Here is a 56,712-nt window from a genome sequence, read left to right on the forward strand (position 1 = left end):
TCAGGCGATTACCCGCAACGATGTCCGGGCCGGGGCGGTTCTGCATCAGCAGGTTGCCCGCCGGGTCGTGGCCGAAGCGTTCCTGTACGTCTTGCGAGTGGTTGGCGCGGGTCAGGCGGGCGAGGGGATCGTAGTGGTAGTCGTGCTGGCCCTTGCGGGTGTCGAGCAGGCGGGTGAGGTTGCCGGTTTTGTCGTAGTCGTATTGGCGTTGGTAAATGCCCCCTTCAACGTCGCAAAGGCCGTGGTTGAGCAGACGTCCTTGATCGTCATATTGGTAGCTGCTGAGGAGTTTGCCTTGGCTTCTTTGGTGTTCTCGACCTCCATTAACCAGATGAGAGGTGAGGGTTTCGCCATTGAGCTCAACGGTAGCAAGGTGGCCGCCTTTATCATGGTTGAACACCAGACGGTTGTTGTCCGGCAGGCGCAGGTGCTTTAACTGACCACAGGCGTCGTAGCCGTAGCGCAGGGTGCCCCAGCCTTGGTGCTCGGCGGTCAGGCGATTTTGGACATCGTATTCGTAGGCCAGCGCCCAGTGACCGTCGTCGACGCTGAGCAGGTTGCCCTGGCGGTCGTAGGTGTATTCAACCACCTCGCCATCGGCAAGGGTTTTTCGTACGAGGCGCCCGGCGTGGTCGCGCTCATAACGCGTAACCAGCTGACTGCCATCGTCGCCGTGTTCGGTCTTTTCCAGCAGGTTGCCGTTGAGGTCGTAGGCATACGCCGTGCGCTGGCCGTCAAAACCAATCTCTTGCTGGATCAGGCCGTTAGGGTGGTAATCAAGCTGGTAGGTTTCGCCGGCTTCGTTTTCAATCGCGGTCAGCAACAGCCGTACGTTGTCGTAGCGGTACTTGACCTGGGTGCCGTCGGCATTGAGGCGGCGGCTGATCAGGTGCAGGCCGTCGGCGTATTCGTAATGGGTGACGTGGCCGAGTTCGTCGCGTTCGGCGGTGATTTTTCCGTAGGGGTTGTAGCTGTATTCCCGACACGCACCGCCCGGCAAGACCACGCGAACCATGCGGCCCACGCTGTCCCACTGGTACTGCGTCAGCGCACCGTGCTCATCCTCACGCGCCACTTGCCGCCCAACGTCGTCATAGCGATAACGCTTGATGGCGCCATTGGGCAGTTGCTCCTCCAGCAACTGCCCGCGTTCATTCCAGACCAGCCGATGACAGCTGTGATCGGGATACCAGACGCCCGTCAGTTGCCCGGATGGGTTGTAGCTGTAGTCGGTGATGTGCCCGGCGGGATCCGTCCGACGCGTCACGTCGCCCTGGTCATTGCGCTCATATTTCCAGACCGCCTGACCCCGTCGCACCACGCGTACGAAGCCGTTGTCATGCTCGTAGGAGGTTGGTTCGTCGTCCCCCGGAAACACCGCCACCAAGCGTCCGGCATCGTCGTACTGATAGGCCGTCACCGCGCCCAGCGGGTCTTGCTCGACCGTCAGCCGGCCCTTGTCGTCGTAGGATTTGAAATGCTCGGCGCCGTCCGGGTCGATGCGCTGTACCAGCCGTGCGCGCTGGTCATGCACGTAGACTTCCTGGCTGCCGTCGGCGTTAAACACCGTGACCTGGCCGTCGTCACCCCAGGCATAACGCGCGTCCATCTGCGAGAAGCTGGCCCAATGCCGGATACAGCGCGCCGCCTTGCCGGAACGTTCCCATTCCCAATAGAAACTCGCGCCACCGGCCAACTGCCGTTCAAGGATGACGTGCTGATCGTCGTAGCGATAAACCTCGCGCTCACCCACGGCATTGGTCGCACACACCAGTCGGCCTGCATCGTCATAGGCGTAGGACACAACGTTGTGTTCGGTCACCCAGGTGAAGGCTTCATGGCCTTTGGCGCGCTGAACCTGGTAGTCCACTGCCACAATGCGCTCAAGCTCATAGCGCAAAAACAGCGAGCGGCCGACGCCGTTATCCAGCCGTTCAATACGCCCCGAGCGATCCCGCAGAATACGCAGCCGGTTGTCGTACGCATCGCTGATGGCGGTGAGCACACCGTTGCAAAAGTGGTAGAAGCGCGACGCCTGGGCCAGTACTAATTCATCGGGCAGAGCGCCCAGGTAGATCGCCGCTTCGGCCAGGCTGTTGGTGATTGCGGGTCGCGACGCAGTGGGTAGTGGAAATTCAGTAGAGCGGTTTTCATGATCGGTCCACACCACCGAATCGCCATCAACGACAAGCCGATGCGCCAGCGCATGGCTCCAGCCAAACCCCAACCCACAATCCACCTCCACGGCACTGGTGCGATACAGCCGCGTCCAGTCAAACGGCAACACGCCATCCAGCGTGCCATCGGTTAGCGTCAGCAACTCCTCGCCAGTGACCATCGACACCGGGCAGCCATGGGAAGCGGTCTTGTCCGCCGGTGCCGAAGCCTCCCCATTGAGGTTTTTCCCCGAGGCCGGTACATCGTCGACAGATTCTTTCTGCCTCAGCACCGCATTCTGCCGCGCTCGCCAGCGCATCTGCATCCGGCCTTGTTTCAGCCCGCCGACCACGCCGCGAACCGCGACCGCCTTGTAGCGATCCACCGCTTGCATAAACGCCCGCAGAATCGTCAGCACGCCTTCGACAAAGCCCATCGCCGCCTGAAGAATGCCTTTGCCATACTTGACCAGGCGCAAGCCCAGGTACGCCACGCCCGCTGCCGGCAAGGCGATCGTCAGCACCGCGCCGATCACCAGATCAATCAGCAGCGAGACCACAAAACCGGCAGCCACCTCGGCAATTTCTTTGGGAGGCAACGCATCCAGCCAGATCATTGCAGTGCGCAACATCAGGTACAGCGCTGCTTCATCACTGGCGAGCAACATCGCCTGTTCCATGACCTTGGGTGCATCGGTGGCGATCTGCGCCAGCTTCGCCGCCTCGGCTCCCAGCTGTTCGGCAAATTTCAGCGGGTCTTCAAGAATCGACTGGACCAGCTTGATGCTGTCCCACACCTCCCTGATCGCCGCCCAACTGCCCGCCAGCACACCGCTGCCAACTGCACTGGCCGTTGACACCTCCCAATGAGGCCGGAAACCCTCCCACTGTGAGCGCAGCCATTGTTCCAGGTCTGCCGTCAGCCCGGCGTAGGAGGCAAACAACGCGTCTACCTGCTCCTCTGAGACCTCGCCTTGTACGCGCACCTGGTATCGCCCGCCGGCGGCGCAAACGTGCGAGCCTTTGCCATACTCATCCAGCATGACGGTGGCAGAGCTGGCGTCATCCAGCCCGATGACTTCAACGGGAATATTGCCGATCGGTACGTCATACACCGATTCGAACCGGCTCTCGATCTGCAGCACACCGCCCGCCGGGCAGCGGGCTACGGTAGAAAAATCCGCATCGGAAACACTCACCGAGCGCTGTGAGTCGCCTACCCGCAACACCCGATCCATTCCCAGCAACGACGGCATATCGGCGACATGGCTGACTGAGTCCAGCGCCTGCGCGTACCAGGCGCTCATCTGTCGGCGGTATTGCACCAGGCTCTGATGAAAGCCATCGAGCTCATGTTCGATAGCGGCAATGTGGGAGGCGTGGGTCATCCGTGACGTCCTGGCAGAAGGGCAAGGCGCCGGAGTCTGCCGCAACAAAAAACGTCGGGATGAACGGTTTGAAAAAACAGAATGGGATGACTGGAGGCGAGAAAAACTCGTAAAAAACCAGCCCGAAGGACTACACAAAAAAGCGATAAGGCTCATTGCGTGAGGCTAGGCATCTAAATGCCGATGCAATAAGGCAATTTAATGGCCCCTTTGTAACAAAATCCTCGCCAGAATCGCTTTTATTTTCAGGTGGTTAGGTGGGGAAGCGAATGCGCACTGTTGGAATCATGCTGATCGCCTGCTCCCTGGCGGGGGGTACGGCTGCCGTGCAGGCAAGGGAACTGCGCGAGGGTGACAAGTACATGTGCAGTTGGGGCGCCGGTACGGCGGCCAGGGCCCAGGAGCTCAAGTTGGCGGGTGTGTCGTTGTATGCGGCGCGCCAGAAGATCCAGACCATCAAATTTAGCAAGTCGTGGATGCGCATGATGGCCATGGGCATCACCGAGCAGACCTATGACAGCCGTTCCCGGCTCAAGCCTGAGGTGATTCGCCAGAGCTTCTATCAGGACTGCTTGCGCTACAAGGTGGCGCGCAAGTAGCCCCTGGGCGCTTTGCACCGGGCAGTGCAAAATCTGCGTAAGCCTGTCCAACTTTCTCCGGAGGCCGCTCGCCATACTGGTGCCAGGTAAACCAGGAGGCACAGGCCATGACCGATTACGTATTCCCCCCCGCGCAAACCCCATCCCTGGCCATACAGGGCAGCGATGCGCGTTTCCCCCTGCGTCGCGTGTTCTGCGTTGGTCGCAATTACAGCGAACACGCCCGGGAAATGGGACATGACCCGGATCGCGAGCCGCCGTTCTTTTTCATGAAACCGGCGGATGCGGTGGTGCCGGCCGACGGTGTGATCGCCTATCCGCCGCTGACCACCGACCTGCACCATGAAGTGGAATTGGTGGTGGCCATCGGCAAGGGCGGGGTGGATATCAGCCCTGATGAAGCTTTTTCCCACATCTGGGGCTATGGCGTGGGGATCGACCTGACGCGCCGCGATCTGCAAGCCCAGGCGAAAAAGCTCTCACGCCCGTGGGAATGGGCCAAAGCCTTCGATGAGTCGGCGCCCAGCACGGCGTTGCAGCCGGTGAGCGCGGTAGGGCACCCGTCCACCGGCAAGATCTGGCTGAAGGTCAATGGCGAACAACGCCAAGTCGGCGACCTGGCTGACCAGATCTGGTCGGTCAGCGAAGTGATCAGCCACGCCTCCCGATCCGTCGCGCTCAAGTCCGGTGACCTGATCTTCACCGGCACGCCCGCCGGTGTCGGCGCGTTGCAACCGGGCGATACCGTGACGGCCGGCATCGACGGCGTTGGCGAGTTGAGGTTCACCCTCGGCAACGGTTGAGGCTAAAGTGGTGCCCTGGCCACCCGAGACAGCGCTATGCCCGGCACCCGCGTCACCACCTATGGCATGGAACAACGCAGCGACCGCCCCGACTTCTATATCCGCGACAAACGCGGGCGGGCGGCGCTGACCAGCCCCCATCGGCACGAATACTTCCAGATCCAGATCAACCTCGGTGGCGACACCGTGCAGCATATCGGTGGGGCGGTGCGACCGTTTCCGCGTAACGCCCTGGCGTTCATCCTGCCCCATCGCCTGCATGTGATTCCCCATCCTGAGGATGGCGAGTTCATCCTGATCAACTTCAGCCAGGCGTTTTTCCTGCCGCAACTGAGTTGTGATCCGCTGGACCTGGAGGACATTCCTATCGGCCAGGCACCAGAGCTATCGCCGTTTCGCTTTCAGGAGCAACTGGACTTTATCCTCGATGATGCCGCGTTCGAAGAAGTCAAAACCTGGCTGGCCCATATGCGCGCCCTCGACACTCACCGCGCTTTTGGTGCCCGCGAGAGGCTCAAGGGCTACCTGTTTCAACTGATTGGCCTGGTCTGTGAGCAGTACGCCGAGCCGCTGCAAGCGTTTGCCGCCAACAACACCATCCGGCGCGGGCGCAAGGACGCCTTGGCGCGGGTGCAAGGCTATATCCGCGCGCATATCCACGAACCCAGCCTCAACCTGACCGATACGGCCGCCGCCGCATTTCTATCGCCCAACTACCTGACGCACCTGCTGCGCAAGGAAACCGGGAAACCCTTCTCCCAGTGGGTGCTGGACCGCCGCATGCAACTGGCGCGCACATTGTTGCTTAACAGCACTCAACTGATCGGGGTGATAGCGCAACGTTGCGGGTTTACCGACGAGGCCTACTTCTCCCGCTGCTTCCGCAAGGCCCAGGGCATGACGCCCGGGCAGTTTCGCCGTCAGCAGCAGACAGAAATGTTGTAGTCACACGGTTTTTACAAAACCACGACAATGAGTAGGTTTCAATTTGCATACAATCCAACATTTCTAGTCACTCCAGCAGGACGCTTGCGAGACATGAATCAACCAGAACCCCCATCCTCAAGCGGCTTTCGCTCTTTTGCGATCGGGGTTGTGTGCGTGGCGGTGCTGTTGGGCACTTATTTCATGCGGCTCAACGCTGAGGTTGACCGAGAGCGGGAGCAGGTTGCAGAGCGTCTGGCTTTCTGCCAGCACCTTGAAAGTGTGACCCGTGTGGCGGCGTCCACGAACCTGGAATCCCCAGAAGCCTGCAAGCAACTCAAAAAACGTTATGCTGAAAGTGTTGCGCCGTTATAACCAATAACCCCAATTACAGAGTGGAAATAAGCGGGCGAAGTGTGCACGCTTAATCAGCGCTTATTGCACCAAAAAGTGGCACTTATGGTGTTGGCTACCTTAAAAAATGTGTGGATATTGAATGACTTACAGCGCTTTTAATCCGACGAAAGGATTAAAATAATCTTGTTGCAGGTTTTAACAACCGTTACTATAGCCGGGCGTTCACCTCCCACGGTTTATGCATTTTTAAATCCCAAGTTTCCATCAGCTACTTGGGATTTTTTTTGCCCGGAATTTGATCTCGGCGTCAAACTTCTATGTCGGCAAACTCTGCTCGCATCCGGCCATTGTGCTTGGCTTGATAGAGCAACTTATCGACGGATTCGACAAACCCCAACACATTGCTGTCGGGTGTCACGATGTGGGTGCCCACGCCCAGGCTCAACGTCAGCAAGTTCGACACCGGCGAGAACCCGTGCTCGATCTGTTGTTGGCAAATCAAATGCAGGCAACGCTGGGCAACCTGCCGAGCCGATGCGGCATCAGTTTCCGGCAACAGCCAGACAAACTCCTCGCCGCCGATACGGGCAATGAAATCCCGGGGCCGGTTGGCAGCCTGGGCCAGGGTGCGCGCCACCTGGCGCAGGCACTCGTCGCCCTTGATATGGCCGTAGTGGTCGTTGTACTGCTTGAAGAAATCAATATCGAGGATGAGCAACGACAGCGGCAACCGGCTGCGCAGCGCACTGGCCCATTCCCGTTCCAGCACGGTATCGAACATGCGGCGGTTGGCGATGCCGGTGAGGCCGTCCTGGAACGAGTACTCCTCCAGTTGTTTTTGCAGGCGGATCAGGTGTTCCTCGGTCTTTTTGCGTTCGCTGATATCGAACATGAAGCCGATCAACGCCTCCACTTCACCGTCCTTGCGCACGACGTGCACCACATCGCGAATCCACACGTAATCGCCATTCACCGTGAGCGCGCGGTAATCGGCCTCGTGGTCGACCCCGGCACGCGATTGCGACACACAGAAATTCACCACATATTCACGGTCGTCCGGGTGCATGCGTTCAACCCAGTCATCCACGCTGACCCAGCTTTGCGGCGTCCAGCCCAATAACGTCTCGATCTGCGGGCCGATATAGCTGAAGGTCATGGTCTGCCAATCAATGCGCCAAGGGATAGCCTTGGTCGACTCCAGCAGGGTCTTGTAGACGTCGCTGTCGGGCAGGCGTGGAGCGTCGATGTTCATGGGCGGCGGCTCGCATGATGGCTAAAAGCCAACAGCGTCTTGTGAGCGAAGCCCTGAGTCAAGCCTTCGCGAAAGCCGCAGACGAGAGGTCGTGTGCTGGGTTTCTGGCGCCAGCACCCCAGCATTTGTTGGGCATAGTGAGGCACAGCTAACACTTTTGAGTTAATTGTTCGGTAGCCGGCAAAAGCTTATCTACGCTGTTTACATCACACATTCAGGGATGCATCCACGGACGGGGCTTTATCATGATTCCGATCGTCGAATTCAACCGCATCATGGCCGCCGGGTTCCTGCCGCTGGCGTGTGATTGCAGCCTCAACAGCGACGGTTCGCTGCGCATTCGCGTGTTCGAGCCGGAGTCCGGCCGTGTCGAGCTGCTGCTGACTCGGGTCTCGCCCCAAGGTCTGGACAGCATCCGTTCCATCTCAAACCTGATTGGCGAGTTGCGCACCGAGATCAAGGCCGGGCGCCATGGCTTTGCGGTGTTGGGTTAGCTGTTGACGGTACTGGTGGTGGGAGTGGCGGCGCCGTAGTAGCGCCAGCAGCAATGCCGGTGTTCCGGCAGGATCACGCAACCGCTGAGGCTCACGATCAACAGGGCGGCGACCAGCATATATAGGCGACGGGACATGATGTTTCCTCTTGGTGTGTTCTGCGTCACTCCTTGAACGCAACCACCGACACAAATCCGTCGCGATGCTTGCAAACTTTTCATCAAGCCTGTGATTCCCTGGGCAATACTTCCTCTGGGCCACCGTGTAGAAAAAACCTGTTTTTTCTGCGACGGATTTTCCTGCGCCTGGCGTTCAACCCATCAGCAGCGTGCACTTTCGCTCGCCGTATGAAGGAGTTGCCATGAACTCACTGACCCAATTGCGTTGTGCCGTGCTGGCTCCGCTGGCTTTCGCCGCGTTTGTCAGCACCCCGGTTTTCGCCGAGACCGAAGTGATTATCCGCCAGGCACCACCGGCAGAACGTGTCGAAGTGATCCCTGCCGAGCGCCCCGGATACGCCTGGGATCGCGGCCACTGGCGTTGGGAACACGGTGCCTACGCCTGGGTGCCTGGCCACTGGCAACCGGTGATGCGCAATGCCCGGTGGGAGCCAGGGCATTGGGAATCGCGTGGGCCGAACTGGTACTGGCGCGAAGGGCATTGGATTCGCTGAAACCTAACTCCCCGGACCGAGTATTACCCGATTGAAAGACACTGATCCGGACGTTGAGCTACTGGCACGTATCGGCAACAACGAAGCCGCCGCGGTCAATGAAATGGTGACGCGCAAGCTGCCGCGGTTGCTGGCGCTTGCCGGCCGGCTGTTGGGGGATGCCGACGAGGCCAGGGACGTGGCTCAGGAAAGTTTTCTACGGATCTGGCGCCAGGCGGCCAATTGGCGTGCCGGTGAAGCGCGCTTCGACACTTGGCTGCACCGAGTGGCGCTCAACCTGTGCCATGACCGCTTGCGTCGACGCAGAGAACGCCCGTTGAATGAGGAAGAGGTGCTGGAACTGGCGGACAGCGCACCGTCCCCTGAGGAACAGTTGGAAACCAGCCAGCGCAGCGCCCGTATGGCCGCCGCGTTGGCGGCTTTGCCGGAGCGTCAGCGCGAAGCCATCGTGTTGCAGTATTACCAGGAGCTGTCGAACATCGACGCCGCGGCCCTGATGAATATCAGCGTCGAGGCACTGGAGAGCCTGCTGTCGCGGGCCCGCCGCCAGTTGCGCAGTCAACTTGCCGACACACCCGGGCTCGCCCGCCCAGGAAGGGGAACACCATGACACTTGAACGATTTGCTTACCTGGCCGATGCCTACGGCGCCAGCCTGCACCGCTGGCCCGTTGCCGATCAAGCGGCGGCCCGCGCCTTGCTCGACAGCGGCGACCCTGGCGCCCGCGAAGCACTGAATGCGGCGAGTTGGCTCGATCAGCAGATGGACAGCCATCAACTGGCGCCCGTCGACCCCGCACTGGTGCGGCAAATTCGTCAGTCGGCTGTGCAACGCAGGTCATTCTGGTCGCGCTATGCCAACTGGTTGTCACCGGCCGGTCTGGTGGGTGTGGGCATTGCCGGTATCGCTGCCGGGGTGCTGGTGGCGTCGATGAGCGTGCCGCTGCCGATGTTGTCATCCGAAGTGTTGCCCAGCGTCTTCGATCAAGGCGATGCCGACGTCGTGTTTACCGTCAACGCCGAGGAAACCGAGCAATGACAGCCAAAACCCTTAAGCCGTGGTTGGTCGTCTCGGTGTTGCTCAACGTATTCTTGATTGGCGGGGTGGCGGGCGGCCTCTATCACTGGATGGCCGTTGCCGCGCCTGCCGAGGCGGTGGTCAACCAGCATGGTCTGCGCCAGGCGATGTTCAAGTTGCCGGTCGAGCGGCGCAAGGAGTTGCGTCAGTTGCTGCGCCACAACCGTGCCGACAGCCAGCCGTTGATCATGGCGGGTCGTGAAGCCCGTCTGGGGGTGATCAAGCAATTGGAGGCGCCGACGCTGGACCGCGCGGTGCTGGTGTCTGAATTGGCCAAGGCACGTGAGGCGGATGTTGCGCTTCGGGCGTTGGTGGACGATACCTTGGCGCAGTTTGCGAGTAATTTGCCTCAGGATGAGCGGCAGAAATTGGTTGAGGCGCTTTATCAGCGCGGGCAGGGGAAGGCCAGGGAGAAGATGACGCAAGGGCTGGGGAGTAAGCCGCGTTCTTGAGCGGGGTGGCTACCGATCCATTGCTGCGGGAACGGCTGATGGCGCTGCCGCGTTCGTCAATTCCTTTGTCGAACGGCAGGGCGTAGAGGCAGGTATGCAAGGGTCAGAGGCGACGCAGGAAGGCTTTGACGATATGCCGGGTGGCGTCGGTGGTGTCCAGGTCGTCCACGGCGGTGTAGGGGTGCCACCGGCAATCGATGATTTCGTTGCAGGGCCGGGCGTCCGCGAGGTTGATCACGGAGGCTTCAAACACGTGGTGCTCGGTGTCACTGGTTTTCAGTTCCTGCAGGTAGAGCAGGCCGTCGACCTTCAATCCGGTTTCTTCGTGCAACTCCCGCTCGGCCGCGCCCACTGGGCGTTCGCCGGGTTCGACCTTGCCACCCGGCAAGGCCCATTTTGATCGGACTTTGCGCACGAAGAGGATATGCCCCTCATGTGCGCAAATGACGGTTGCGCGTGTTTTCAATGTGTGAAGCTCCGTAGCGAGATGACTGTCATCAAAGTGTAATGCAATTGTCATGCTGGGCGGCTGTGGCACTTGCATCAGGGGATGTGGATACTGCTCGCTGGACAACACGGACGAGGAAGGCAGATGAGTACCGTACGCTGGGGCATGATCGGCTGTGGCAGTGTCACTGAGTTAAAGAGTGGACCCGCTTTCTACAAAGCGCCAGGTTCGGCGCTGGTGGCGGTGATGGGGCGACGTGTCGAAGCGGTGCGCGATTATGCGGCACGCCATGGCATCGCTCGCTACTACACCGACGCCCAGGCGTTGATCAACGACCCCGAGGTGGATGCGGTGTACATCGCCACACCGCCCGACAGCCATCTTGAATACAGCCTGATGGTGGCGGCAGCCGGCAAGCATTGTTGCGTCGAGAAACCCATGTCGTTGAATGCCGGGCAGAGCGCGTTGATGCAGCGCACTTTCGAGCGCGCCGGGCTGCATTTGTTTGTGTCCTACTATCGACGCTCCTTACCGCGCTTCCAGCAAGTGCGCGATTGGCTGCAGACCGGGCGTATCGGTGAGTTGCGTCATCTGACCTGGACCCTGTGCAAGCCGGCCGCCGCAGCGGATACCAACCCGGCCAACTGGCGCACCGACCCGGCGATTGCCGGTGGTGGCTACTTTGCCGATCTGGCCAGCCATGGTTTTGACCTGTTTCAGTACCTGGCCGGGGATATTGTCGATGTGGCCGGGTTCACCGCGCGCCAGGCCGGCCGTTATGCCGCGGAGGACGCGGTGACCGCCAGCTGGCGCTTCGCCTCGGGTGCGCTGGGCATGGGCGCCTGGAACTTTGTGGCGGACCGGCGCGAAGACCGGGTCGAGTTGATCGGCAGCCATGGGCGCATCAGTTTTTCGGTGTTCGAAGACCAGCCGATACGTCTTGAAGCGCAGGCCCATGAAGTGCTGACCGTGCCGTGCCACGCGCATATTCAATGGCATCACGTGCTGGGCATGAATGCGCATATTCGCGGGGAGGCGCAGCACCCCTCGTTGGCCATCGAAGCATTGAAGACCGATCAAATCCTTGACCGGGTGTTGCAACGTAACCCCGTTCATCCCGAGTCGTCGCACTAAAGTCAGCTTTTTTCAAGGAACACGCAGATGAAATACTGGATGATGTTATGGCTGGTGCTGGCCACGGGGGCCGTGGCGGCTCCGCGCAGCCAGGGGCAGGCGGGGGAGTTTGATTTTTATGTGTTGTCATTGTCGTGGTCGCCGACCTTTTGCCTGACGCACCCGGACAACGAGCAGTGTTCGGGCAAGGGGTACGGCTTTGTACTGCACGGTTTGTGGCCGCAATACGCTCGGGGCGGGTGGCCGGCCTCGTGCGACTCGCCGTCGTCGCTGAACCGCCAAGCCATGGACAAGGGCGCTACGTTGTTCCCCAGCCGTTCACTGATCAAGCATGAATGGGCCAAGCATGGCACGTGCTCCGGGCTTGAGCCGCTGGCCTATCTGGAAAAGGCCGACGCCGCGCTGGGGGTGGTGAACATTCCGCCACAGCTGCAGCCGCTCAACTCGCCGCCGTCATTGCCGGCCCAAGCGATCGAGGCGTTGTTTCGCGAAAGCAACCCACGCATGGGCAGCCACGGGCTGGCGGTGATCTGTAAAGGCAAGGTGCTGTCGGAAGTGCGCGTGTGCCTGACCAAGGATCTGGCGTTCGCCGGCTGCCCACGCAGCGTCAAGACCCAGTGCCGCGACGGGGATATCCGCATTCCTTCACAGCGTTGAGGCACCAGCGCCTTGCTGTTCGGCGCCAGAGGGTGATTTTCTTCAATACCGCGCGTGCCTTGCCCTTTAACGTGACGTCATCTTGATCGTCACCACCTAAAGGGAATCGCAATGAGCTTGATCATTTCCATGGCCGCCTTCGCCTTGGCGACCTCCATTACGCCGGGCCCGGTCAATGTGGTCGCCTTGAGTTCCGGTGCGCGCTTCGGTTTCGTCGCCAGTCAGAAGCATGTATTTGGCGCCGCCGTGGGTTTCACTTTGTTGCTGGTGCTGATCGGCCTCGGGTTGCATGAAGTGCTGTTGCGCTGGCCCATCCTCACCCAATTGATTCAGTGGGGTGGTGTGGCCTTCCTGCTGTACATGGCCTGGAAACTGGCCGCGGACGATGGCCGGTTGGACGCTGAGGGTACGGCTACCGCACCGTCGATGCTGTACGGCGCGATCATGCAGTGGCTCAACCCGAAAGCCTGGTTGGCCTGTGTCGCGGGCATGGGCTTGTTTGTGGCCGATGGCGACGCCGCGCAGGTCTGGCTGTTCGCGGCGCTCTATCTGGTGATCTGCTACCTGTCGGTGGCGTGCTGGGCCTATGCCGGCACGTTCTTGCGTCGCTACCTCGGCAACCCGCAGGGTGTGCGCCTGTTCAACCGTTCAATGGCCGCGTTGCTGGTGGCCAGTGTGGGTTATTTGCTGATGGCTTGAGCCGGTCGCGGTACTGGCCAGGCGTGGCGGCGAAGTGCTGTTTGAAGGCGCGCTGGAAATGCGCCTGGTCGGCAAAGCCCGCCGCCAGGGCCACATCGGCAATCAGCTTGCCCTGGCGCAGTTGGGCGCGGGCAAACTGGATGCGTTGGTTGATCAGGAAGGCATGGGGCGTCAGCCCGTAATACTGCTTGAAGGCGCGGATCAGGTACGAGGGCGACAGCTCGGCGGCCAGGCAGATGTCTTCCAGTTTCAAGGCTTGCGTGCAGTGCGTGCGAATGTAGTCGGCCGCCCGTTCCAGCTTGTGGTTGACCTCGCGTACCGGAGTGTCCGCAGGGTTGAGGCGCTGTTGGACTTCGGTGAAATAACTCACCAGCGCGCTTTGTTTTTGCAGATGTTCAGCCTGTGTATCCACCAGTATCCGGTACAACTCCAGCAGGCCGCGATACAGCAGCGGATCGCGCACGTAGGGCGTGTTGAACGGCCGGTAACCCTGGTCGGTGCTGAAGCCCAGTTGGTACTGCAGGTCAGTCAGCCAGGGCGTATCGATGTACAGCATCTGATAGGACCACGGCTCATTGTCGATGGGGTTGCAGGCATGCACATCGCCGGGGTTCATCAGGACCACCGTACCCGCGTCGATCTCGAACGTCTGTGTACCGTAGTGGTAATAGCTGCGTCCGGTGGTGATTGCCCCAATCGAAAAATGCTCGTGCGCATGCCGGCTGTAGGTCACCTTGCGCCCGTCCGCAATGGTGCGCGCCTCAATGAACGCCAACGCAGGGTCACGCCAGAAAAACGGTGCTGTAGCGGCGGTCATGGCAGGCGCTCCCTGAAAGAATTGGAATGAGCAGGCAACAGGCTCATACAAAAGGTGGGCTTATTCAAGCCTTGTGCATCACACGATACGCTGCCACGCGGCGCTCTATTGGCCTGACTGATTAACGGGAGGTGGCACCAGGAACGCCGCCTCCAGCAATTGCCGGGTATACGCGTGCTGCGGATCGGCAAAAATCGTCCCGGCCTCACCTTGTTCCACCACCTGCCCATGCTTGACCACCATCAGTTGGTGGCTCAACGCCTTCACCACCGCCAAGTCATGGCTGATAAACAGGTAAGTCAGGTTGTACTTGGCCTGCAGGCTGCGCAACAACTCGACCACTTGGCGCTGCACCGTGCGGTCCAATGCCGAGGTGGGTTCGTCCAGCAGGATCAGGCGCGGCTTGAGCACCAGGGCGCGGGCGATGGCGATGCGTTGGCGCTGGCCACCGGAGAACTCGTGGGGGTAGCGATGACGGGATTCCGGGTCCAGGCCGACTTCCTTGAGTGCGGCAATAATCGCCGCCTCCTGTTCAACCGGCGTGCCCATCTTGTGAATACGCAAGCCTTCGCCGACGATTTCGCTGACGCACATGCGTGGGCTCAGGCTGCCGAACGGGTCCTGGAACACCACCTGCATTTCCCGCCGAAGCGGGCGCACCTGTTGCTGGCTGAGCTTGTCCAACTGCTGGCCTTCAAAGCGAATGCCGCCCTGGCTGCCGATCAGCCGCAAGATCGCCAGGCCCAGGGTCGATTTGCCTGAGCCGCTCTCGCCGACAATGCCCAGGGTCTGCCCCTGGGGCAGGTTGAAATGGATACCATCCACCGCCTTGACGTAATCGACGGTGCGGCGCAAAAAGCCTTTCTTGATCGGGAACCAGACCTTGAGTTCGTCGACTGCCAGCAACGGCGGCCCGACTTCATTGGCAACCGGCCCGCCGCTGGGCTCGGCGGCCAGCAGTTCCTGGGTGTAGGGGTGGCGGGGCGACTGGAACAGCGTCTCGCAGTCGGCTTGTTCAACGATGCAACCTTGCTGCATCACGCACACCCGGTGAGCGATGCGTCGCACCAGGTTCAAGTCGTGGCTGATCAGCAGCAGCGCCATGCCCAGGCGCGCTTGCAGTTCTTTGAGCAACTCGAGGATCTTCAACTGCACCGTGACGTCGAGGGCCGTGGTCGGTTCGTCGGCGATCAACAGCTCCGGCTCGTTGGCCAACGCCATCGCGATCATCACCCGTTGGCGTTGGCCGCCGGACAATTCGTGGGGCAGGGCCTTGAGGCGCTTGTGCGGCTCGGGAATGCCCACCAGTTCAAGCAATTCCAGGGTACGCCGGGTGGCGACTTTGCCGGTCAGCCCCTTGTGCAGGCCAAGCACTTCGTTGATCTGCTTCTCGATGGAATGCAGCGGGTTCAACGAGGTCATCGGTTCCTGGAAGATCATCGCAATGCGGTTGCCACGAATATGCCGGATGGTTTTTTCCTTGAGCGTGAGCAAGTCTTGCCCGGCATAGGCAATGGTACCCGACGGATGCCGCGCCAGCGGGTAGGGCAGCAGGCGCAGGATCGAGTGAGCGGTCACCGACTTGCCCGAGCCGCTTTCGCCGACCAGGGCCAGGGTTTCGCCACGCTTGATATCGAAGCTGACGTTGTTCACCACGCGGTGATGGTGATTGCCCGTGACGAACTCGACGCTGAGGTCGCGGACTTCGATCAGATTGTCCTGGTTCATCTCATTTCCTCGGGTCGAAGGCATCGCGAGCGGACTCGCCAATAAACACCAGCAAACTCAGCATGATCGCCAGCACGGCAAAGGCACTCATCCCCAGCCACGGCGCTTGCAGGTTGGATTTGCCCTGGGCCACCAGCTCGCCCAGGGACGGCGAACCGGCCGGCAAGCCGAAGCCGAGGAAGTCGAGGGCCGTGAGGGTGCCGATGGCGCCGGTGAGAATGAACGGCATGAAGGTCATGGTCGAGACCATGGCGTTGGGCAGGATATGGCGGAACATGATCGCGCCATTTTGCATACCCAGCGCCCGGGCTGCGCGGACGTATTCCAGGTTGCGCCCGCGCAGGAACTCGGCGCGCACCACGTCCACCAGGCTCATCCAGGAGAACAACAGCATGATCCCCAGCAGCCACCAGAAGTTGGGCTGCACGAAGCTGGCGAGGATGATCAGCAGGTACAACACCGGCAAGCCCGACCAGATTTCCAGGAAACGCTGCCCGGCCAGGTCGACCCAGCCGCCGTAGAACCCCTGCAACGCGCCGGCGATAACGCCGATGATCGAGCTGAGGACGGTCAGGGTCAGGGCAAACAGCACCGACACCCGGAACCCGTAGATGACCCGGGCCAGGACATCGCGGCCCTGGTCATCGGTGCCCAGCAGGTTGACGCTTGACGGCGGTGCGGGCGCCGGGACTTTCAGGTCGTAATTGATGCTCTGGTAGCTGAACGGGATCGGTGCCCATAAGGTCCACGCATCCTTGGCCTTGAGCAGCTCCTGGATGTACGGGCTCTTGTAGTTGGCCTCCAGCGGGAACTCGCCGCCGAAGGTCGTCTCGGGGTAGCGCTTGAGCGCTGGAAAGTACCAGTCGCCGTCGAAATGCACCGCCAGCGGCTTGTCATTGGCGATCAGTTCCGCACCCAGGCTGAGCACGAAGAGGATCAGGAACAGCCACAGCGACCACCAGCCGCGTTTGTTCGCCTTGAACCGCTCGAATCGGCGGCGATTGAGGGGGGACAGGTTCATCTCAATGCTCCCGGCTGGCGAAGTCGATGCGCGGATCGACCAGGGTGTAGGTGAGGTCGCCGATCAACTTCACGATCAGCCCCAGCAGGGTGAAGATGAACAGCGTACCGAACACCACCGGGTAGTCGCGGTTGATCGCCGCTTCAAAGCTCATCAGGCCTAGGCCGTCGAGGGAGAAGATCACTTCGACCAGCAACGAGCCGGTGAAGAAAATCCCGATGAAGGCCGACGGGAAACCGGCAATGACCAACAGCATCGCGTTACGGAATACATGGCCGTAGAGCACACGATGGTGGGTCAGGCCTTTGGCCTTGGCGGTGATCACGTACTGCTTGTTGATCTCGTCGAGGAAGCTGTTTTTGGTCAGCAGCGTCATGGTCGCGAAGTTGCCGATCACCAGCGCGGTGATCGGCAGTGCCAGGTGCCAGAAGTAATCGAGGATTTTGCCGCCCCAACTCAACTCATCGAAGTTGTTCGAGGTGAGGCCGCGCAACGGGAACCAGTCGAAGTAACTGCCGCCGGCAAACACCACGATCAGCAGGATGGCGAAGAGGAACGCCGGGATCGCATAGCCGACGATGATCGCCGAACTGGTCCACACGTCGAAGTGGCTGCCGTGTCGCGTGGCCTTGGCGATACCCAGCGGGATCGATACCAGGTACATGATCAGCGTGCTCCACAACCCGAGGGAGATGGACACCGGCATCTTCTCCTTGATCAGGTCGATGACCTTGGCATCGCGGAAGAAGCTGTCGCCGAAGTCCAGCCGGGCGTAGTTCTTGACCATGATCCACAAGCGTTCCGGCGCCGATTTGTCGAAGCCGTACATCTTCTCGATTTCCTTGATCAGCGCCGGGTCCAGCCCCTGGGCACCCCGATAACTGGAGCCGGCCACCGAGACTTCGGCACCGCCGCCGGCAATACGGCTGGTGGCGCCTTCAAAGCCTTCGAGCTTGGCGATCATCTGCTCCACCGGGCCGCCGGGGGCGGCCTGGATGATGATGAAGTTGATCAGCAATATGCCGAACAGCGTGGGGATGATCAGCAGCAGGCGGCGAACAATATAGGCCAGCATTCAATTGCCTCCGCTCGCCGGGTCGGCGCTTTGAGTCGTGTCCAGGGAAACCGCCGGCTTGACGTTGGGTTTAGCCCACCAGGTGATGGTGCCGACGTCATAGCGTGGCGGCACCTTGGGGTGGCCCAAGTGGTCCCAGTAGGCGACGCGGAACGTCTTGATGTGCCAGTTGGGGATGACGTAGTAGCCGAACTGCAGCACGCGGTCCAACGCCTTGGCATGAGCGACCAGGCTTTTGCGCGAGTCGGCGTTGATCAACTCTTCGACCAATTGGTCGACCGCCGGGTCCTTGAGGCCCATGTAGTTGCGGCTGCCGGGTTTGTCGGCGCTGGGGGAACTCCAGAACTCACGCTGCTCGTTGCCGGGCGATGTGGATTGGGGGAAGCTGCCCACCAGCATGTCGAAGTCGCGCGAGCGCAGGCGGTTGATGTACTGCGACACGTCGACCCGGCGAATCACCAGGTCGATGCCCAAATCGGCGAGGTTGCGCTTGAAGGGCAGCAGGATGCGTTCGAATTCGGTCTGGGCCAGCAGGAACTCGATGGTCACCGGTTTGCCGGTGGTGTCGACCATTTTGTCGTTGACGATCTTCCAGCCAGCCTGCTGCAGCAACTGGTAAGCCTCGCGTTGCTGGGCGCGGATCATGCCGCTGCCGTCGGTCTTGGCCGGTTCGAAGGCTTGGGTGAAGACCTCGGCCGGGATCTTGTCGCGCAGCGGTTCGAGAATCGCCAGCTCGTCCGGGCCGGGTAGGCCGGTGGCGGCCATTTCCGAGTTTTCAAAGTAACTGCGGCTGCGGGTATAGGCGCCGTTGAACAGTTGCTTATTGCTCCATTCAAAGTCCAGCAACAGGCTGATCGCCTTGCGCACACGTACATCCTGGAACATGGGCTTGCGCGTATTGAACACAAAACCCTGCATGCCAGTGGGGTTGCCGTTGGGGATCTCTTCCTTGATCAATCGGCCTTGAGCGACCGCCGGAATGTTGTAGGCGTTGGCCCAGTTCTTGGCGCTGATCTCCAGCCAGTAATCGAACTGCCCGGCCTTCAGCGCTTCCAGGGCGACGGTGTTATCGCGGTAATAGTCGGTGATGCGGCTGTCGAAGTTGTAGAAGCCCTGGGTGACCGGCAGGTCCTTGGCCCAGTAGTCCTTGACCCGCTCATAGCGAATCATGCGTCCGGCCTTGACCTCGGCGACCTTGTACGGCCCGCTGCCCAGAGGAATTTCCAGGTTGCCCTTGGAAAAGTCGCGGGTCGCCCACCAATGCTTGGGCAGTACCGGCAATTGCCCGAGGATCAGCGGTAACTCGCGATTGTTGGTGCGCTTGAACTTGAACAGCACGCGCAACGGGTCTTCAGCCACCACTTCATCAACGTCGGCGTAGTAGGTGCGGTAGATCGGTGAACCGTCCTTGAGCAGTGTCTGGAAGGTGAACACCACATCGTCGGCGCGGATCGGCTGCCCATCATGAAAGCGCGCTTCGGGGCGCAGGTAGAAGCGTACCCAACTGTTATCCGGGGCCTTTTCGATCTTGCCGGCGACCAGGCCGTATTCGGTGACGGGTTCGTCCAGGCTCTGCATGGCCAGGGTGTCATAGACCAGGCCGATGTTATCGGCGGGCACACCTTTGCTGATGTAGGGGTTGAGGCTGTCGAAGCCGCCCATGGCCGACTCGCGGAAAGTACCGCCCTTGGGCGCATTGGGGTTTACGTAGTCGAAGTGCTTGAAGTCGGCGGGGTACTTCGGCGGCTCGTTGTAGAGCGTCAACGCATGTTGCGGCGCGGCCTGGGCCGCGGTACACAGCAAGAGGCTGCCAAGCAGTGCCGTACGCAAAGACATCATTGGGCTTTCTCCGAAGCTTTGAGCCACCATGCGCTCAGGCCCAGGCTGTAGGGCGGCGTGGTGACAAAGGCGAACCGGTTGCGGTAGGCCAGTCGATGATAGTTGAGGTACCAGTTGGGAATGCTGTAGTGCTGCCACAGCAGCACCCGGTCCAGCGCCCGGCCGGCGGCCAGTTGCTCCTCGCGGGTTTGCGCGGCGAGCAGTTGTTCCAGCAAGTGATCGACCACGGGGTTGGCGATGCCTGCATAGTTCTTGCTGCCCTTGATCGCGGCCTGGCTGGAGTGGAAGTACTGCCACTGCTCAAGGCCCGGGCTCAAGGTCTGGTTGAGGGTCATCAGGATCATGTCGAAGTCGAACTGATCCAGGCGTTGCTTGTATTGCGCCCGGTCAACGGTGCGCAGGCGGGCGTCGACGCCGATGCTGATCAGGTTCTCGACATAGGGCTGCAGGATGCGCTCCAGGTTCGGGTTGACCAGCAGGATCTCCAGGCGCAGCGGCTGTCCCTGGCTGTCGAGCAAGCGTTGCCCCGACAGCTTCCACCCGGCATCTGCGAGCAATGCCAAGGCACGACGCAGGGTGTCGCGGGGGATGCCACGCCCATCGGTCTGCGGCAGGCTGAACGGCTGGGTGAACAGTGGCGCCGGCAGCTGCTCGCGGTAGGGTGAGAGCATCAGCCATTCATGCCCCACCGGCACACCGGTCGCCGAAAACTCGCTGTTGGGGTAGTAACTGACGCTGCGTTTGTAAGCACTGCTGAACAGCGAGCGGTTGGTCCATTCAAAGTCGAACATCAGCCCCAGGGCTTCGCGCACTTTGGCTTGGCTGAAAGTCGGCCGCCGTGTGTTCATGAACAACCCCTGGCTTTGGGTCGGGATCTGGTGGGCGATCTGCGCCTTGATCACGTCGCCTCGGTTGACCGCCGGAAAGTTGTAGCCCGTGGCCCAGTTCTTGGCCTGGTGCTCGATATAGATGTCGAACTCGCCGGCCTTGAAGGCTTCGAACGCGACGTCACTGTCACGGTAGAACTCCACTTCGACCTTGTCGTAGTTGTAGAAACCCTGGTTGACCGGCAGGTCCTTGCCCCAGTAGTCCTTGACCCGCTCGAACACCAGTTGCCGCCCCGGCGTGACCTTGGTGATGCGGTACGGCCCGCTGCCCAGTGGCGGCTCGAAGGTGGTGGCCTTGAAGTCGCGGTTTTTCCAGTAATGCTGGGGCAGCACGGGCAACTCGCCCAGGCGCAGGATCAGCAGCGGGTTGCCGGCGCGCTTGAAGACAAAGCGGATACGATGACGATTGAGAATGTCGACCCGCGCCACTTCCTGCAGGTTGGTGCGGTATTGCGGGTGGCCTTCGGTCAGCAGCGTGCGGTAGGAAAACGCCACGTCATACGCCGTGATCGGCTTGCCATCGTGAAAGCGGGCTTCGGGGCGCAGATTGAACACCACCCAACTGCGGTCCTCGCTGTACTCCACCGATTGCGCGATCAGGCCGTAGCTGGACGTGGGCTCATCCCCGGACGGTGCGTACTGGCCGGTGCCGACCATCAGCGGTTCGTTCAGCTCGTTGACGCCGTATTGCAGGAAATTGGGAGTGGAAACCGGGCTGGTGCCCTTGAAGGTGTAGGGGTTGAGCGTGTCGAACGTGCCAAATGCCATCACCCGCAACGTACCGCCTTTGGGCGCTGCAGGGTTTACCCAATCGAAGTGGGTGAATTTGGCCGGGTACTTGAGCGTGCCGAACTGCGCGTAACCGTGGCTCTCGGTAATCGTCGCGTTCGCAGCAAAGCTCAAGGCCAGACTTATTAGTAGAAGGAGGGGACGCTTCAAGGCAGAGATCCGATCCAGGCGGCTTGGGCTTTATGATCGGTACAGTAACAGCTTGTTCCGGTTGGAAAAAGCTGGTTTATGTAGTGAGCGGGCTTGCCCCGCGCTGGGCGGCGCAGCCGCCCTAAACCAGGCACCTCGGTCGTTCTGATACACCACGGCGTCCATGTTGGGGACACCTCATCTGTAGTGAGCGGGCTTGCCCCGCGCTGGGTGGCGAAGCCGCCCTAAACCAGGCCCCTCGGTCTTTCTGACACACCACGGCGTCTTTGTTAGGGCGGCTGCGCCGCCCAGCGCGGGGCAAGCCCGCTCACTACAGAACCGGCTATCGTGGGCCGGAAACGACGAGCATCTGCCCTGGCTTCAATGCCTGGCCGGTGCGCGGGTTCCAACGCTTGAGGTGTTGCATCTCAACGTTGAAGCGCTTGGCAACGATGTACAACGAGTCGCCTTTCTTGACCTTGTATTGCACCGGCTTCTTGCTGCTGGCCACGACTTTGCGCGTGTCCTGCATCACCAGGGTCTGGCCGACCTTGAGTGCCTGGCCGTTGAGCTTGTTCCAGCGTTGCAGGTCATGCACGTCGACCTTGTTCGCCTTGGCGATCAGGGTGAGGTTGTCGCCAGTGCGCACCTTGTAGCTGCGGGTACGTCCGGCAACGGCTTTTGTCTCGACTTCGTCGAACACGGCCTTTTTCGGGCGCATGGCCAGCAATTCCTCCGGCCGCATCGTCGAAAGGGTGCTGGTCAGCAGATGCGCCTTGGAACTGGGCACCAGCAGATGCTGGGGGCCGTCCAGGGTGGTGCGTTGTTTCAGGGCCGGATTGAGCTGGAACAGCTCGTCTTCGTCGATTTCAGCCAGTGCCGCGACCCGTGACAGGTCCATGCTCTGTTTGACTTCAACCACTTCGAAGTACGGCTGGTTGGCGATCGGGCTCAGGTTGACACCGTATGCCTCCGGTGCCAGCACCACTTGGGACAGCGCCAGGAACTTGGGCACATAGTCCTTGGTTTCCTGGGGCAGGGGCAGGTTCCAGTAGTCGGTGGGCAGGCCGAGTTTCTCGTTACGCTCGATGGCCCGGCTGACCGTGCCTTCGCCGGCGTTATACGCCGCCAGGGCCAGCAACCAGTCGCCATTGAACATGTCATGCAGGCGCGTCAGGTAGTCCAGTGCGGCGGTCGTGGAAGCGGTGATGTCACGGCGGCCGTCGTAGGCGCGGGTCTGGCGCAGGTTGAAGTAGCGCCCGGTGGAGGGAATGAACTGCCACAAACCGACCGCATCGCTACGCGAATAGGCCATTGGGTTGTAGGCACTTTCAATCACCGGCAGCAGCGCCAGCTCCAGGGGCATGTTGCGTTCTTCAAGGCGCTCGACGATGTAGTGAATGTAGAGGCTGCCGCGTTCTCCGGCGTTCTCCAGAAAGGACGGGTTACTGGCGAACCACAAGCGCTGTTGCTCGATGCGCGGGTTGACGCCCAGGCCGTCCTGCAATTGAAAGCCCCGTCGCATGCGTTCCCAGACATCCTGGGGCACTTCGGGGCTGGGCTTCTCTGAAAGCCAGATAGGTTTTTGCTTGATCTTGGCGGCAAGATTGGGTTTGGGTTGCACGGTGGATTGTGCAGCGAAATTTGTCGATTGGCAGCCCGCCAGAGTCGCGGACACAGCCACCGCCACGGCTTGAGCCAGGCGGGTCAATGCGTCTGAAGAAATGGATTTACGAATAGATGACGACATTGGCTGGAAGTAAGTTCCGGGCAAAAATGTCGGGCGATTCTAGAAAGCGCTTCGGTTCCGGTCAACCATTCAGAAATTGCGTATCAGATTGCTTCCCGTTAGAACTTATCTTTCCACGCCCTCAAGCTAGCAAACACCTCGGCCCCAGAGCGGTTGTCGCGACCGTTCCGTTCGTCCGCTTTTTGTTTAACGGATGTTTCAGCGGTGCGCAGGAAAGGGTTGGTGCGTTTTTCCAGGGCCAGGTTCGACGGCAGTGTCATCTCGCCACGTGCTCGCAACTGGTTGACGTCAGCCACCCGTTCGGCAATATCGGCGTTATCCGGCTCTACGGCCTGGGCGAATTTAAGGTTGCTTTGCGTGTACTCGTGAGTGCAGTACACCAACGTGTCGGCGGGCAGGGCGGCGAGGCGTTGCAGCGAGGCGTGCATTTGCTCTGGAGTGCCTTCGAACAGGCGCCCACAGCCGGCGGCGAACAGCGTGTCGCCACAGAACAGCACGCCCTGGTGGTAATAGGCTATATGGCCCAGGGTGTGGCCGGGCACCGTATAGACGTCGAAGTCCCAGCCCAGCACCGTGACACGGTCGTTATCCTGCAGGGCAATGTCGCGTGCCGGGATCTTCTCACTGGCCGGGCCGTAGACCTTGGCGCCGGTAACACTTTTCAAGGGCTCCACACCGCCGACATGATCGTGGTGGTGGTGGGTGATCAGGATGTCGCTGAGCTGCCAGCCGGGGTTGGCCTCGAGCCAGGCGAGCACCGGCCCGGCATCGCCGGGGTCGACGACGGCGCAGCGTTGGGTGCTTGGGTCTTGTAACAACCAGATGTAGTTGTCGGTGAAGGCGGGTAGCGCACTGATCTGTATCATTCTTCGATTCGCCAAGCTGAACACATTGGTGCATCTTAGAACGTCTAGGCGAGTTGGAGAATGCAATGACTGATAAAGCGTTCGCCCAGGCCGATCCTGAGTGGCTGGCCCTGATCAGCGCGGCCCGCGAGTGGCTGTCCGGGCCGATAGGGCAATTTCTGCTGGACGAAGAACGGCGCATGCTCGAAGACGAGCTGGGGCGCTTCTTCGGCGGTTACCTGGTGCATTACGGACCCTCGGCGCAGACGCCGCCGTCGGCCCCGCAGGTGCAGCGCAATGTGCGCCTGGGGGCGCCGTTGCCCGGTGTGGAAATCGTCTGCGAGGAACAAGCCTGGCCACTGAGCGAGCACGCCGCCGATGTGGTGGTGTTGCAACATGGCCTGGATTTTTGCCTGTCTCCCCACGGTTTGCTCCGTGAAGCCGCCAGCAGCGTACGCCCCGGTGGCCATCTGCTTATTATCGGCATCAACCCCTGGAGCAGTTGGGGAATGCGCCATCTGTTCGCCCATGACGGCCTGCGCCAGGCGCGCTGCATCGCGCCGTCTCGGGTGGGAGACTGGCTGAACCTGCTGGGCTTCGCGCTGGAGAAACGCCGCTTCGGGTGCTATCGTCCGCCGCTTGCGTCGACCAAGTGGCAGGCACGCCTGGCCGGCTGGGAGCGCCGGGCCGGGGCCTGGCAACTGTCGGGTGGTGGCTTCTATTTGTTGGTGGCGCGCAAGATTGTGGTCGGGCTTCGGCCGGTGCGCCAGGTGCTACGCCAGCCCGTGGGCAAGCTGGTGCCGATGCCGATGGCCAAGGTCAACCGCAAGCAGAGTGAACCGTAAAACCCTTTTTTTGATTTCAGGCCGAGTGACCGATGACCGATAGCGTAGAACTCTTCACCGACGGCGCCTGCAAGGGCAACCCTGGCCCGGGCGGCTGGGGGGCCCTGCTGGTGTGCAAGGGCGTGGAGAAGGAACTGTGGGGCGGCGAAGCCAACACCACCAACAACCGCATGGAGCTGATGGGCGCCATTCGTGGCCTGGAAGAGCTCAAGCGCCGCTGCAACGTGCTGCTGGTGACTGACTCGCAGTACGTGATGAAGGGCATCAATGAGTGGATGGTCAACTGGAAAAAACGGGGTTGGAAGACCGCCGCCAAGGAACCGGTCAAGAATGCCGACCTGTGGCAATTGCTCGATGAACAATGCAATCGCCACGACATTACCTGGAAATGGGTACGCGGGCACATCGGCCATCCCGGTAACGAGCGGGCAGACCAGTTGGCTAACCGTGGCGTGGACGAAGTGCGGGGTTACAAGCAGAGCTGATGTTCAGAGTGCGGCGATGGCCTGTGCCAGCTGCATGTCGGTACAGGTTTGCCCTGGCAGGCGTTCGCGAATGTGTACCAGCGCCGCCTCCAGGCGTACACCACGGATCTGGCCATCCGTGGCAACAAAAGATTCGGCGTCGTCCCGTGCCGCTTGAACGATCTTGTCATCCTTGAATGATGAACTGGTGCCCTGGGTGGTACTCATGGACAGGCTGACCAGCGCATCGGTGGTCATGACGAAGCTGGTGGCGTATGCCGTGCAGGTGCTGCCCAGCAGCAACAGGGTGCACAGTAGTTTTGGCGGGTTCATGGTGGTTGTGGGTTCTGCATCAACTAGGGCGTGCAGGCTAACAAGGGCGCCTTGGGCAAAACTGCTGCAGCTTTGCTAAGGATTGTAAAAAACTGTCGAGCCTTGAGCGCCTTGGCCCGGTCTTGGGTTGCCCGGGCCATGGCGTGCTAAGATTGCGCGCCTTGAAATACACCACACCGCTGAGAGTTGAACCCTGATGGCCATCCGATCCGTAGTACTCGATACCGAAACCACCGGCATGCCGGTGACCGATGGTCACCGGATCATCGAGATCGGCTGCGTCGAGTTGATGGGCCGTCGCCTCACCGGCCGTCATTTCCATGTCTACCTGCAACCGGATCGGGACAGTGACGAGGGCGCTATCGCCGTTCACGGCATCACCGATGAGTTCCTCAAAGGCAAGCCGCGCTTTGCCGAAGTGGCCGATGAGTTCTTCGAGTTCATCAACGGCGCCCAACTGATCATCCATAACGCGGCGTTCGACGTCGGCTTCATCAACAACGAATTCGCCCTGATGGGGCAGATGGACCGGGCGGATATTTCCCAGCACTGCTCGATCCTCGACACCCTGATGATGGCTCGTGAACGCCACCCGGGCCAGCGCAACAGCCTCGATGCATTGTGCAAACGCTACGGCGTCGACAACTCCGGCCGTGAACTGCACGGCGCCTTGCTCGACTCCGAGATTCTCGCCGACGTCTACCTGACCATGACCGGTGGCCAGACCAGCCTGTCCCTGGCCGGTAATGCATCCGACGGCAGCGGTTCGGCGGAAGGTTCGGGCAATCGCCCTTCGGAAATCCGCCGCCTGCCGGCTGATCGCAGAGCGACCACCATTATTCGTGCCAGCGAGCAGGACCTGGCCGAGCATGCGGCGCGATTGGAAGCGATTGCCAAGGCGGCGGGTGCACCGGCGTTGTGGTCGCAGCTGGCGGAGCAATAATCTTCATTCGCCACATTCTCTTCCAGCTTCTACCCTGAGTGCATAGCCCTCAGGACCACAAGCCGTCATGTACAAAGACTTGAAGTTTCCCGTTCTGATCGTGCATCGCGACATCAAGGCCGACACCGTTGCCGGTGACCGGGTTCGAGGCATCGCCAGGGAATTGGAACAAGAGGGCTTCAGTATCTTTTCTGCCGTGGACTATGCCGAGGGGCGGCTGGTGGCATCGACCCATCACGGCTTGGCCTGCATGCTGATTGCCGCTGAAGGTGCCGGGGAAAATACCCATCTGCTGCAAAACATGGTCGAACTGATTCGCCTGGCACGGGTGAGGGCGCCTAACCTGCCGATCTTCGCGCTGGGCGAGCAAGTCACTCTGGAAAACGCCCCGGCGGACGCCATGAGTGAGCTCAATCAACTGCGCGGCATTCTTTATCTGTTCGAAGACACGGTGCCGTTTCTCGCCCGGCAGGTGGCTCGTGCTGCGCGGACCTACCTGGACGGTTTGTTGCCACCGTTCTTCAAGGCCCTGGTCCAGCACACCGCCGATTCCAACTACTCTTGGCACACCCCCGGCCACGGGGGCGGCGTGGCCTATCGCAAAAGCCCGGTGGGGCAGGCGTTCCATCAGTTTTTCGGGGAGAACACGCTGCGTTCGGATTTGTCCGTTTCAGTACCGGAACTCGGTTCGCTGCTGGATCACACCGGGCCGCTGGCCGAAGCCGAAGCCCGCGCCGCACGCAACTTCGGCGCTGACCACACCTTCTTCGTCATCAATGGCACGTCCACCGCCAACAAGATCGTGTGGCACTCCATGGTCGGCCGTAACGACCTGGTGCTGGTGGACCGCAACTGCCACAAGTCGGTACTGCACTCGATCATCATGACCGGGGCGATCCCGTTGTACCTGTGCCCGGAGCGCAACGAGCTGGGCATCATCGGCCCGATTCCCCTGAGCGAATTCAGCCCCGAGGCCATCCGTGCCAAGATCGACGCCAGCCCGCTGACCCGTGGCCGGCCGGCGAAGGTGAAGATGGCGGTGGTGACCAATTCGACCTACGACGGCCTGTGCTACAACGCCGAGCTGATCAAGCAACAACTGGGCAGCAGTGTCGAGGTGCTGCACTTCGATGAGGCCTGGTACGCTTACGCGGCCTTTCACGAGTTTTTTGCCGGACGCTACGGCATGGGCACTTCACGCACGCCGGACAGCCCCCTGGTGTTCACCACCCACTCGACGCACAAGTTGCTGGCCGCCTTCAGCCAGGCGTCGATGATCCATGTTCAGGATGGTGGCGCCCGCCAACTGGATCGTGACCGCTTCAACGAAGCCTTCATGATGCATATCTCTACATCACCGCAATACAGCATCATCGCCTCGCTGGACGTCGCCTCGGCGATGATGGAAGGGCCGGCCGGGCGTTCGCTGTTGCAGGAAATGTTCGACGAAGCCCTGAGCTTTCGTCGTGCGTTGGCCAATCTGCGCCAGCATCTGGCCGCTGACGATTGGTGGTTCTCGATCTGGCAGCCACCGTCGGTGGCGGGTATCGACCGGGTTGTCACGACGGACTGGCTGTTGCATCCCGGCGACGACTGGCATGGTTTTGGCGACGTGGCCGAGGATTATGTGCTGCTGGACCCGATCAAAGTGACACTGGTGATGCCCGGCCTCAATGCCGGAGGAGCCTTGAGCGACAGGGGGATCCCGGCGGCGGTGGTCAGCAAGTTCCTCTGGGAACGCGGTCTGGTGGTGGAGAAGACCGGCCTGTATTCATTCCTCGTGTTGTTCTCCATGGGCATTACCAAGGGTAAATGGAGTACCTTGCTCACCGAATTGTTGGAGTTCAAGCGTAGCTACGATGCCAATGTCAGCCTGGCCAGTTGTTTGCCATCGGTGTATGCCCAGGGGCCGTCGCGCTATCAGGGTCTGGGGCTGCGTGACCTCTGTGATCAATTGCACAGCTGTTACCGCAGCAATGCCACCGCCAGGCACCTCAAGCGCATGTATACGGTGTTGCCGGAAATCGCCATGAAACCGGCCGATGCCTACGACCAACTGGTGCGAGGTGAGGTGGAGGCCGTGTCCATCGATGCCTTGCCTGGGCGCATCGCAGCGGTGATGCTGGTGCCTTATCCGCCGGGCATTCCGTTGATCATGCCTGGCGAGCGTTTTACTGAGGCAACGCGGTCGATCATTGATTACCTGGCGTTCGCCCGCACGTTCGACAGCAGCTTCCCCGGGTTTGTCGCCGATGTTCATGGGCTGCAGCACGAAGATGACGGTCATGGTCGTTGTTACACCGTCGATTGCATCAAGGATTAAGGATGGTTATGCACGCAGTGATGAACGCGAAGTATCCGGGACTCAGTGTCCGCGTGGCCGACGAGGGCTTCGATGCCTACGTGTGGGGCAATGATTTCAGCTTTGAGGTCAGTGGCTACGGCCAGCCGCAGATGGGCAAGCGGGTTGACGAATGGCCTGTGGAGCGGATCCTGCCGTACCGCAAGTGCTATGGCATAGACCCGGAAGAGTTCGCCAGTTTCCGTAACGCCGCCGACAGCGCAGTCTTCATGGCTTACCTCGATGATCGGGCGGTAGGGCATATTGTGGTGAGCACCAACTGGAATGGCTTTGCCCATGTTGATGAGTTGGCGGTGGTCCTGTCTGCGCGTCGCCATGGTGTGGCCAAGGCGCTGCTGGACGTGGCGCAGTTCTGGAGCCGCAAGAAAAACCTGCCGGGCATGATGCTGGAAACCCAGAACAACAACCTCGGGGCCTGCCGCTTGTATGAGCGGTGTGGCTATGTGATGGGGGGCGTCGACCACCTGCGCTATCGGGGCATTGATCCGCAAACCCGCGAAGTGGCGATCTTCTGGTACCGCTTGTTCAAGACGGAAACCGCAGCGTCCTAGCCCGCCAACAGGCCCTCTGCCTTCTGCGTGACAATCTCCAGCAACGCATTCAGGGCAGGGGTCGTCACGCTGTCCTTCAGGGTCAGCGCATACAGGCTGACCTGGATCGGCGGTGACAGCGGGCACGCGTCCAACCCAGCTTCCCGTGCGCCGAATGCGGTAAACGGGTCGACAATCGCCAAGCCTTCCCCGGCCTCCACCATGCTGCGCATCATCTGGTAGGTCTGTACGCGCGTCTGCACCACCGGCAGCGGGCGCAGGGCCCGCAGCTTGGCGTCCAGCAGGCGGCTGAGCGGGTCCTGGCCTTCGAGACCGATCATCGACTGCCCCGCCAGGTCCTGCAGGGCAATGTACTTCTGCCTGGGTTTGAGCCAGCCATGGGGCGCGAGCAGTTGCAATTTGCCTTGGGCCAATACGGTGCTTTGAATTTGTGGATGTTCCGGGTCATGCAGGCTCAGGCCCACATCGGCCTCATGCAACAACAGGCTCCTGACAATTTCCCGGGTCGGCAGGCTCGACAGGTTGCACGGCGTGTCCTGGAAGCGTCGGCGTAGCATGGCGATGCTTTGCGGCAGCAACTGGTTGGCCAGGGGCGGGGTGCACAGGGCGCGCAGGGTCGGCGCGTGATGGTGTTTCAACCGGTTGGCCAGGCGTTGCACCGGCTCCAGGGCCTCGTAGAGGTGGGCGATTTCGGCCTGCAGTTCCAGGGTCTCGCGCGTGGCTTGCAAGCGCCCACGCACACTGGCAAACAGCATGAAGCCTAATTGTTGCTCGGCGTCTTTGAGTACGGCGTCTACATCGCCCACAGGAAGTTGCAACCATTCGGCGGCAGTGCCGAGGTGTCCGGTTTGCAAGATGGCCTGAATCACTTCGATATGACGTAAACGCATCGCCGGAGTCTAGGGGGCGCGCGACGGTGTTTCAATGGCCGAGGCAAAAGAGCGCATGTTGCGGGGGCATATCGGGTAATCGTGCGTGCAACTGCAACGAGCAGGCCCTATAAAGAGCGTATTGATTTTATCAAGGAGGCATACCCATGCGCGGACTGACCGCAGTAGCGGGAGCGTTGCACACCCAACGCGGTTATACGCGTTGGGCGGCATTGACGGTGGTGCTGGTCATCGGCCTGTTGGCCGTGGCCTTGGGGCCGCGGTTGTTTGGTGATGTGACCCTGGTCGAGATCGCCAGCGCCAAAGCCCAGGTGAGCCAGCTCGGTGAGGCCGTCGAACGCTTTCATCAAGATACCGGTCGCTATCCTGGCGATGAGGAGGGGCTTGAAGCGCTCATTCGGCAACCCGCCGGAGAGGCCAACTGGAAGGGCCCTTATGTCGACGAGGCGTTGCTGACGGATCCTTGGGGTATTGCCTACCAGTATCATTATCCGTCGAGCCAGCCCAATACCCCCTTCGATCTGTTCTCCTTCGGCAAGGACCGCACGCTGGGTGGCGTCGGGGATAACAAGGATATTGCCTACGGCGACCTCTGATACATCTGGCATAACCTGGCGACCTGATTAGAATGGGGCATCTGATCATCAACGACCAATGCCGATGACTCGGCACTTAAAACAACAACAGGTCTGGTCTCAAATGCCTCTACCCACGAACATCTTCGGGGTAACGGCCAAGCAACTCCTGGTACTGGCAACCCTGGGGTGCGCGGCTGCTTATCTCTTGAACAATCAAGAAGAACATTCACCTGAAACCCTGGCGCTCGAAGCGTTTATCCGTTCCCAGGAACAGGTGAGCGAGCGCGTCGGCGCCGTGCTGGAAATGGCGTTGGTCAGGCAGGTGGTGGCTTACCCCACCAACACTACATCGGGGTACAAGCGTTCGATGTTTGTCGTCGAGGGCGAGAGAGGGCAGTTGATGGTGACGCTCAAGCAAATGGACGGCGAGCCAGGGGTCGAGGTGACTGAGATGCGTAACCGGTGATCCGCCAGCCCAGTCAGTGGCAGCCAGGGCCAGGACTGAGCAGGTCGACCAGGCGGGATCTTATGAGGCGAGGGTGGTTTGCGATTCGCGCACGATGATCGTGCCTGACTGGATCAATTTGAATTCATCACCTTCCAGTTTTTCTACGCGGTCGCCAATGGCCAACTTGTAGGTGGTGGTAGGCGTCGAGCCAGCCTGGCTGTCCTGCGCCGGGTTGGATTCCTGGAACTCATGCACCGAATACACACGTCCTTCCGCGTCTCTGGCATGGAACTGTCCGACAAGTACTGCAGCCATCTGTTTAGAACCTCTGGAGATAAACACTCGATTTCGGTTCTGTAGACCGTCATGAAGCGGGGTAGTTTACCTATAAGAAAAAAATACTATTCGTTGAAGTTTTCAGACACTTCCTACGCGCTTCCTGCACATTGCGCGCTGCGGAAAACCTCTCGAGGATTATCACAACCTGCTGGTGATCACGCCGCGAAGGCTCTATAACTACACACTCCTTAGTCAGACGTCGGGAAAAATCAATGAGCAAGGTCTACACGGTTGCCGTCCTGGTGGGCAGCTTGAGAAAAGCCTCGATCAACCGCAAGGTCGCCCTGGCATTGGCTGAACTGGCCCCTGCGAACCTCAAGTTGAACATTGTCGAAATTGGCGATTTGCCGCTCTATAACGAGGATATCGACGGTGCTACACCGCCGGCAGCCTACAGTACTTTTCGTCAGCAGGTCAGTTCATCCGACGCGGTGTTGTTCGTGACCCCGGAATACAACCGTTCCGTGCCCGCGCCGTTGAAGAATGCCATCGACGTCGGTTCCCGCCCTTACGGGCAAAGCGCCTGGAGCGGCAAGCCCGGGGCGATAATCAGCGTTTCGCCGGGTGCCATTGGTGGGTTTGGCGCCAACCATCATCTGCGTCAATCCCTGGTGTTCCTCGACGTGCCCTGCATGCAGCAGCCGGAAGCCTACTTGGGTGGCGCGGGCAGCGTGTTTGACGAGGCGGGCAAACTCTCGGACAAGACCCGGCCGTTTCTGCAGGCATTTATCGATGCCTTCGGCAAGTGGGTTGCCAAACAGCATGGCTGATGGCCTCGAACCCGGCCGACAAGGCCGGGTTTTTACTGAGGGTTCAGGCCAGTTGATCGGCCAGCAGCAGCGCCAGTGCGGTACTTTTCAGGCGCGATTCCCGATCGACTTCCGGCCCCAGGATCGTCTTCTCCACATACAGTGAATGCACGTTCGTCACTCCAATAAAGCCGAGCCAGGCGTCCATGTATGGGCGTTGGAAATCCATGGCCTGGGCGCCCGGTGCGGAAAAGTCCATGCCGCGCGCATACACATTGACGGCGGTCTTGTCCTGCAGCAAGCCTCGCAGGTCGTGCTCGGGGCTGAATTCGAACAGCACATCCTTCTGTGACACCACGTCGATAAAGTGCTTGAGCTTGTAGGGCACGGCGAAATTCCACAGCGGCACCGAAAACACCAGCACGTCAGCCTGATGCAGATAGGCGGCCAGGGATTTCAGCGCAGCCCAGGCGCCGGCCTGTTCCTCGGTCAAGGGCGTGCCGCTGAGACCGGCGTACTTGGCGTCCATGATCGCGCCATTGAACTCCGGAAGCTCCAGGGCCCATAGATCCAGGGTGATCACTTCTGTATCCGGAGCATTGTGCTGATAGCGGGCGATAAATTGGCGGGCGACATCCAGGGACGCGGAGCGCTGTTTACGTGGAGAACATTCGATGTGCAGGAGCGTGGTCATGATGGGCCTCGGGGCAGTTGACCCAGGCATTGCAACATAGTGATGATTGAAATATAAATCGTGTTTTAAGTGCTCATTAATCATTAATTAAAATATGTTCGACATCCTGTTACTCAAAACCTTCGTCGCTGTGGTGGACGAAGGTGGCTTCAGTCGCGCCGCGGCCCGCTTGCATCTCACGCAGTCGGCGGTGAGTGGTCATCTGCGGCGCCTGGAAGAGCAGGTCGGCAAGTCTCTGCTGATCCGCACCACGCGCGCCCAGCAACTGACGCCGGACGGCGCGCGGCTGATCGCTTATGCACGGGGCATTCTGGCGCTGAACCGGGATGCCTGGGCCGAGCTGACGCGCTCGGCCTGGGAAGGCAACCTGCGCCTGGGTGTTTCCGAGGAATTTGCCGAAGCACGACTGCTGCGCGAATTGCAGGCCGCCGCCGCCGAGTACCCGGGCATGCAGATCAGCGTGCAAGTGGGCATTCCCGGTACGTTATTGGCCCTGATGAAGCAGGGCGAGCTCGACGTGGTGGTGGGATCGTTGTGCGAGTCCGGCGAGCCAGGCCTGGCCTTGTGGCAGGAGCCGCTGGTATGGGCCTGGTGCGCGCAGCCGCGTGCGGTGTTGCCGACGCCCCTGCCACTGGCGCTGTTTCCCGAGCCCTGCCCGTATCGAGAGGCGGCCCTGACCCGCCTGGCGCAGGCCAATATCACGCAGCGCACTGCGGTCCTGTGTACCAGCTATGCCGGGTTGCACGCCGCGGCGCTGGCCGGTTTTGCCATCGCGCCCATGGTTCGCAGCCAGGTCGGCGCGGGCTTGACGGTACTCGGTGCCGAGCACGGTTTACCCGTGCTGCCCGATGCGCAGTTTCGCCTGTTCAGTGCGCCGGATGCGGACCCACGCCTGGTTGAGGTGATCACCCAGGTGGTGGTCCGCTATGGCGCCGCTCCACGCAACTGAAGGTCAGCGCAACCAGTTGGTGCGCGCCAGCTCAATCACTTCATCGCCACGCCCGCTCATGACCGCCTTGAGCATGTACAGGCTGAAGCCCTTGGCCTGTTCCAGCTTGATACTCGGAGGCATCACCAGCTCCTGGGTAGCGGTGACAACATCTACCAGCACCGGGCCGTCATGGGCCAGGGCGCGGCGGAGTGCCGGTTCCAGGTCTTCGGATTGCTCCACACGGATCCCCAGGATCCCCATGGCGTTGGACATGGCCGCGAAGTCCGGATTTTTCAGCTCGGTACCGGTATCGAGGTAGCCCGCCGCTTTCATTTCCATGGCGACAAAACCCAGGGACGCGTTGTTGAACACAATGACTTTCACCGGCAGTTGCAGTTGTGCCAGTGAGATGAAGTCCCCCATCAGCATGGTGAACCCGCCGTCGCCGGACATCGAAATCACCTGGCGCCCAGGAAACGCCGCTTGGGCACCGATGGCCTGGGGCATGGCATTGGCCATGGAGCCGTGATTGAACGAGCCGATCAGGCGGCGCTTGCCATTCATTTTCAGGTAGCGGGCGGCCCAGACGGTCGGCGAGCCCACATCGGCGGTGAAGATTGCATCATCGTCCGCCAGTTCACTGAGCAAGCGGGCGACATATTGCGGGTGAATCGGGCGGTTGGCTTTTGACGGCTGCGCCAGCTCATCCAGCCCCTGGCGGGCTTTCTCGTAATGCTTCAACGAGGTGTCGAGAAAGCTGCGATCGGTCTTGCGGGTCAGGCGGGGCAGCAGTGCATCGATGGTTTCACCGACATCGGCGGCGATGCCCAGGTCCAGCGCGACACGACGGCCCAGGGCCTGGGCATTGCGGTCGACCTGAATGATGGTCGCGTCGGTCGGGTAGAACTGACGGTAGGGAAAGTCGGTGCCGAGCATGACCAGCGTGTCGCAGTTGAGCATGGCGTGGTAGCCCGAGCTGAAGCCGATCAAGCCGGTCATGCCCACGTCGAAGGGGTTATCCCATTCCACATGCTCCTTGCCGCGAAGGGCATGCACCACCGGCGCGCCCAGGGCGTCGGCCAGCGCAACGACCTGGTCGTGGGCACCGGCACAGCCGCTGCCGCATAGCAGGGTCACTTTCTGGCTGCCCTGGAGCAGGTCGGTGAGGCGCTGCAGGTCCTGTTCGGCCGGTAGCGTGCGCGACGCATGCAGGGCCGGCCAGGGCTTGAGCCGGTCCTCGACTTCCAGCAGCGACACATCTCCCGGAATCACCACCACGGCCACGCCCCGGTTGAGAATTGCCGAGCGCATGGCACGGTGCAGCACCTCGGGCATCTGCGCGGGGTTGCTCACCAGTTCGATGAAATGGCTGCACTCCTTGAACAGTTCCTGGGGATGGGTTTCCTGAAAGTAATTGAGGCCGATCTCCGAAGAGGGGATTTGCGCAGCGATAGCCAGTACCGGCACGTGATTACGATGGCAGTCGAACAGGCCATTGATCAGATGCAGGTTACCCGGCCCGCAACTGCCGGCGCATACCGTCAGCTCGCCGGTGACGGCGGCCTCGGCGCCGGCGGCGAACGCCGCGACCTCTTCGTGGCGTACATGCATCCATTCGATGCTGTCCATGCTGCGCAGAGCGTCAGTCAGGCCGTTGAGGCTGTCGCCAGTCAGGCCCCAGATACGCTTGATGCCCGCTTGCTCGAGTGTGGTCGCCAATTGCTGGGCCAGGTTGATTTTCGCCATGAAGCACTCCAATCGTCAGTGAGATGAAAAGCGTCTGATCAGAAGAGGACAGTTCAACGAGGGCGTATGTTCAGCTCGTTGTATGAAGCTTGTGTCATCTGTCCTGCAAAAACTCAGGCATTTGATGACATGACGTGTAGTCATGGAACTCTGGTTTTGTGCATGGCCACTGAGGAGATGAAGCGGCAGGGAGCCCTCTCCTAAACATGTCAGAGGTCTAGCTATGCGGTTATCCAGTCAGTCTGCTATTTCGTCACCGGTTCCAATGGTTCACCCGCAAACAACAGGCACTTCTGCTCCGGCGTTGCCTGACGTGCGGGTTCCAAGTGTTTCGAATGTAACGCGGGATTCAACTCGCAATATGGAGCGCTCTGCTCAATACCCTATGGCGAGCGAGGAAGAGATCCATACCAGAAACAGGCGTGGTATGAAGTGGTTCAAGCGACCCAAGCCGCCCGTGGAAGCTGGTTCGGGTAAGCCACCTGCGTCATCTAAACCCCCAAAGCCGATTGTGTCTGCGTTGCCACCTGTGCCGCCGGTGCGCCCCAAGCCGATAACCAAGCTGAAAGGTACGCAGGCCGCTCTGGGGGACTCCCAGAAAATTGTCGGGTTGAACAAAAACAACGCGTTCCCACCACTCCCCAAGCAACTTGCCGCCAGCGCGCGCAGCTCTTTCGTGAATGCGGCGGTAGGCGGTTTGGTCAATATCCCATTCACGGTGGGGGAGCATTTTGCGTCTAAAACCATTATTGCCAGGATTGAAGCGCAAGCCAAAATGCCAGGCGCCGAACAGGTCAACGCAAGCGGCGTCAAGACGACCGTAGACCCAGGCGCTACGGAACAGCAAAAAATTGAGGCGCGCCTGGAGAACAATGAAATAAAACTGGAGTTGATGGTCAATTCAATCCTGTCCATCAACGAAGGTCCAGACGCCCCGGCAGTGGGCAAGGGCCCTGACGCGCCCACCGACACGGGCGGGCGTCTGGCCAATCTGGAAAAAACCATGGATGTTGTTGAGGCGCAGATGAAAGACATCGCGACTAGATACGGGCTTATTTATGAGCCGTATGTCGCGCCAGCTTCATCCGAAACACCGACTGAGCAGTCTCGCCTGGAGGTCATCGAGCAGCGGTTGATCCATATGACCCGGATGCTCAAGCGGCTGGTCAAAGTTGCGGAAGCAGACGCTGAGTAGCGACTGGGTCAAAGCAAGAAAAGCCAGGTGAAAAAAATGGGCACGCCGACGGGGTCGGGTGCCCATTTTTTCATTCAGGCTTAACGTCGACGAAACAGCGGCAGCGGTTCATCGGTTGCAGCCTGGTACGTCACCGAGAAATCCTTGAGGCTTTCCAGCGCTTCGTACGGGTCTTTGTCGGCGCGCAAGGCGAAGGCATCGAACCCGCAACGGTGCAGGTAGAACAGTTGGTCGCGCAGTACATCGCCAATCGCACGCAGTTCGCCTTTGTAACCGTAACGGTCACGCAGCAGACGGGCGTTGGAGTAGTTACGACCGTCGGTGAAGGCCGGGAAGTTCAAGGCGATGACCTGGAAGTGCTCCACGTCCTCGCCGATCTCCTCGGCTTCTTCATCGGCGTCCAGCCACACGCCCAGGCCGCCGTCGCGGGCCTTGAGGGCGTGGCCGTGTTCGCGCCACAGGGCCAACGGCACGATCAGGTCGTCGCAGTTGGAGATGCCGTCGAAGCTCGCGTCCTTGGGCAGCAGGTGCCAGGTTTCGTCGACGACTTGGTTGTTCTTAATGATTCGCTGCATAGACGCGCTCCTTGAACAGGTCGATGCCGATGCGCTGGTAGGTGTCGATGAAACGCTCATCTTCGGTACGCTGTTCGATGTACACATCGATCAGTTTGCCGATCACCTCGGGCATGGCTTCCTGGGCGAAGGACGGGCCGAGGATCTTGCCCAGGCTCGCATCACGGCTGGCACTGCCGCCCAGGGACACTTGATAGAATTCTTCGCCTTTCTTGTCCACGCCCAGGATGCCGATGTGACCGACGTGGTGGTGACCACAGGCGTTCATGCAGCCGGAGATGTTCAGGTCCAGCTCGCCGATGTCGAACAGGTAGTCCAGGTCGTCGAAACGGCGTTGGATCGATTCGGCAATCGGGATCGACTTGGCGTTGGCCAGGGAGCAGAAATCGCCACCCGGGCAGCAGATGATGTCGGTCAGCAGGCCGATATTCGGCGTGGCGAAACCGCTTTCGCGCAGCTCGCCCCACAGCGTGAACAGTTGGCTCTGCTCAACGTCGGCGAGGATGATGTTCTGCTCGTGGGAGGTGCGCAGTTGGCCGAAACTGTAGCGGTCGGCCAGGTCGGCGACGGCGTCCAGTTGCTTGTCGGTGATATCACCCGGCGCAACGCCGGTCGGTTTCAGCGACAGGGTCACCGCCACATAGCCCGGCTGCTTGTGCGCCAGGGTGTTGCGGGCACGCCAGCGGGCGAAGCCAGGGTGTTGCTGGTCGAGGGCGGCGAATTCGGCGTCCTGGTTGGCCAGGGCCTTGTACTCAGGGTCAACGAAGTGCTTGGCCACGCGGTGGACTTCGGCTTCGGTCAGGGTGGTCTGGCCGCCGCGCAGGTGTTCCATTTCGGCGTCGACTTTCTGGGCAAATACCTCAGGGGTCAGCGCCTTGACCAGGATCTTGATCCGGGCCTTGTATTTGTTGTCACGACGGCCGTAGCGGTTGTAGACCCGCAGGATGGCGTCGAGGTAGCTCAACAGGTCCTGCCACGGCAGGAACTCGTTGATGAATGCGCCGACCACCGGGGTACGGCCCAGGCCGCCACCTACCAGCACACGGAAGCCCAGCTCGCCGGCTGCGTTGTACACCGGCTCCAGGCCGATGTCGTGCACTTCGATCGCTGCGCGGTCCGAGGTCGAGCCATTGATGGCGATCTTGAACTTGCGCGGCAGGTAAGCGAATTCGGGGTGGAAGGTGGTCCACTGGCGGACGATTTCACACCAGGGGCGCGGGTCGATCAGTTCGTCGGCCGCTACACCGGCAAATTGGTCGGTGGTGACGTTGCGCAGGCAGTTACCGCTGGTCTGAATGGCATGCATCTGCACGGTGGCCAGTTCAGCCAGGATGTCCGGTACATCTTCCAGCGCCGGCCAGTTGAACTGTACGTTCTGGCGCGTACTGATGTGGGCATAGCCCTTGTCGTAGTCGCGGGCAATCTTGGCCATCATGCGCACCTGGCGCGAAGTCAGCTGGCCATAGGGCACGGCCACCCGCAGCATCGGCGCAAAGCGCTGAACATAAAGGCCATTTTGCAGGCGCAGAGGGCGGAACTCTTCTTCGCTCAATTCACCTGCCAGATAGCGTCGGGTCTGATCACGGAACTGCTTGACGCGGTCCTCGATGATGCGCTGATCGTATTCGTCGTATACGTACATATAGGTCCTGTTCTCGGCAAATCTGCGCGCACGGCCGCGCACTCCCAACGGAGCCGGCGCACGATACCAGTTTGCGTTTATGCGCAAAAGTGATGTTTGAGTATATGTAAATAACCAAATTGACTAATGAGAACGGTTATCGCGATACCCACATTTGTCATGCGGGCAATCATGAACTTTACTGTGGTCGAGTCTTAGTGCAGCCACCTATAAAACCGACAAGAGGCGATGCGATGAGCAATTCTACAAAGGCCCGTAAATCTGACAGTACCGTTGATGCCTGGGCGATTTTGTTTTTGATCGTTCTGGTGGTGGGCACCGCAGTATTCTGGGTGAGCCACCAGTAAAAAGGCTGTCGCTGAGCCTCGATTGACTGTCGCAATGCCACTATCATGGCGGTCAATGCTCAAGGCTCGGACAACCATGTTGAAGGTTCTGATTACGTGTGTGTGGTTGCTGGGGGCGGCGTACGGGACGATGGCCCAGGCCGCTTCGGTGGTGTTTCTCAATCCCGGCCTGTCGACGGAAACCTTCTGGGTCAGTTATGCGCAATTCATGCAGGCCGCGGCCAAGGACCTCGGCCTGGACTTGCGCGTGCGTTATTCCGAGCGCGACACTCGCAACACCCTGGCCCAGGCCCGGGAAGCGCTGCAAGGCGCTGAGCGCCCCGACTACTTGGTGCTGGTCAACGAACAGTACGTTGCCCCGCAGATTCTGCGCATGGCCCAAGGCAGTGGGGTCAAGTTGTTGCTCGTGAATAACGCGCTGACGGCTGATCAGGCGCAAATGCTCGGCAGCGGCGTCAATTGGCTCGGCAGTATGGTGTCCAACGACGAGCAGGCCGGTTACCTGATGCTCAACGACCTGCTGCGTGCTCACGGCCCGGCAGCGCCTGGCGAGACCATAGAGCTGTTGGCATTCTCCGGCGTCAAGACCACCCCGGCGGCCTTGCTGCGTGAGCAGGGCCTGCGTCGCGCTCTGGCCGAACACCCGCAGGTGCGCCTGCGCCAGCTGGTCTATGGCGAGTGGAGCCGCCAGCGCGCCTATGAGCAGGCCACGCTGCTATTCAAGCGCTACCCGCAGACGACGCTGGTGTGGTCGGCCAATGACGAGATGGCGCTGGGCGCGATGCAGGCCCTGCAAGACAGAGGTCGCGTACCCGGCAAGGACGTGCTGTTCAGTGCGCTCAACAGCTCGCCGGAGGTCTTGAACGCGCGCCTGGACGGGCGGCTGACAACCTTGGTGGCCGGGCATTTTACCCTGGGCGGTTGGGCGATGGTGTTGATCAATGATGATGCCAAGGGCGTCGACATCAATGCCCATGGCGGGCGCGACCGCCAGGAAGCGCTATTCCAACTGATCGATACCGCCCAGGCTCGACGTTTGCTTGAGCCTATGGCAAAGGTGGATTTCCGTGCGCTGTCCGCCGTCGACAAGCCGGCTTCCTACCGTTACCCCTTCAGCCTGCAACTGCTGTTGCGCTAGACGCCGGCCAGGTGCAGCACGAGCTTGACGATACCGAACAAGGTCAAGGCAAACACCACGGTAAACAGAATGCCCAGCGCTACAAAGTGGCTGGGCTTGCCGTGGGTAAAGTCCCGGGCGCGGTTCTTGCCGCTCTGTACGCCGAAGGCGGCAGCCACGACGCTGTGAAGCATCTGCCAGAAGGTAGGAGGCTTGTTGTTGACTGGATCGTCCATACATCCCTCGACACAAGGTGTGTGAGAGAGAGCATAGCCGCTGGCGGGTCGTAGTGAGCGGGCTTGTCCTAATGCCAGTCAGTCAAGCGATAGAACGGACGATGAATAACTTGTGGGAGGGGGCTTGCTCCCCATGAGGGTGTGTCAGTCAGCAATTTATCGACTGACTCACCCTCATCGGGAGCAAGCCCCCTCCCACAGTCGCCGCGGTCTTTCAGAAATACCATGGCGTCCTTGTTGGGGCGGCTGCGCCGCCCAGCGCGGGGCGAGCCCGCTCACTACAGGGTCAGTTGTCGTAGCCGAGGTTCGGTGCCAGCCAGCGTTCAGTCACGGCCAGGTCCTGGCCTTTACGCGCGGTGTAGCTTGCAATCTGGTCTTTATCCACCTTGCCCACGGCAAAGTACTGCGCCTGCGGGTGGGCGAAGTACCAGCCGCTGACCGCCGCCGCCGGGAACATCGCGTAGTGCTCGGTAAGGAACACTCCGCTGCGGCCGGCGTGCAGTTCATGGGCCTCTGGGTCCAGCAACTGGAACAGGGTGCCTTTCTCGGTGTGGTCCGGGCACGCCGGGTAGCCGGGGGCAGGGCGGATGCCGCTGTACTGCTCCTTGATCAACGCCTCGTTGTCCAGCGCTTCATCCTTGGCATAGCCCCAGTAGTCTTTACGCACCTGCTGGTGCAACCACTCGGCGCAGGCTTCGGCCAGGCGGTCGGCAAGGGCCTTGACCATGATCGAGTTATAGTCGTCGCCCGCATCCTGGTAGGCCTTGGCCACTTCTTCGGCGCCGATGCCGGCGGTGGTAATGAACCCGCCCACGTAGTCGGTCACGCCGCTGTCCTTGGGGGCGACGAAGTCGGCCAGGGAGAAGTTCGGCTTGCCGTCGGTCTTGATGATCTGCTGGCGCAGGTGGTGCAGGGTGGCCAGAGGCTTGCCGTCATCGCCGTAGACTTCCAGGTCATCGTCCTGCACCTGGTTGGCCGGCCAGAAGCCGAACACTGCGCGCGCGCTGATGAGTTTCCCGTCGATCAGCTTCTTGAGCATTTCCTGGGCATCGGCATACAGCGCGGTGGCGGCTTCGCCCACGACTTCATCGGTGAGGATGCGTGGGAATTTGCCGGCCAGGTCCCAGGAAATGAAGAAGGGCGTCCAATCGATGTAATCGGCCAGGACACTCAGGTCGATATTGTCCAGCACCTTGGCACCGGTAAACGTCGGCTTGACCGGGGTGTAGCCGGCCCAGTCGAACTGCGGCTTCTTGGCGATGGCCGCCGCGTAGCTCAGGCGCTCGGTGCGGGCACTACGGTTGGAGGTGCGCTCGCGGACTTCCACGTACTCCTCGCGGGTCCGTTCGACAAAACCGGCCTTGAGTTCCTCGGACAGCAATTGCGTGGCCACACCCACGGCACGCGAGGCGTCGGTGACATACACCACCGCATCGTTGCTGTATTTGGGCTCGATCTTCACCGCCGTGTGCGCCTTGGACGTGGTCGCGCCACCGATCATCAGCGGCAGGTGGAAATCCTGGCGCTGCATCTCACGCGCCACATGCACCATCTCATCCAGCGACGGGGTGATCAGGCCGGACAGCCCGATAATGTCGCACTGCTGCTCCTTGGCCACCTGCAGGATCTTCTCCGCCGGCACCATCACGCCCAGGTCGACGATGTCATAGCCGTTGCAGCCCAGCACCACGCCGACAATGTTCTTGCCGATGTCGTGCACGTCGCCTTTGACCGTGGCCATCAGGATCTTGCCCTTGGCTTGCGGCTTGTCGCCTTTTTCCAGCTCGATGAACGGGATCAAGTGGGCCACGGCCTGCTTCATCACCCGGGCGGATTTCACCACCTGGGGCAGGAACATTTTGCCGGCGCCGAACAGGTCGCCAACAATGTTCATGCCGGACATCAGCGGGCCTTCGATCACTTCGATCGGACGTGCGAACGACAACCGGGATTCCTCGGTGTCTTCAACGATATGCGTGGTGATGCCCTTGACCAGCGCGTGCTCCAGGCGCTTGTTGACCTCCCAGCCACGCCACTCCTCGGTCTCGGCTTCCTTGACGCTGCCGTCGCCCTTGTACTTGTCGGCAATGGCGAGCAGGGCATCGGTGCCGTCCGGGGTGCGGTTGAGCACCACGTCTTCCACCGCATCACGCAGCTCGGCCGGGATCTGGTCGTAGATTTCCAACTGGCCGGCGTTGACGATACCCATGGTCAGGCCATTGCGGATCGCATACAGCAGGAACACCGAATGGATTGCCTCGCGCACCGGGTTGTTGCCGCGGAACGAGAACGACACGTTGGACACACCGCCGGAGCTCAGTGCATACGGCAGCTCGTCGCGGATATAGGCGCAGGCGTTGATGAAGTCGACGGCATAGTTGTTGTGCTCTTCGATACCGGTGGCGACCGCGAAGATGTTCGGGTCGAAGATGATGTCTTCCGGTGGGAAGCCGACCTCATTCACCAGGATGTCGTAGGAGCGTTTGCAGATCTCTTTCTTGCGCGCTTCGGTGTCGGCCTGGCCGGCCTCGTCGAACGCCATCACCACCACGGCCGCGCCGTAGCGCTTGCACAGCTTGGCGTGATGAATGAACTGCTCCACGCCTTCTTTCATGCTGATGGAGTTGACGATGCCCTTGCCCTGGATGCACTTGAGGCCCGCTTCGATCACGTCCCACTTGGAGGAGTCGATCATGATCGGCACACGGGAGATGTCCGGTTCGCCGGCGATCAGATTGAGGAAGGTCACCATGGCCTTCTTCGAATCGAGCATCCCTTCGTCCATGTTGATGTCGATCACCTGGGCGCCGGCTTCCACCTGCTGCAGGGCGACTTCGAGGGCTTCGGTGTAGTTGTCCTCACGGATCAGCCGGGCAAACTTGGCAGAACCGGTGATGTTGGTGCGTTCGCCGACGTTGACGAACAACGAGCTGCGATCAATGGTGAACGGCTCCAGGCCCGACAGGCGGCAGGCCTTCGGAATGTCCGGGATCACGCGTGGCGCGTAGCCGGCCACGGCCTTGGCAATCGCCTCGATGTGGCCTGGGGTGGTGCCGCAGCAACCGCCGACGATGTTGAGGAAGCCGCTCTGGGCGAACTCTTCGATGACCTTGGCGGTTTCCGAGGGCAGCTCGTCATACTCGCCGAACTCGTTGGGCAGGCCGGCGTTGGGGTGGGCCGATACGTGGGTGTTGGCCTTGTTGGACAACTCTTCCAGGTACGGGCGCAACTCGCTGGCGCCCAGGGCGCAGTTCAAGCCCACCGAAATCGGCTTGGCGTGGGCCACGGAGTTCCAGAACGCTTCGGTGGTCTGGCCCGACAGGGTACGGCCGGAGGCGTCGGTGATCGTGCCGGAAATCATGATCGGCAGTTCCACGCCCAGCTCCTCGAACACGCCTTGCACGGCGAAGATCGCGGCTTTGGCGTTGAGAGTGTCGAAGATGGTTTCGATCAGGATCAGGTCGGCGCCGCCTTCGATCAGCCCTTTAGTGGCTTCGGTGTAGTTTTCCACCAATTCGTCGAAGGTCACGTTGCGGTAGCCGGGGTTGTTCACGTCGGGCGACAACGAGCAGGTGCGGCTGGTCGGGCCGAGCACGCCGGCGACAAAGCGCGGCTTGGCCGGGTTCTCCAGGGTCTTGGCGTCGGCCACCTTGCGCGCCAGGCGCGCACCTTCTACGTTTAGCTCGTAGGCCAGTTCTTCCATGCCGTAATCGGCCATGGAAATGCGCGTGGCGTTGAAGGTGTTGGTTTCGAGGATGTCGGCCCCGGCATCCAGATAAGCCTTCTCGATCCCGCCGATCACGTCGGGGCGGGTAATCACCAGCAGGTCGTTGTTGCCCTTGACGTCGCTTGGCCAGTCGGCGAAGCGTTTGCCACGGTAGTCATGCTCCTCGAGCTTATAGCTCTGGATCATCGTGCCCATGCCGCCGTCGAGGATCAGGATACGTTCCTTGAGGGCTTGGTGAAGGGCTTGCAGACGAGCGCTACGATCGGACATGGGACTACTCTGGTCAGGCATTACGGGGGGCATGAATCATAGCAAACCTGTGCCGATTTGGAGCATGCCCGGGCTTTGCATGAATATCGTTCATGTTGGAAGGGGCGATGGCCCTGTAGAATCACCGGCAATTTTTCAGCGTACGCTTCGATTCGGGACTGGGCACATGCCATTTCGTTTTATTACCAGCGCCGTCCTGGCGTTGGTCGCCGGCTATGCCCAGGCACAAGGTCCCGCTTCGGCGATCTCCTATACCCGCGATATTCAGCCGATCTTTACCGAGAAGTGCGTGGCCTGCCACGCCTGCTACGACTCCGCCTGCCAACTCAACCTGGGCAGTGCCGAGGGCGCGGCGCGCGGTGCGAGCAAGTCGCCGGTTTACGATGGCGAGCGCAGCCAGGCGACGCCAACCACCCGTTTGTTCTATGACGCGTTCGGCAAGCAGGCGTGGCAGCAAAAGGGTTTCTATTCGGTGCTGGACGCCCAGGGCAGCCAGGCCGCGCTGATGGCACGCATGTTGGAACTGGGCCACAACGCACCGCTGCAACCCAATGCCAAATTGCCTGAAGACATCGTGCTGGGCCTCAACCGCGACAACATGTGCGCAATGCCCGGCGAGTTCAACGCCTATGCCGGCGCGCATCCCAAGGAAGGCATGCCCCTGGCGGTCACCGGCCTCACCGATCAGCAGTACCAGACCCTGCAACGCTGGCTCGCCTCCGGTGCGCCGATCGATGAGCAGGGCCTGGCGCCCAGTGCCCGTGAAGCCTTGCAGGTGCAGCAATGGGAGAACCTGTTCAACCAGCCCGGTGCCCGCGAGAGCCTGGTGGCGCGCTGGTTGTACGAGCACTTGTTCCTGGCACATATCTATTTCGAGAACGGCGAGCCTGGGCATTACTTTCAATGGGTCCGTTCACGCACACCCAGCGGCCAACCCATCGACCTGATCGCCACGCGCCGCCCCAACGACGACCCCGGTACCCAGGTGTACTACCGCCTGTGGCCGGTGCAGGGGGTGATTGTGCATAAAACCCACATCACTTACCCGTTCAGCGCCGAGAAGATGGCCCGCATCAAGGCGCTGTTCTACGCCGGCAACTGGCAAGTGAATGCCTTGCCGGGCTACGGCCCGGGGCGTCGCGCCAACCCGTTCGAGACGTTCGAGGCGATCCCGGCCAAGGCGCGTTACCAGTTCATGCTGGATAACGCCGAATATTTTGTGCGCACGTTCATTCGTGGGCCGGTCTGCCGTGGGCAGATCGCCACGGATGTGATCCGCGATAACTTCTGGACCCTGTTCCAGGACCCGGATCACGATCTGTACATCACCGATGCCCGTTATCGCGGCCAGGCCACGCCGTTGCTGGCGATGCCGGGGCAGAACGATGACGTGGGCAGTGTGCTCGGCCTGTGGCTGGCTTATCGCGACAAGCGCAACCAATACGAAGTCTTGCGCCGCGACAGCTATGCAGACGTGGCGCCGCCCAGTTGGTCGACCCTGTGGGCCGGCAACGACAATGCGTTGCTGACGATCTTTCGTCACTTTGACAGCGCCTCGGTCACCAAAGGCCTGATCGGCGAAGTCCCGCAAACGATGTGGTTGTTCGACTATCCGCTGCTGGAGCGCACCTATTACCAACTGGCGGTAAATTTCGACGTGTTCGGCAACGTGTCGCACCAGGCCCAGACGCGCTTGTATTTCGACTTGATCCGCAACGGCGCCGAGCAGAACTTCCTGCGCTTGATGCCGGCTGACAGCCGCGACGGTTTTCTCGATGACTGGTACCAGAACAGCGGGAAACTGAAGATGTGGCTCGACTATGAGGCGATTGACGACGACAAGCCGAGCGGCCTGCACCTCAACGCGCAAGACCCGAAACGCGACTTCGCCAACCAGTTGCTGGCCCGCTACGGCGACCTCAACGTCAGCCCGGACCCGATCAACCGCTGCACCGGCGCGTTTTGCTCGCGTGACGGTATCGAGCCAGCCTTGCAGGACGCCGAACAGGCGCTCAGCCGCCTGACCTCACGCCCGGCGGCCGGGCTCAAGGTCATCGACCAATTGCCTGAAGCGACCTTGCTGCGCATTGAGACCGCCAGCGGCAAGCGCGAGGTCTACAGCATGCTGCGCAATCGAGCGCACAGTAACGTGGCGTTCCTGCTGGGTGAGGCCTATCGCTACCAGCCCGGGCTGGATACGCTGACTATTTATCCCGGCGTACTGACCAGCTATCCGAACTTCATCTTCAACATCCCGGCGCAGCAAGTGCCTGAGTTTGTGGCGGCCATGGAGAACGCCAAGGATGCCAAGGGTTTTGAGCAGATCGTTGATCGATGGGGTATTCGTCGCAGTCATCCGCTGTTTTGGCAGTACTTTCACGATCTGTCGCGATACATCCACGAAACCACACCGGTGGAAGAGGGTGTACTGGACATGAACCGCTATGAAAACCTCTGAGTCCCCGCGCTATCGTCGACCCTACGGGGATGGGCGTGACCAGTAGGCGGGGCCATAGTCCATCAGCAGTTCACTGCCGGCGCGAATGTCGTCCTTGGCGATCAGGAAGACCATGTATTTTCCGGCATAGACGGCCGCCACATTGTCGTTGCCCACGCGTGGCGCGCCGGGCATCTGGCCTGTATTGATCAGGCTGAGCATATTGCTGTTGCCATGCCCGCTGATCGTCGCGCCCTCGGTGGCGGTCTGGAATAAATAGTCGGACACCCGCTGCATGCCATGCTCAAGAATATCGGCGCTGAGCGACGCATCGTTCAGATGCAGGCGCCCGGTGTACGGCCCCAACACATCAAAATGCTGGATATCGCGCCGTGCCACCAGCGAGTAGCCGCGCTCCGGGCCGTCGTCGAGTTTTTTTACCTCGAACAGTTCGCTCAGCAGGTCATGGTGACGGCCTTCCTTGGTGATCCAATCCTGGATGTCTTCCGTCACAGCCTCGATCACCCGCTGGCGCTTGGGCTCCCTGAGCCCGTCGAACAGGCCGCAGTCATTGGTGATCCTGATCTGCTCCACCGCGCCCTCCAGGTCTGCCGTCAGGCTGCGGTTGACGTTGTAGGGATCTTGCAGGATCGGCGCGGCGTTGTTGATCTGGTGCCCATCGGGGCGATCGGCGTCGTAGTGCGTACGGCTGCGCTTGGCGGCAAGGGTAGGCTGTTCAGTGTCGGGTTCACGCGGCGACGTCTGGGTGGTGGAATCCTTGGAGGGACTGGCGGCCGGCACCGGCACTGTGCGCTTGCGCGCCAGCGGTGTGTTGGGCAGGGGCTGGTCAAAAAACACCGCCAGGCGCCCGGCCTGGGTCAACTGGCCATTGTCTTCGACATACTGCCGCCATTTCACCGGGTTCAGATTACGCTGGTCGAGGAAGTGTTCCATCGAACGATGCGGCTGGGTCTGGGCGTGCAGGCGGTGCCAATCCTCCAGGTCTTGCCGGGTCAGCGGGCTGAACGACTGCTGCAGGCTGTGTTTTTCCAGGACTTTGCCAAGTGGCGTGAATGAGCCGTCCATATTGACGTGGTCGATAAAGGCCTGCGGGTCGAGGTTGTGATCGTGGGCATAGCCCTCGCGGGTGCGCTTGACCCGCATCGCCTGGGGCATGCGCCGCCAGCGTTGCAGGTTTTTCAAGGCCACGGGCACCCGTGCGTGGGTGGCTTGATCGAGCATTGCCTGGCCGCGACCGCGCAGTTCGCCGCGCATATGCACAAACTGGTGAAACGCTGCGGGATCGAGTTTGTGCTTTTTGATGAAGGCGTCCGCCGCCAGTTTCAGGGCCATCTCGGAAAAGGTCGACCACTTTTGCAAGGTCGGCGCTGTTATCACGTTCAGGCCATCCGGCGCGCCGCCCGTGAGCCGTGTCTGGCTTGAAAACCAATGCCCAGGCTCGACCGACGACAGCCTGATGCCAAGGTCTTGATTGGTTTTCGGGTTGATCAATGCGACGGTAAAGCTGTTGCCGGTCCCTTCGGCGATTTCCTTAATGTAGCCGTAGGAATGCTCGCGGATCTGATAGATGGCGATCTCGCCGCGCTCATCGATGTTGCAGACAAACGCCTGACCATACTCGCGTCGGTGGAAAATCCCCCGGGAATCCGGCTTGAGCCCGCTGATCCAGTGGGCCGACACCGCATAGCGGCTGATGTGCGGGTCACTGTTGCTCATGACCGTGACCGGTTCGCGAAAGCGTGGGCCGAAAACGCTGTCCGAGGCTGCGTCAATCAAGCGCCAGTCCGGCTGCGCAGTGCTGCCGACATTGCGCAGCGGCACATTGGGCGTGCCGGCTACCACGAACAGTCGGTCGCCGGGTTGCCGTGGCGTCCAGCCTGTGGGGTTTACCGGGATCAAACGGCTGGCCGGAATCATTTCGTCCGCCCATTCGCCGAACGTGTTCAAGGTCTTGTAGAGCAATTTGAGCGAGTAATAATGGCCCATGCGCAAAAGGGTCGGGAGGGCGCTGAGTGGGTTGAGTTCCTGCAACACCTGGATGATCAACTGCCGCGTCAGGGTCTTGAGCGCGGGCAGCGCCAGGCGGATCCCGGCTCGGCCCGATTGCACGATCACCCTGGCACTGCCGGCCACGTATTTGCCCAGGGGCAGGGCAAACCCAACGATATCGGCAAAAAAACTCAAGCCGCCGAGGGCCACGCGTTCCGGGTCGCTGGAATTGAGGTCTTCGATGGGGCCCCAGAACGGCACCAGGACTTTGCCCCAGAACGCCATGCGCTCGCCGAGGTATTCGCCGAGGTCCAGTACCTTGGTGGCTTCACGGGTGGTATCCAACAACGCGACTTCGTCGCAGTAAAAGTGTTGCTCGGCAATCATGTGCGCCAGCGCTTCAGCGCGTGCGCCATAGAGGTGGTTGGTGGCGCGGGACGCCTGACTGACGGGTAGATCGAGCGGTGCCAGCACCTCGCCAACGGGGTCGGCGATCAGCGTATGCTGCTGGCCGGGCCTGGGCGTTGCGCCGTTGCGGTAGGCCGGCCAGTCGAATGCCAGCAAGGTGCCGCAGCGAAAACTGCCCTTGCCGGGGCGGGTGGCGCCGCCAATCGATTGGGTCTTGACCACGCCACCGATCAGCAGGCTGCGGATGTCGTCGCGCACACGAATCACGCCAAGGGCGGGAAACACTTCGATGTAACACGCCGCGTTCGCCAGACGCGGGTTGCCCAGGCGCAGGATGAAACCCGTGCGGCCACGTACGGCGGCGGTCCGGCGCGGGGTCTCGAAGGTGGCTTCGACGTCGCGCAGCGGCTCGCGCAATGCATAGACGCGGACTTCATCGCGCTCGATATCGCCGACCGCCGGCGGGATTTGCGCGAGCAGTGTCTTGATCAGTTTTTTATAGGCGGCTTTCGGGGTTCGCAAATAGGCATAGAACGCCGTGTCATGGGCTTGGTCGCTGCTGAACTGCGCGCGTCCCGGTGGCCGGAGTACAAGCTGCTTGACCGCCTCGATCACCTCGCGCTCGTGGCGCTCCAGTGCCGCAACCGCCTGGGTCACTTGCTCGGGGGTATAGCGCTGCTTTTGCACGGGCAGCAAACCGTTGGCCTGCGCCCAGTGCAGGGTCGGTGGCAATCTGGCCAGGGTCACCAGTGCCTGTCGCCCGGTATCGCCCTCGCAGGCCCGGAAGTACTCGGCTGAAAGGTTGTGCAACTCATCGAAGGTGAAACCCCGCGCCGCGCCGGGTGCCAGGCATTCGGCGAGCAGAAAGCCACTTTTGAAATGCACCCAGGCACTGGTGGTGCCGTAGGACAGCTCATCGGGAATGTCGTCGACCCATACCTCGCTGGCGATGTGCGCCTTGGCGACGCACAGCACCAGCGCCGCGCCATGGGCGTCGACGCCCAACTCACGCTGGTAGTCGTGCAGCAGGGACTCGCGGATTTGCGCGTAGCGGGCGCACGGTTCGATCAACCGGTTGAGTTCGTTGTCGTACTGGGCGGCGTCCTGGGGCTTGATGCTCAGCCATAGGGCGCGCCAGACGAGTTTGACCAGCACTGCCCGGGGGCAGTCCTGCGTCGGGTCTGCGCCGAACCAGTCGAGTGCGCTGACGATCCGCCGGCCGACTTCGAGGCTGTGGGGTTGATGCAGGTGTTCGCTTAACAGTGCCGTCGGCTGGCTGCGGGCCAGCTTTTGCTGCGGGGTAAAAAACGTGTCGGGAAGGATGTGGCTGAACAGCGATTTGCCGTGTTCCTCTTCCAGCGCACGCGTCACGCCGACGATGATTGCATCGCCGGCGTCGCCCAGTAGCGGCTCCAGGTCGTTATTGTGATCGGCATGCCCCAGCGCGAGCAGCGCGCAGCATTCGCGTAGCGTGTCGAGCAGCCTGTTCCATTGCGCGGGCGTGGCCGGGCTGTGAGGGACCAGGCCGTAATATTTGAGCGCGAGATCGAAGCGTACCGAGCCGTTACTCTTGAGCCCGTCGCCGACGCGATGGAGGATGGCCAATAGCACCTCGGCATCCATCGTCCAGTAGGTGGGGATATCGCGCAGTACCACGGGTTGATTGCACAGCGTGAAAACCTCCGGGATGGCAGGTTTCGGCTGCCTGGGGGTGTTGACGAGGGCGGTGAGGGAGTCCAGCAGCGTGTCGGTGTAGGGCGTCTGGGAGGGTTGCCGGTTGTGTAGGTATTCGACAAAGTCCTCGTCGGCCTCCAGCTTTTGCAGCGTGGTGAACGCGGCCTGGCATTGTCGGCCGAGTTCGGAACCGGGGAGCGGGCGGTAATAGAGGCGGGCAGCCGCTGCGCTGGAGGCGGGGCTGGCCAGCGGGGTGACTGCATCGATCAAGTGGTACAGGGTGTCGAGTTGGGCGGGGCGTTCTCTGCAAAAAATCGATGACGATAGTGGGTCCATGGCGGGTCTCGGCCGAGTCGGTAAAACCCGATGTTAGGCAGGCGCTGCCGGGCCGGGACCTATATAGATACCTGCCGGTATGTCGGTGACTTTTCCGACAAAAATACTAGGACTTTGTACCGCCTCGATGATTGGCGTAAACTGGCGGCAAGCCTGTGAGGAGTTTCCATGACTGCCATAACCATTACCGACGCCGCCCACGATTACCTGGCTGACCTGCTGTCCAAGCAGAACACCCCGGGTATCGGCATCCGCGTCTTTATCACCCAGCCCGGCACCCAGTACGCCGAAACTTGCATCGCCTACTGCAAGCCTGGCGAAGAGAAGCCGGAAGACACCGCCCTGGGGCTGAAAAGCTTCACCGCGTACATCGATGCCTTCAGCGAAGCCTTCCTGGACGACGCCGTGGTCGACTACGCCACCGACCGCATGGGCGGCCAGTTGACCATCAAGGCGCCCAACGCCAAGGTGCCGAACATCAACGCCGACAGCCCGGTCAATGAGCGTATCAACTACTACCTGCAAACCGAGATCAACCCGGGGCTGGCCAGCCACGGCGGCCAGGTGAGCCTGATCGACGTGGTGGATGACGGTATCGCCGTACTCAAGTTCGGCGGCGGCTGCCAGGGCTGCGGCCAGGCGGACGTGACCTTGCGTGAAGGGATCGAGCGTACGCTGCTCGAACGTATCCCGGAGCTTAAAGGTGTACGCGATGTGACCGACCACACGCAGAAAGAAAACGCCTACTACTGAGTACGGTGTTCACTGCGAACAAAAAAACGGCGCCCCGTGAGCGCCGTTTTTTATGCTTGAAATTCAGATAATTACGAGAACTATCTAACAAATCAGATCAACTGTGGGAGCGGGCTTGCTCGCGATTGCGGCGTATCAGTCACCAAGGCGCTGACTGACATTGCGCATTCGCGAGCAAGCCCGCTCCCACATTTTTGTCTGCCGTGCATTCAGGGGCGATAAAGGTGGGCGTGACCTGCGCGGTACAGCGAAGACTCGCTGAAACCGTCATTGGCCAGCACCCGGCCCACCACAATCAGTGCCGTACGCCGGAAGCCCTTGAGCGCAACCTGCTCGGCGATGTCCGCCAACGTACCCACCACCCAATCCTGATCCGGCCAGGTGGCCCGGTGCACCACGGCAATCGGGCAATCCGCGCCATAGTGCGGCAGCAACTGGGCGACGATCTTCTGCAGATGATTGACCCCCAGGTGAATCGCCAGGGTGGTGCCATGGCGGGCCAGGCTGTCGAAGTCTTCCCCGGCCGGCATGCTGGTTTTATCGGCGTAACGCGTCAGGATCACGCTCTGGGCGATATCCGGCAGGGTCAGCTCGGTTTCCAGCAGGGCTGCACACGCCGCCACAGCGGTCACCCCGGGAATGATCTGGAAAGGGATGCCCAACTCGCGCAAGTGCCGGATCTGCTCGCCAATCGCCCCATACAGGCTGGGGTCGCCCGAGTGTACCCGCGCCACATCCTGGCCGTTGGCGTGGGCGGTCTTGATCAGCTCGATGATCTGCTCCAGGTGCAATTCGGCGCTATTGACCAGCGTTTGCGCCTGATGACCTTCCAATACCGCCGCCGGCACCAGCGAGCCCGCATAGATAATCACCGGGCAACTGCGGATCAGCCGCTGGCCTTTGACGGTGATCAGTTCCGGGTCGCCGGGGCCTGCGCCGATGAAGTAGACGGTCATGGGGAGTTCCTGTTGAAAAACGGGCGAGCATGAAGATTGTTCATGATCGAGGAGGGCAATTATCGGGATTTCAGCCGGCGCACGCCAATGCAAAGGTGGCCTGGGGGGATTTTCGGCGGCTGATCAACAAGCGGGCAGGGGCGTTGACGAGTTGCTCGGCCAGGGCCAGGGCGGCGCTTTCGGCAACGCCGTAACAGCCGGTATGGGCAAAGGCAATCGCGGATTTATGGCTCAGACGGTGTTCAAACGTCGCCAGGTGTTGCGCACTGAAACAGCGTAAGGGCAACCCCAACTGTTCGGCCAGTGCGAGCAATCCCGGTTCATGCTGTTTGTGATCGATACTCGCCAGTGCCGTTACCTGCTGGCGCTCGATACCGCCATCGGTCAGGGCGGCGTCAAACAGCGCCAGCAGGGCGTGAACCTCACAGCCCCGCTGGCAACCGAGGCCGACCACTAAGGTCATGCCGAGTAGTGGTCGTCGCGATTGCGCCGGAACAACCAGGCGCTGATCAAGCCCAGGGCCAGCCAGAACAGCACGTTAGTCAATTGCGAGGCAATCTTGAACTGCGCTTCCAGGGCCTCCGGGGCCAGCATCGAATGCACTGCCGGTTGCGGCGCACCGATGATATGGGGCACGGCCAGGATCGCCACGCCCAACACTTTAAGCAGCCAACTGCGGCCAAATACCAGCAGCGCGATACCGGCGGCGGTGGAGGCGGCCGTGCCGATCCACCAGATCTGGCGCTGGGCCAGGTCCGCCGCGGCGGTGCCCGGCAACTCGGGTGGCAAGCCCAGGGTCGGGGCCAGTACGAACGTCGCGTAACCGGCCAGGCCCCACAGCAGGCCCTGCGCCGTACGGGTGGGCGCACGCAAGGTGTAGAGACCGGCCAGCATCAGCGCGAAACCGACGGCGACCACCAGGTTGCCCCCGGTGGTAGACAGCACACGCTGCCAACCGTCTTCAGGCTCCCAGGCCTCGGCATCGTGGGTGTGGGCGGCGGCGCCTGCGGCATGTTCATGGGCGACTTCGGCAGTCGCCGGGGCCTTTTCAAAGGTCTCCGCCTGCAGAATCAGCGGGTCGACCCAGAAGCTTTGCAGCAAGGTCAGCAGCAAGGCGGCCAGCAAGCCGGTGAAACCTGCGGTTTGCGCAATACGCTTGATCATGTCGACGGGTCTCAGTGGCACGGGAACGCGGCGCTGTGGCGGGTATCGTGAGCGGCGTTATGCACCGCCTCGATATGCGAGAAACCGGCGAAGTAAACCAGACACGCGCCCAGGATCGACGCACCGATGGCGGCCGTCAGGCGTTGGCTTAAGGTAGAAGTGCCGCTGGTGGCGGGCGAAGTGCTGCTGATGATCGACATGGCGCGTCCCTTTTCTTCGGTTTCAGGGTGATACGAGCGCATGCAAACCCCGCGAGCCAGGCCCGCAGAGTTCCGAACAGCGCCCGCCCACCGCGGGTTTGTTATCTGATTTTTCGGGCCGGTCTCCGGGCTCGCGAGGGGCACTCTAGAGAGGCCTGAAAGCATCGCCTTCCCATGCATTCGCACAGTGGCTGTGACACTTCGCTCGCTTACCGTTGCGGGGGCAGCACCGGACTTGCCATAGATGGCTCACCGGTTTCCCGTTTCACCCTTTGCAGGGCACCCGAAACAAGATGTGTAGGAGAGCATGAGCGATGATTGGAGTCAATTAGGTCGGTCGGTAGTCGGTTTTCACGCGTGAAGACGAAAAATACAAACGCCTCGTCGTTTCATCGGCTTCCGGTGAAAAAAGCTGTTTCAAAAAGCCTGCACGTCGGTGAGTATGCCCACTCTTTTTGTATGTACTGCAATACCCCGTTTACCAAGGAGAAATGGTTCATGACCATCAAGATCGAGGGAGTGATCGCCAACAAGATTGGCTTTGCTTCTCACCAAAATGCTGTCCCGGTTCTACGCGAACTGGTGGTACATAACGATGGTGAGGTGGATTACAACGATCTTGAGTTGGAGCTGGTGGCTGATCCACCTTTCCTGGAAGGCAAGATTTGGCGTCTTGATCGTCTCGGGAAAGATTCAACCCTACATATTTCAGATCGCAATCTAATATTGAATGCTGGTTATTTGGCCGATCTTGCTGAGAGCCTATCTGCAACGCTTGTTTTGCGACTTCGCTGTATAGACGAGGTCCTGGTTAGCCAGACCTTTTCTGTTGAGCTTCTTGCGAAAAATGAGTGGGGGGGTGTGAGTTCAATGCCCGAGCTGCTGCCCGCGTTCGCGATGCCAAATGACCCCGCGGTTGACCGGATACTCAAATCGGCATCGGACGTACTGCGTCGTGCTGGCAAACCGGATGGTATTGATGGGTACGAACGCAAGTCCCGAGCCCGAACATGGGAGCTGGCTTCCGCTATTTGGTCGGCAGTTTGCGGCCTCAGACTGAGTTATGCGCTTCCGCCTGCAAGTTTTGAAACACGTGGGCAAAAGGTTCGGTCACCGGGACTCATTCTGGACGGACGCGTAGCTACCTGTCTGGACACTGCGCTTCTATTCGCTGCGGCGCTGGAACAGGCTGGCCTCAATGCATTGCTGATTCTGACCAAAGGTCACGCTTTCGTCGGGGTCTGGCTTCAACCGCAAGAATTCTCCCAACTAATTACTGATGAAGCGGCTGCGGTGCGCAAACGCATTGACCTAAAAGAGGCGCTTGTCTTTGAAACTACGCTAGCCACTCAGTTTCCGGTGCCGAGTTTCACTCAGGCAATCAGTGCTGCTGAGCGACAAATCAATGATGAAGATTTCATCATGGCTATTGATCTCCATCGCGCACGTATGCAGCGTATCCGACCTTTAGCTACTTCAGTAGCTGCCGCTAAAACGGATGCCGACCAAGATGCGACGTCTGTGGCAGAAGGCTTGGAGATTGCCCCGTCATTGCCGCCATTTGACGTTGAAGTGTCTGTCGATTCGGATTCACCCGCAGGCAAGCTCACGCTATGGCAACGTAAACTTTTGGATTTGACTACCCGCAACCGGCTCCTGCATTTGCCGGACAGTGCCAAGGGTGTACGGCTAATTTGTTCTGACCCAGCAGAGCTGGAAGACCAATTATCCAACGGTAAACGTATTCGAATCGTCTCGGTGCCGGACCTTGAGGCTGGTGGTAGAGATGCTGCACTGTA

At 60.7% G+C, this 56,712-nt stretch carries 52 protein-coding genes and 1 riboswitch (1 of these 53 only partly in view); of the genes, 26 read left to right on the forward strand and 26 right to left on the reverse strand.

What is annotated here, in order from left to right:
* Positions 1-3,544: DUF6531 domain-containing protein (locus JBE38_RS04055; protein ID WP_205343641.1), on the reverse strand; the 3,544-nt coding region annotated here is incomplete at its 3' end.
* A gap of 269 nt (positions 3,545-3,813) precedes the next feature.
* Here JBE38_RS04055 and JBE38_RS04060 point away from each other — a divergent pair.
* The 4 genes from JBE38_RS04060 to JBE38_RS04075 all read left to right on the forward strand — a co-directional run bounded on the left by JBE38_RS04060 (position 3,814) and on the right by JBE38_RS04075 (position 6,245).
* Positions 3,814-4,143 carry a hypothetical protein gene (locus tag JBE38_RS04060; RefSeq protein ID WP_090371566.1) on the forward strand — a complete coding sequence of 110 codons (330 nt, stop codon included), beginning with the start codon at positions 3,814-3,816 and terminating at the stop codon, positions 4,141-4,143.
* Between the two features lie 107 nt (positions 4,144-4,250).
* Positions 4,251-4,946, forward strand: a complete 696-nt coding sequence (locus JBE38_RS04065; protein WP_107338870.1) for a fumarylacetoacetate hydrolase family protein — start codon at positions 4,251-4,253, stop codon at positions 4,944-4,946.
* 36 nt (positions 4,947-4,982) lie between these two features.
* Entirely contained in the window at positions 4,983-5,891 is a 909-nt protein-coding gene (locus JBE38_RS04070; protein WP_205343642.1) for a helix-turn-helix transcriptional regulator, read from the forward strand.
* Positions 5,892-5,984: 93 nt separating this feature from the next.
* Positions 5,985-6,245 (forward strand): hypothetical protein, encoded by a 261-nt coding sequence (locus JBE38_RS04075; RefSeq protein ID WP_060757156.1) that lies wholly within the window; start codon positions 5,985-5,987, stop codon positions 6,243-6,245.
* 289 nt (positions 6,246-6,534) lie between these two features.
* Here JBE38_RS04075 and JBE38_RS04080 read toward each other — a convergent pair whose 3' ends face one another.
* The gene (locus JBE38_RS04080; protein ID WP_090371560.1) at positions 6,535-7,479 is read right to left on the reverse strand and encodes a sensor domain-containing diguanylate cyclase; all 945 of its coding nucleotides are present in this window, start codon (positions 7,477-7,479) and stop codon (positions 6,535-6,537) included.
* Positions 7,480-7,724: 245 nt separating this feature from the next.
* On the opposite strand from JBE38_RS04080, the gene JBE38_RS04085 reads away from it, so the two are divergent.
* A complete protein-coding gene (locus tag JBE38_RS04085) occupies positions 7,725-7,973 on the forward strand; it encodes a DUF1652 domain-containing protein (protein WP_104993441.1) in 249 nt (82 codons plus the stop codon).
* On the opposite strand, the gene JBE38_RS04090 is transcribed toward JBE38_RS04085, so the two are convergent.
* Complete coding sequence (locus JBE38_RS04090) at positions 7,970-8,110, reverse strand: hypothetical protein (protein ID WP_178126884.1); 141 nt, start codon at positions 8,108-8,110, stop codon at positions 7,970-7,972. The two genes, JBE38_RS04085 and JBE38_RS04090, sit on opposite strands and share 4 nt — an antisense overlap.
* Before the next feature lie 224 nt (positions 8,111-8,334).
* Here JBE38_RS04090 and JBE38_RS04095 point away from each other — a divergent pair, with 224 nt between their 5' ends.
* The 4 genes from JBE38_RS04095 to JBE38_RS04110 are packed head-to-tail and all read left to right on the forward strand — an operon-like array spanning position 8,335 to position 10,175.
* Positions 8,335-8,646, forward strand: a complete 312-nt coding sequence (locus tag JBE38_RS04095; protein WP_060757153.1) for a YXWGXW repeat-containing protein — start codon at positions 8,335-8,337, stop codon at positions 8,644-8,646.
* Positions 8,647-8,677: 31 nt separating this feature from the next.
* Positions 8,678-9,256: an RNA polymerase sigma factor gene (locus JBE38_RS04100; RefSeq protein ID WP_198761908.1), complete on the forward strand. Its 579-nt coding sequence runs from the start codon at positions 8,678-8,680 to the stop codon at positions 9,254-9,256.
* Positions 9,253-9,684 carry a hypothetical protein gene (locus JBE38_RS04105; protein ID WP_205343643.1) on the forward strand — a complete coding sequence of 144 codons (432 nt, stop codon included), beginning with the start codon at positions 9,253-9,255 and terminating at the stop codon, positions 9,682-9,684. The genes JBE38_RS04100 and JBE38_RS04105 overlap by 4 nt, the downstream gene beginning before the upstream one ends.
* Positions 9,681-10,175, forward strand: coding sequence for a periplasmic heavy metal sensor (locus JBE38_RS04110; RefSeq protein WP_060757150.1), 495 nt, complete (start codon positions 9,681-9,683; stop codon positions 10,173-10,175). Before JBE38_RS04105 ends, JBE38_RS04110 begins: the two co-directional genes overlap by 4 nt.
* A 103-nt stretch (positions 10,176-10,278) precedes the next feature.
* Here the strand turns inward: JBE38_RS04110 and JBE38_RS04115 are convergent, their stop codons facing one another.
* Positions 10,279-10,641 carry an NUDIX hydrolase gene (locus JBE38_RS04115; RefSeq protein WP_060757149.1) on the reverse strand — a complete coding sequence of 121 codons (363 nt, stop codon included), beginning with the start codon at positions 10,639-10,641 and terminating at the stop codon, positions 10,279-10,281.
* Between the two features lie 126 nt (positions 10,642-10,767).
* On the opposite strand from JBE38_RS04115, the gene JBE38_RS04120 reads away from it, so the two are divergent.
* From JBE38_RS04120 to JBE38_RS04130, 3 genes are all read left to right on the forward strand, one after another.
* Positions 10,768-11,757, forward strand: a complete 990-nt coding sequence (locus JBE38_RS04120) for a Gfo/Idh/MocA family protein (RefSeq protein WP_205343644.1) — start codon at positions 10,768-10,770, stop codon at positions 11,755-11,757.
* A 27-nt stretch (positions 11,758-11,784) separates the two neighbouring features.
* Positions 11,785-12,414 carry a ribonuclease T2 family protein gene (locus tag JBE38_RS04125; protein ID WP_205343645.1) on the forward strand — a complete coding sequence of 210 codons (630 nt, stop codon included), beginning with the start codon at positions 11,785-11,787 and terminating at the stop codon, positions 12,412-12,414.
* A 111-nt stretch (positions 12,415-12,525) separates the two neighbouring features.
* Entirely contained in the window at positions 12,526-13,113 is a 588-nt protein-coding gene (locus JBE38_RS04130) for a LysE family translocator (RefSeq protein ID WP_060757146.1), read from the forward strand.
* On the opposite strand, the gene JBE38_RS04135 is transcribed toward JBE38_RS04130, so the two are convergent.
* The 8 genes from JBE38_RS04135 to gloB form a co-directional block, all read right to left on the reverse strand.
* Positions 13,055-13,930, reverse strand: coding sequence for an AraC family transcriptional regulator (locus JBE38_RS04135; protein ID WP_090371542.1), 876 nt, complete (start codon positions 13,928-13,930; stop codon positions 13,055-13,057). The genes JBE38_RS04130 and JBE38_RS04135 overlap by 59 nt on opposite strands.
* 105 nt (positions 13,931-14,035) lie before the next feature.
* Complete coding sequence (locus tag JBE38_RS04140; RefSeq protein ID WP_205343646.1) at positions 14,036-15,658, reverse strand: ABC transporter ATP-binding protein; 1,623 nt, start codon at positions 15,656-15,658, stop codon at positions 14,036-14,038.
* A gap of 1 nt (position 15,659) precedes the next feature.
* A complete protein-coding gene (locus JBE38_RS04145; protein WP_017738565.1) occupies positions 15,660-16,679 on the reverse strand; it encodes an ABC transporter permease in 1,020 nt (339 codons plus the stop codon).
* A 1-nt stretch (position 16,680) separates the two neighbouring features.
* The gene (locus JBE38_RS04150) at positions 16,681-17,754 is read right to left on the reverse strand and encodes a microcin C ABC transporter permease YejB (RefSeq protein ID WP_060757143.1); all 1,074 of its coding nucleotides are present in this window, start codon (positions 17,752-17,754) and stop codon (positions 16,681-16,683) included.
* Positions 17,755-19,593 (reverse strand): extracellular solute-binding protein, encoded by a 1,839-nt coding sequence (locus tag JBE38_RS04155; protein WP_205343647.1) that lies wholly within the window; start codon positions 19,591-19,593, stop codon positions 17,755-17,757.
* A complete protein-coding gene (locus JBE38_RS04160; protein ID WP_090371534.1) occupies positions 19,590-21,419 on the reverse strand; it encodes an extracellular solute-binding protein in 1,830 nt (609 codons plus the stop codon). Before JBE38_RS04160 ends, JBE38_RS04155 begins: the two co-directional genes overlap by 4 nt.
* Before the next feature lie 322 nt (positions 21,420-21,741).
* Positions 21,742-23,148: a transglycosylase SLT domain-containing protein gene (locus JBE38_RS04165; protein WP_205343648.1), complete on the reverse strand. Its 1,407-nt coding sequence runs from the start codon at positions 23,146-23,148 to the stop codon at positions 21,742-21,744.
* Between the two features lie 98 nt (positions 23,149-23,246).
* A complete protein-coding gene (gene gloB, locus JBE38_RS04170) occupies positions 23,247-24,014 on the reverse strand; it encodes a hydroxyacylglutathione hydrolase (protein WP_205343649.1) in 768 nt (255 codons plus the stop codon).
* Positions 24,015-24,079: 65 nt separating this feature from the next.
* Here gloB and JBE38_RS04175 point away from each other — a divergent pair, with 65 nt between their 5' ends.
* Entirely contained in the window at positions 24,080-24,838 is a 759-nt protein-coding gene (locus JBE38_RS04175; RefSeq protein WP_060757138.1) for a class I SAM-dependent methyltransferase, read from the forward strand.
* 32 nt (positions 24,839-24,870) lie between these two features.
* Entirely contained in the window at positions 24,871-25,323 is a 453-nt protein-coding gene (gene rnhA, locus JBE38_RS04180) for a ribonuclease HI (protein ID WP_003173571.1), read from the forward strand.
* A 3-nt stretch (positions 25,324-25,326) separates the two neighbouring features.
* On the opposite strand, the gene JBE38_RS04185 is transcribed toward rnhA, so the two are convergent.
* A complete protein-coding gene (locus tag JBE38_RS04185; protein ID WP_205343650.1) occupies positions 25,327-25,635 on the reverse strand; it encodes a DUF2388 domain-containing protein in 309 nt (102 codons plus the stop codon).
* 202 nt (positions 25,636-25,837) lie between these two features.
* Between JBE38_RS04185 and dnaQ the strand changes: the two genes are divergently transcribed.
* The 3 genes from dnaQ (at position 25,838) to JBE38_RS04200 (ending at position 29,491) form a co-directional block, all read left to right on the forward strand.
* The gene (dnaQ, locus tag JBE38_RS04190) at positions 25,838-26,578 is read left to right on the forward strand and encodes a DNA polymerase III subunit epsilon (RefSeq protein ID WP_198761969.1); all 741 of its coding nucleotides are present in this window, start codon (positions 25,838-25,840) and stop codon (positions 26,576-26,578) included.
* 67 nt (positions 26,579-26,645) lie between these two features.
* Entirely contained in the window at positions 26,646-28,901 is a 2,256-nt protein-coding gene (locus tag JBE38_RS04195; RefSeq protein WP_205343651.1) for an Orn/Lys/Arg family decarboxylase, read from the forward strand.
* A 20-nt stretch (positions 28,902-28,921) separates the two neighbouring features.
* A complete protein-coding gene (locus JBE38_RS04200; protein WP_205344000.1) occupies positions 28,922-29,491 on the forward strand; it encodes a GNAT family N-acetyltransferase in 570 nt (189 codons plus the stop codon).
* Here JBE38_RS04200 and JBE38_RS04205 read toward each other — a convergent pair.
* Positions 29,488-30,381: a LysR substrate-binding domain-containing protein gene (locus JBE38_RS04205; RefSeq protein WP_205343652.1), complete on the reverse strand. Its 894-nt coding sequence runs from the start codon at positions 30,379-30,381 to the stop codon at positions 29,488-29,490. The genes JBE38_RS04200 and JBE38_RS04205 overlap by 4 nt on opposite strands.
* Positions 30,382-30,527: 146 nt before the next feature.
* On the opposite strand from JBE38_RS04205, the gene gspG reads away from it, so the two are divergent.
* Complete coding sequence (gene gspG, locus JBE38_RS04210; protein WP_205343653.1) at positions 30,528-30,977, forward strand: type II secretion system major pseudopilin GspG; 450 nt, start codon at positions 30,528-30,530, stop codon at positions 30,975-30,977.
* Positions 30,978-31,080: 103 nt separating this feature from the next.
* Complete coding sequence (locus JBE38_RS04215) at positions 31,081-31,425, forward strand: hypothetical protein (RefSeq protein WP_198761899.1); 345 nt, start codon at positions 31,081-31,083, stop codon at positions 31,423-31,425.
* Positions 31,426-31,485: 60 nt separating this feature from the next.
* On the opposite strand, the gene JBE38_RS04220 is transcribed toward JBE38_RS04215, so the two are convergent.
* Positions 31,486-31,722, reverse strand: coding sequence for a hypothetical protein (locus JBE38_RS04220; RefSeq protein WP_017136925.1), 237 nt, complete (start codon positions 31,720-31,722; stop codon positions 31,486-31,488).
* Positions 31,723-31,958: 236 nt separating this feature from the next.
* Here JBE38_RS04220 and JBE38_RS04225 point away from each other — a divergent pair, with 236 nt between their 5' ends.
* Positions 31,959-32,516 carry an NADPH-dependent FMN reductase gene (locus JBE38_RS04225; protein WP_205343654.1) on the forward strand — a complete coding sequence of 186 codons (558 nt, stop codon included), beginning with the start codon at positions 31,959-31,961 and terminating at the stop codon, positions 32,514-32,516.
* 43 nt (positions 32,517-32,559) lie between these two features.
* On the opposite strand, the gene JBE38_RS04230 is transcribed toward JBE38_RS04225, so the two are convergent.
* Positions 32,560-33,189, reverse strand: a complete 630-nt coding sequence (locus JBE38_RS04230) for an FMN-dependent NADH-azoreductase (protein WP_205343655.1) — start codon at positions 33,187-33,189, stop codon at positions 32,560-32,562.
* A gap of 94 nt (positions 33,190-33,283) precedes the next feature.
* Between JBE38_RS04230 and JBE38_RS04235 the strand changes: the two genes are divergently transcribed.
* Positions 33,284-34,138, forward strand: a complete 855-nt coding sequence (locus tag JBE38_RS04235) for a LysR family transcriptional regulator (protein WP_060757130.1) — start codon at positions 33,284-33,286, stop codon at positions 34,136-34,138.
* A 3-nt stretch (positions 34,139-34,141) separates the two neighbouring features.
* Here the strand turns inward: JBE38_RS04235 and poxB are convergent, their stop codons facing one another.
* Positions 34,142-35,866: a ubiquinone-dependent pyruvate dehydrogenase gene (poxB, locus tag JBE38_RS04240; protein WP_205343656.1), complete on the reverse strand. Its 1,725-nt coding sequence runs from the start codon at positions 35,864-35,866 to the stop codon at positions 34,142-34,144.
* A gap of 427 nt (positions 35,867-36,293) precedes the next feature.
* On the opposite strand from poxB, the gene JBE38_RS27615 reads away from it, so the two are divergent.
* Complete coding sequence (locus JBE38_RS27615) at positions 36,294-37,061, forward strand: type III secretion effector protein (protein ID WP_240202419.1); 768 nt, start codon at positions 36,294-36,296, stop codon at positions 37,059-37,061.
* 80 nt (positions 37,062-37,141) lie between these two features.
* Here JBE38_RS27615 and JBE38_RS04250 read toward each other — a convergent pair whose 3' ends face one another.
* The gene (locus JBE38_RS04250; RefSeq protein WP_090371510.1) at positions 37,142-37,636 is read right to left on the reverse strand and encodes a DUF934 domain-containing protein; all 495 of its coding nucleotides are present in this window, start codon (positions 37,634-37,636) and stop codon (positions 37,142-37,144) included.
* On the reverse strand, positions 37,620-39,278 hold the full coding sequence (locus tag JBE38_RS04255; protein ID WP_060757127.1) for a nitrite/sulfite reductase: 1,659 nt from the start codon (positions 39,276-39,278) through the stop codon (positions 37,620-37,622). The genes JBE38_RS04250 and JBE38_RS04255 overlap by 17 nt, the downstream gene beginning before the upstream one ends.
* Before the next feature lie 423 nt (positions 39,279-39,701).
* Here JBE38_RS04255 and JBE38_RS04260 point away from each other — a divergent pair, with 423 nt between their 5' ends.
* The gene (locus JBE38_RS04260) at positions 39,702-40,763 is read left to right on the forward strand and encodes an ABC transporter substrate-binding protein (protein ID WP_205343657.1); all 1,062 of its coding nucleotides are present in this window, start codon (positions 39,702-39,704) and stop codon (positions 40,761-40,763) included.
* Here JBE38_RS04260 and JBE38_RS04265 read toward each other — a convergent pair.
* Positions 40,760-40,978 carry a DUF2970 domain-containing protein gene (locus JBE38_RS04265; RefSeq protein WP_060757125.1) on the reverse strand — a complete coding sequence of 73 codons (219 nt, stop codon included), beginning with the start codon at positions 40,976-40,978 and terminating at the stop codon, positions 40,760-40,762. The genes JBE38_RS04260 and JBE38_RS04265 overlap by 4 nt on opposite strands.
* Positions 40,979-41,264: 286 nt before the next feature.
* Positions 41,265-44,975: a methionine synthase gene (gene metH / locus JBE38_RS04270; protein WP_205343658.1), complete on the reverse strand. Its 3,711-nt coding sequence runs from the start codon at positions 44,973-44,975 to the stop codon at positions 41,265-41,267.
* A 166-nt stretch (positions 44,976-45,141) separates the two neighbouring features.
* Here metH and JBE38_RS04275 point away from each other — a divergent pair, with 166 nt between their 5' ends.
* Entirely contained in the window at positions 45,142-47,433 is a 2,292-nt protein-coding gene (locus tag JBE38_RS04275; RefSeq protein ID WP_090371501.1) for a fatty acid cis/trans isomerase, read from the forward strand.
* Between the two features lie 21 nt (positions 47,434-47,454).
* Here JBE38_RS04275 and JBE38_RS04280 read toward each other — a convergent pair whose 3' ends face one another.
* The gene (locus JBE38_RS04280) at positions 47,455-51,840 is read right to left on the reverse strand and encodes an SET domain-containing protein-lysine N-methyltransferase (protein ID WP_205343659.1); all 4,386 of its coding nucleotides are present in this window, start codon (positions 51,838-51,840) and stop codon (positions 47,455-47,457) included.
* Positions 51,841-52,008: 168 nt separating this feature from the next.
* Here JBE38_RS04280 and nfuA point away from each other — a divergent pair, with 168 nt between their 5' ends.
* Positions 52,009-52,593 carry a Fe-S biogenesis protein NfuA gene (nfuA, locus tag JBE38_RS04285; RefSeq protein WP_060757121.1) on the forward strand — a complete coding sequence of 195 codons (585 nt, stop codon included), beginning with the start codon at positions 52,009-52,011 and terminating at the stop codon, positions 52,591-52,593.
* A 209-nt stretch (positions 52,594-52,802) separates the two neighbouring features.
* Here the strand turns inward: nfuA and cobM are convergent, their stop codons facing one another.
* The 4 genes from cobM to JBE38_RS04305 form a co-directional block, all read right to left on the reverse strand.
* Positions 52,803-53,549, reverse strand: coding sequence for a precorrin-4 C(11)-methyltransferase (gene cobM / locus JBE38_RS04290; RefSeq protein ID WP_090371495.1), 747 nt, complete (start codon positions 53,547-53,549; stop codon positions 52,803-52,805).
* Positions 53,550-53,619: 70 nt separating this feature from the next.
* Positions 53,620-54,012, reverse strand: a complete 393-nt coding sequence (locus tag JBE38_RS04295; protein WP_205343660.1) for a cobalamin biosynthesis protein — start codon at positions 54,010-54,012, stop codon at positions 53,620-53,622.
* The gene (locus JBE38_RS04300) at positions 54,009-54,713 is read right to left on the reverse strand and encodes a CbtA family protein (protein WP_205343661.1); all 705 of its coding nucleotides are present in this window, start codon (positions 54,711-54,713) and stop codon (positions 54,009-54,011) included. Before JBE38_RS04300 ends, JBE38_RS04295 begins: the two co-directional genes overlap by 4 nt.
* 11 nt (positions 54,714-54,724) lie before the next feature.
* The gene (locus JBE38_RS04305; RefSeq protein WP_060757117.1) at positions 54,725-54,913 is read right to left on the reverse strand and encodes a CbtB domain-containing protein; all 189 of its coding nucleotides are present in this window, start codon (positions 54,911-54,913) and stop codon (positions 54,725-54,727) included.
* Between the two features lie 99 nt (positions 54,914-55,012).
* Positions 55,013-55,215: riboswitch (cobalamin riboswitch) on the reverse strand.
* A 196-nt stretch (positions 55,216-55,411) separates the two neighbouring features.
* Here JBE38_RS04305 and JBE38_RS04310 point away from each other — a divergent pair.
* A protein-coding gene (locus JBE38_RS04310; RefSeq protein ID WP_205343662.1) for a DUF3320 domain-containing protein crosses the window boundary here: on the forward strand, positions 55,412-56,712 show its start. 4,555 nt of this gene lie beyond the right edge of the window; only the first 1,301 of its 5,856 coding nucleotides appear in the window; its start codon is at positions 55,412-55,414; its stop codon lies off the right edge, out of view.

Origin of the sequence: Pseudomonas sp. ICBG1301 (assembly GCF_016918385.1) — a bacterium.
GTDB lineage: Bacteria > Pseudomonadota > Gammaproteobacteria > Pseudomonadales > Pseudomonadaceae > Aquipseudomonas > Aquipseudomonas palleroniana.

Excerpts from the sequence above, each read along its gene's own strand:
- JBE38_RS04060 (WP_090371566.1), top strand. The coding sequence starts at position 3,814 with ATGCGCACTGTTGGAATCATGCTGATCGCCTGCTCCCTGGCGGGGGGT.
- JBE38_RS04065 (WP_107338870.1), top strand. The coding sequence starts at position 4,251 with ATGACCGATTACGTATTCCCCCCCGCGCAAACCCCATCCCTGGCCATA.
- JBE38_RS04070 (WP_205343642.1), top strand. The coding sequence starts at position 4,983 with ATGCCCGGCACCCGCGTCACCACCTATGGCATGGAACAACGCAGCGAC.
- JBE38_RS04075 (WP_060757156.1), top strand. The coding sequence starts at position 5,985 with ATGAATCAACCAGAACCCCCATCCTCAAGCGGCTTTCGCTCTTTTGCG.
- JBE38_RS04080 (WP_090371560.1), bottom strand. The coding sequence starts at position 7,479 with ATGAACATCGACGCTCCACGCCTGCCCGACAGCGACGTCTACAAGACC.
- JBE38_RS04085 (WP_104993441.1), top strand. The coding sequence starts at position 7,725 with ATGATTCCGATCGTCGAATTCAACCGCATCATGGCCGCCGGGTTCCTG.
- JBE38_RS04090 (WP_178126884.1), bottom strand. The coding sequence starts at position 8,110 with ATGTCCCGTCGCCTATATATGCTGGTCGCCGCCCTGTTGATCGTGAGC.
- JBE38_RS04095 (WP_060757153.1), top strand. The coding sequence starts at position 8,335 with ATGAACTCACTGACCCAATTGCGTTGTGCCGTGCTGGCTCCGCTGGCT.
- JBE38_RS04105 (WP_205343643.1), top strand. The coding sequence starts at position 9,253 with ATGACACTTGAACGATTTGCTTACCTGGCCGATGCCTACGGCGCCAGC.
- JBE38_RS04110 (WP_060757150.1), top strand. The coding sequence starts at position 9,681 with ATGACAGCCAAAACCCTTAAGCCGTGGTTGGTCGTCTCGGTGTTGCTC.
- JBE38_RS04120 (WP_205343644.1), top strand. The coding sequence starts at position 10,768 with ATGAGTACCGTACGCTGGGGCATGATCGGCTGTGGCAGTGTCACTGAG.
- JBE38_RS04125 (WP_205343645.1), top strand. The coding sequence starts at position 11,785 with ATGAAATACTGGATGATGTTATGGCTGGTGCTGGCCACGGGGGCCGTG.
- JBE38_RS04130 (WP_060757146.1), top strand. The coding sequence starts at position 12,526 with ATGAGCTTGATCATTTCCATGGCCGCCTTCGCCTTGGCGACCTCCATT.
- JBE38_RS04135 (WP_090371542.1), bottom strand. The coding sequence starts at position 13,930 with ATGACCGCCGCTACAGCACCGTTTTTCTGGCGTGACCCTGCGTTGGCG.
- JBE38_RS04140 (WP_205343646.1), bottom strand. The coding sequence starts at position 15,658 with ATGAACCAGGACAATCTGATCGAAGTCCGCGACCTCAGCGTCGAGTTC.
- JBE38_RS04145 (WP_017738565.1), bottom strand. The coding sequence starts at position 16,679 with ATGAACCTGTCCCCCCTCAATCGCCGCCGATTCGAGCGGTTCAAGGCG.
- JBE38_RS04150 (WP_060757143.1), bottom strand. The coding sequence starts at position 17,754 with ATGCTGGCCTATATTGTTCGCCGCCTGCTGCTGATCATCCCCACGCTG.
- JBE38_RS04155 (WP_205343647.1), bottom strand. The coding sequence starts at position 19,593 with ATGATGTCTTTGCGTACGGCACTGCTTGGCAGCCTCTTGCTGTGTACC.
- JBE38_RS04165 (WP_205343648.1), bottom strand. The coding sequence starts at position 23,148 with ATGTCGTCATCTATTCGTAAATCCATTTCTTCAGACGCATTGACCCGC.
- gloB (WP_205343649.1), bottom strand. The coding sequence starts at position 24,014 with ATGATACAGATCAGTGCGCTACCCGCCTTCACCGACAACTACATCTGG.
- JBE38_RS04175 (WP_060757138.1), top strand. The coding sequence starts at position 24,080 with ATGACTGATAAAGCGTTCGCCCAGGCCGATCCTGAGTGGCTGGCCCTG.
- rnhA (WP_003173571.1), top strand. The coding sequence starts at position 24,871 with ATGACCGATAGCGTAGAACTCTTCACCGACGGCGCCTGCAAGGGCAAC.
- JBE38_RS04185 (WP_205343650.1), bottom strand. The coding sequence starts at position 25,635 with ATGAACCCGCCAAAACTACTGTGCACCCTGTTGCTGCTGGGCAGCACC.
- JBE38_RS04195 (WP_205343651.1), top strand. The coding sequence starts at position 26,646 with ATGTACAAAGACTTGAAGTTTCCCGTTCTGATCGTGCATCGCGACATC.
- JBE38_RS04200 (WP_205344000.1), top strand. The coding sequence starts at position 28,922 with ATGAACGCGAAGTATCCGGGACTCAGTGTCCGCGTGGCCGACGAGGGC.
- JBE38_RS04205 (WP_205343652.1), bottom strand. The coding sequence starts at position 30,381 with ATGCGTTTACGTCATATCGAAGTGATTCAGGCCATCTTGCAAACCGGA.
- gspG (WP_205343653.1), top strand. The coding sequence starts at position 30,528 with ATGCGCGGACTGACCGCAGTAGCGGGAGCGTTGCACACCCAACGCGGT.
- JBE38_RS04215 (WP_198761899.1), top strand. The coding sequence starts at position 31,081 with ATGCCTCTACCCACGAACATCTTCGGGGTAACGGCCAAGCAACTCCTG.
- JBE38_RS04220 (WP_017136925.1), bottom strand. The coding sequence starts at position 31,722 with ATGGCTGCAGTACTTGTCGGACAGTTCCATGCCAGAGACGCGGAAGGA.
- JBE38_RS04225 (WP_205343654.1), top strand. The coding sequence starts at position 31,959 with ATGAGCAAGGTCTACACGGTTGCCGTCCTGGTGGGCAGCTTGAGAAAA.
- JBE38_RS04230 (WP_205343655.1), bottom strand. The coding sequence starts at position 33,189 with ATGACCACGCTCCTGCACATCGAATGTTCTCCACGTAAACAGCGCTCC.
- JBE38_RS04235 (WP_060757130.1), top strand. The coding sequence starts at position 33,284 with ATGTTCGACATCCTGTTACTCAAAACCTTCGTCGCTGTGGTGGACGAA.
- poxB (WP_205343656.1), bottom strand. The coding sequence starts at position 35,866 with ATGGCGAAAATCAACCTGGCCCAGCAATTGGCGACCACACTCGAGCAA.
- JBE38_RS27615 (WP_240202419.1), top strand. The coding sequence starts at position 36,294 with ATGAAGTGGTTCAAGCGACCCAAGCCGCCCGTGGAAGCTGGTTCGGGT.
- JBE38_RS04250 (WP_090371510.1), bottom strand. The coding sequence starts at position 37,636 with ATGCAGCGAATCATTAAGAACAACCAAGTCGTCGACGAAACCTGGCAC.
- JBE38_RS04255 (WP_060757127.1), bottom strand. The coding sequence starts at position 39,278 with ATGTACGTATACGACGAATACGATCAGCGCATCATCGAGGACCGCGTC.
- JBE38_RS04260 (WP_205343657.1), top strand. The coding sequence starts at position 39,702 with ATGTTGAAGGTTCTGATTACGTGTGTGTGGTTGCTGGGGGCGGCGTAC.
- JBE38_RS04265 (WP_060757125.1), bottom strand. The coding sequence starts at position 40,978 with ATGGACGATCCAGTCAACAACAAGCCTCCTACCTTCTGGCAGATGCTT.
- metH (WP_205343658.1), bottom strand. The coding sequence starts at position 44,975 with ATGTCCGATCGTAGCGCTCGTCTGCAAGCCCTTCACCAAGCCCTCAAG.
- JBE38_RS04275 (WP_090371501.1), top strand. The coding sequence starts at position 45,142 with ATGCCATTTCGTTTTATTACCAGCGCCGTCCTGGCGTTGGTCGCCGGC.
- JBE38_RS04280 (WP_205343659.1), bottom strand. The coding sequence starts at position 51,840 with ATGGACCCACTATCGTCATCGATTTTTTGCAGAGAACGCCCCGCCCAA.
- nfuA (WP_060757121.1), top strand. The coding sequence starts at position 52,009 with ATGACTGCCATAACCATTACCGACGCCGCCCACGATTACCTGGCTGAC.
- cobM (WP_090371495.1), bottom strand. The coding sequence starts at position 53,549 with ATGACCGTCTACTTCATCGGCGCAGGCCCCGGCGACCCGGAACTGATC.
- JBE38_RS04295 (WP_205343660.1), bottom strand. The coding sequence starts at position 54,012 with ATGACCTTAGTGGTCGGCCTCGGTTGCCAGCGGGGCTGTGAGGTTCAC.
- JBE38_RS04300 (WP_205343661.1), bottom strand. The coding sequence starts at position 54,713 with ATGATCAAGCGTATTGCGCAAACCGCAGGTTTCACCGGCTTGCTGGCC.
- JBE38_RS04305 (WP_060757117.1), bottom strand. The coding sequence starts at position 54,913 with ATGTCGATCATCAGCAGCACTTCGCCCGCCACCAGCGGCACTTCTACC.